At 70.3% G+C, this 46,464-nt stretch carries 45 protein-coding genes, 1 rRNA gene and 1 pseudogene; 18 read left to right on the top strand and 29 right to left on the bottom strand.

Annotated features, from left to right (window positions below):
- The 6 genes and pseudogenes from EBN03_RS32410 to EBN03_RS32435 all read left to right on the top strand — a co-directional run.
- A pseudogene (locus tag EBN03_RS32410) lies at positions 1–242 on the top strand (hypothetical protein); the annotation flags it as partial.
- Between the two features lie 178 nt (positions 243–420).
- Positions 421–696 carry a hypothetical protein gene (locus tag EBN03_RS32415; RefSeq protein WP_158675805.1) on the top strand — a complete coding sequence of 92 codons (276 nt, stop codon included), beginning with the start codon at positions 421–423 and terminating at the stop codon, positions 694–696.
- A gap of 130 nt (positions 697–826) precedes the next feature.
- A complete protein-coding gene (locus tag EBN03_RS32420) occupies positions 827–1,816 on the top strand; it encodes an Acg family FMN-binding oxidoreductase (RefSeq protein ID WP_122191997.1) in 990 nt (329 codons plus the stop codon).
- 97 nt (positions 1,817–1,913) lie between these two features.
- Complete coding sequence (locus EBN03_RS32425; RefSeq protein WP_233608794.1) at positions 1,914–3,602, top strand: GAF domain-containing sensor histidine kinase; 1,689 nt, start codon at positions 1,914–1,916, stop codon at positions 3,600–3,602.
- A gap of 119 nt (positions 3,603–3,721) precedes the next feature.
- Complete coding sequence (locus tag EBN03_RS32430; RefSeq protein WP_122191998.1) at positions 3,722–5,455, top strand: sensor histidine kinase; 1,734 nt, start codon at positions 3,722–3,724, stop codon at positions 5,453–5,455.
- 90 nt (positions 5,456–5,545) lie between these two features.
- Positions 5,546–6,193 carry a response regulator gene (locus EBN03_RS32435; RefSeq protein ID WP_122191999.1) on the top strand — a complete coding sequence of 216 codons (648 nt, stop codon included), beginning with the start codon at positions 5,546–5,548 and terminating at the stop codon, positions 6,191–6,193.
- A gap of 48 nt (positions 6,194–6,241) precedes the next feature.
- Here the strand turns inward: EBN03_RS32435 and EBN03_RS32440 are convergent, their stop codons facing one another.
- From EBN03_RS32440 to EBN03_RS34390, 3 genes are all read right to left on the bottom strand, one after another.
- A complete protein-coding gene (locus EBN03_RS32440) occupies positions 6,242–6,424 on the bottom strand; it encodes a hypothetical protein (RefSeq protein ID WP_122192000.1) in 183 nt (60 codons plus the stop codon).
- A gap of 283 nt (positions 6,425–6,707) precedes the next feature.
- Positions 6,708–7,076 carry a YrdB family protein gene (locus tag EBN03_RS32445; RefSeq protein ID WP_122192001.1) on the bottom strand — a complete coding sequence of 123 codons (369 nt, stop codon included), beginning with the start codon at positions 7,074–7,076 and terminating at the stop codon, positions 6,708–6,710.
- Positions 7,077–7,120: 44 nt separating this feature from the next.
- Complete coding sequence (locus tag EBN03_RS34390; RefSeq protein ID WP_158675806.1) at positions 7,121–7,288, bottom strand: hypothetical protein; 168 nt, start codon at positions 7,286–7,288, stop codon at positions 7,121–7,123.
- Between the two features lie 102 nt (positions 7,289–7,390).
- Between EBN03_RS34390 and EBN03_RS32450 the strand changes: the two genes are divergently transcribed.
- Entirely contained in the window at positions 7,391–8,602 is a 1,212-nt protein-coding gene (locus EBN03_RS32450; protein ID WP_122192028.1) for an esterase/lipase family protein, read from the top strand.
- A 77-nt stretch (positions 8,603–8,679) separates the two neighbouring features.
- Here EBN03_RS32450 and EBN03_RS32455 read toward each other — a convergent pair whose 3' ends face one another.
- Together EBN03_RS32455 and EBN03_RS32460 are read right to left on the bottom strand one after the other, a co-directional pair.
- Positions 8,680–9,987, bottom strand: a complete 1,308-nt coding sequence (locus EBN03_RS32455; RefSeq protein WP_122192002.1) for a lipase family protein — start codon at positions 9,985–9,987, stop codon at positions 8,680–8,682.
- Positions 9,988–10,107: 120 nt separating this feature from the next.
- Positions 10,108–11,241 (bottom strand): esterase/lipase family protein, encoded by a 1,134-nt coding sequence (locus tag EBN03_RS32460; RefSeq protein WP_122192003.1) that lies wholly within the window; start codon positions 11,239–11,241, stop codon positions 10,108–10,110.
- 220 nt (positions 11,242–11,461) lie between these two features.
- Here EBN03_RS32460 and EBN03_RS32465 point away from each other — a divergent pair, with 220 nt between their 5' ends.
- From EBN03_RS32465 to EBN03_RS32475, 3 genes are all read left to right on the top strand, one after another.
- Complete coding sequence (locus EBN03_RS32465; RefSeq protein WP_122192004.1) at positions 11,462–12,694, top strand: PucR family transcriptional regulator; 1,233 nt, start codon at positions 11,462–11,464, stop codon at positions 12,692–12,694.
- 173 nt (positions 12,695–12,867) lie between these two features.
- A complete protein-coding gene (locus EBN03_RS32470; RefSeq protein WP_147471785.1) occupies positions 12,868–13,203 on the top strand; it encodes a hypothetical protein in 336 nt (111 codons plus the stop codon).
- Positions 13,204–13,254: 51 nt separating this feature from the next.
- On the top strand, positions 13,255–13,701 hold the full coding sequence (locus EBN03_RS32475; protein ID WP_122192006.1) for a hypothetical protein: 447 nt from the start codon (positions 13,255–13,257) through the stop codon (positions 13,699–13,701).
- A 6-nt stretch (positions 13,702–13,707) separates the two neighbouring features.
- On the opposite strand, the gene EBN03_RS32480 is transcribed toward EBN03_RS32475, so the two are convergent.
- Positions 13,708–14,604, bottom strand: coding sequence for a class I SAM-dependent methyltransferase (locus tag EBN03_RS32480; RefSeq protein ID WP_122192007.1), 897 nt, complete (start codon positions 14,602–14,604; stop codon positions 13,708–13,710).
- Positions 14,605–14,873: 269 nt separating this feature from the next.
- Here EBN03_RS32480 and EBN03_RS34765 point away from each other — a divergent pair, with 269 nt between their 5' ends.
- Complete coding sequence (locus tag EBN03_RS34765) at positions 14,874–15,845, top strand: LppU/SCO3897 family protein (RefSeq protein WP_199743071.1); 972 nt, start codon at positions 14,874–14,876, stop codon at positions 15,843–15,845.
- 71 nt (positions 15,846–15,916) lie between these two features.
- Here the strand turns inward: EBN03_RS34765 and der are convergent, their stop codons facing one another.
- The 12 genes from der to steA form a co-directional block, all read right to left on the bottom strand.
- The gene (gene der, locus EBN03_RS32490; protein WP_122192008.1) at positions 15,917–17,332 is read right to left on the bottom strand and encodes a ribosome biogenesis GTPase Der; all 1,416 of its coding nucleotides are present in this window, start codon (positions 17,330–17,332) and stop codon (positions 15,917–15,919) included.
- Positions 17,329–17,997, bottom strand: coding sequence for a (d)CMP kinase (gene cmk / locus EBN03_RS32495; RefSeq protein ID WP_407671286.1), 669 nt, complete (start codon positions 17,995–17,997; stop codon positions 17,329–17,331). Before cmk ends, der begins: the two co-directional genes overlap by 4 nt.
- A gap of 98 nt (positions 17,998–18,095) precedes the next feature.
- The gene (locus EBN03_RS35385; RefSeq protein ID WP_233608795.1) at positions 18,096–19,577 is read right to left on the bottom strand and encodes a pseudouridine synthase; all 1,482 of its coding nucleotides are present in this window, start codon (positions 19,575–19,577) and stop codon (positions 18,096–18,098) included.
- A 14-nt stretch (positions 19,578–19,591) separates the two neighbouring features.
- On the bottom strand, positions 19,592–20,323 hold the full coding sequence (scpB, locus tag EBN03_RS32505; RefSeq protein WP_407671285.1) for an SMC-Scp complex subunit ScpB: 732 nt from the start codon (positions 20,321–20,323) through the stop codon (positions 19,592–19,594).
- Entirely contained in the window at positions 20,320–21,168 is an 849-nt protein-coding gene (locus tag EBN03_RS32510) for a segregation and condensation protein A (protein ID WP_233608796.1), read from the bottom strand. The genes scpB and EBN03_RS32510 overlap by 4 nt, the downstream gene beginning before the upstream one ends.
- Positions 21,165–22,133, bottom strand: coding sequence for a ParA family protein (locus EBN03_RS32515; protein ID WP_199743073.1), 969 nt, complete (start codon positions 22,131–22,133; stop codon positions 21,165–21,167). Before EBN03_RS32515 ends, EBN03_RS32510 begins: the two co-directional genes overlap by 4 nt.
- A 144-nt stretch (positions 22,134–22,277) precedes the next feature.
- Positions 22,278–23,210 (bottom strand): site-specific tyrosine recombinase XerD, encoded by a 933-nt coding sequence (xerD, locus tag EBN03_RS32520; RefSeq protein ID WP_233608797.1) that lies wholly within the window; start codon positions 23,208–23,210, stop codon positions 22,278–22,280.
- Positions 23,211–23,375: 165 nt separating this feature from the next.
- A complete protein-coding gene (locus tag EBN03_RS32525; RefSeq protein WP_122192011.1) occupies positions 23,376–24,041 on the bottom strand; it encodes an NUDIX domain-containing protein in 666 nt (221 codons plus the stop codon).
- A gap of 84 nt (positions 24,042–24,125) precedes the next feature.
- Positions 24,126–25,157, bottom strand: coding sequence for a hypothetical protein (locus tag EBN03_RS32530; protein ID WP_122192012.1), 1,032 nt, complete (start codon positions 25,155–25,157; stop codon positions 24,126–24,128).
- 175 nt (positions 25,158–25,332) lie between these two features.
- Positions 25,333–27,066 carry a CTP synthase gene (locus tag EBN03_RS32535; RefSeq protein WP_122192013.1) on the bottom strand — a complete coding sequence of 578 codons (1,734 nt, stop codon included), beginning with the start codon at positions 27,064–27,066 and terminating at the stop codon, positions 25,333–25,335.
- 220 nt (positions 27,067–27,286) lie between these two features.
- Positions 27,287–28,225, bottom strand: coding sequence for a copper transporter (locus EBN03_RS32540; RefSeq protein ID WP_122192014.1), 939 nt, complete (start codon positions 28,223–28,225; stop codon positions 27,287–27,289).
- An 8-nt stretch (positions 28,226–28,233) separates the two neighbouring features.
- On the bottom strand, positions 28,234–29,445 hold the full coding sequence (steA, locus tag EBN03_RS32545; protein ID WP_122192015.1) for a putative cytokinetic ring protein SteA: 1,212 nt from the start codon (positions 29,443–29,445) through the stop codon (positions 28,234–28,236).
- A gap of 167 nt (positions 29,446–29,612) precedes the next feature.
- Here steA and EBN03_RS32550 point away from each other — a divergent pair, with 167 nt between their 5' ends.
- Positions 29,613–30,029, top strand: a complete 417-nt coding sequence (locus EBN03_RS32550) for an SRPBCC family protein (RefSeq protein ID WP_122192016.1) — start codon at positions 29,613–29,615, stop codon at positions 30,027–30,029.
- Positions 30,030–30,095: 66 nt separating this feature from the next.
- Here EBN03_RS32550 and recN read toward each other — a convergent pair whose 3' ends face one another.
- The 5 genes from recN to EBN03_RS32575 all read right to left on the bottom strand — a co-directional run bounded on the left by recN (position 30,096) and on the right by EBN03_RS32575 (position 35,143).
- The gene (gene recN / locus EBN03_RS32555) at positions 30,096–31,877 is read right to left on the bottom strand and encodes a DNA repair protein RecN (protein WP_122192017.1); all 1,782 of its coding nucleotides are present in this window, start codon (positions 31,875–31,877) and stop codon (positions 30,096–30,098) included.
- Positions 31,855–32,817 carry an NAD kinase gene (locus EBN03_RS32560; protein ID WP_122192018.1) on the bottom strand — a complete coding sequence of 321 codons (963 nt, stop codon included), beginning with the start codon at positions 32,815–32,817 and terminating at the stop codon, positions 31,855–31,857. Before EBN03_RS32560 ends, recN begins: the two co-directional genes overlap by 23 nt.
- Positions 32,814–33,647, bottom strand: a complete 834-nt coding sequence (locus EBN03_RS32565) for a TlyA family RNA methyltransferase (RefSeq protein ID WP_122192019.1) — start codon at positions 33,645–33,647, stop codon at positions 32,814–32,816. The genes EBN03_RS32560 and EBN03_RS32565 overlap by 4 nt, the downstream gene beginning before the upstream one ends.
- A gap of 1 nt (position 33,648) precedes the next feature.
- On the bottom strand, positions 33,649–33,954 hold the full coding sequence (locus EBN03_RS32570) for a hypothetical protein (protein ID WP_199743074.1): 306 nt from the start codon (positions 33,952–33,954) through the stop codon (positions 33,649–33,651).
- A gap of 100 nt (positions 33,955–34,054) precedes the next feature.
- Complete coding sequence (locus EBN03_RS32575; RefSeq protein ID WP_122192020.1) at positions 34,055–35,143, bottom strand: S-(hydroxymethyl)mycothiol dehydrogenase; 1,089 nt, start codon at positions 35,141–35,143, stop codon at positions 34,055–34,057.
- Between the two features lie 212 nt (positions 35,144–35,355).
- Here EBN03_RS32575 and EBN03_RS32580 point away from each other — a divergent pair, with 212 nt between their 5' ends.
- On the top strand, positions 35,356–36,279 hold the full coding sequence (locus tag EBN03_RS32580; RefSeq protein WP_122192034.1) for an LLM class F420-dependent oxidoreductase: 924 nt from the start codon (positions 35,356–35,358) through the stop codon (positions 36,277–36,279).
- Positions 36,280–36,362: 83 nt separating this feature from the next.
- On the opposite strand, the gene EBN03_RS32585 is transcribed toward EBN03_RS32580, so the two are convergent.
- From EBN03_RS32585 to msrA, 3 genes are all read right to left on the bottom strand, one after another.
- Positions 36,363–36,821 (bottom strand): hypothetical protein, encoded by a 459-nt coding sequence (locus tag EBN03_RS32585; RefSeq protein ID WP_122192021.1) that lies wholly within the window; start codon positions 36,819–36,821, stop codon positions 36,363–36,365.
- Positions 36,822–36,958: 137 nt separating this feature from the next.
- On the bottom strand, positions 36,959–37,840 hold the full coding sequence (locus tag EBN03_RS32590) for an HAD-IIA family hydrolase (protein WP_122192022.1): 882 nt from the start codon (positions 37,838–37,840) through the stop codon (positions 36,959–36,961).
- Between the two features lie 180 nt (positions 37,841–38,020).
- Positions 38,021–38,476: a peptide-methionine (S)-S-oxide reductase MsrA gene (msrA, locus tag EBN03_RS32595; RefSeq protein WP_407671287.1), complete on the bottom strand. Its 456-nt coding sequence runs from the start codon at positions 38,474–38,476 to the stop codon at positions 38,021–38,023.
- 160 nt (positions 38,477–38,636) lie between these two features.
- On the opposite strand from msrA, the gene EBN03_RS32600 reads away from it, so the two are divergent.
- Positions 38,637–39,971, top strand: coding sequence for a DUF1003 domain-containing protein (locus EBN03_RS32600; RefSeq protein WP_122192023.1), 1,335 nt, complete (start codon positions 38,637–38,639; stop codon positions 39,969–39,971).
- A gap of 58 nt (positions 39,972–40,029) precedes the next feature.
- Here the strand turns inward: EBN03_RS32600 and EBN03_RS32605 are convergent, their stop codons facing one another.
- Positions 40,030–40,821, bottom strand: coding sequence for a MerR family transcriptional regulator (locus tag EBN03_RS32605; protein ID WP_233608798.1), 792 nt, complete (start codon positions 40,819–40,821; stop codon positions 40,030–40,032).
- Positions 40,822–40,961: 140 nt separating this feature from the next.
- Here EBN03_RS32605 and EBN03_RS32610 point away from each other — a divergent pair, with 140 nt between their 5' ends.
- The 3 genes from EBN03_RS32610 to EBN03_RS32625 all read left to right on the top strand — a co-directional run bounded on the left by EBN03_RS32610 (position 40,962) and on the right by EBN03_RS32625 (position 43,241).
- Complete coding sequence (locus EBN03_RS32610) at positions 40,962–41,471, top strand: pyridoxamine 5'-phosphate oxidase family protein (protein WP_122192024.1); 510 nt, start codon at positions 40,962–40,964, stop codon at positions 41,469–41,471.
- Positions 41,472–41,757: 286 nt separating this feature from the next.
- Positions 41,758–42,642 (top strand): patatin-like phospholipase family protein, encoded by an 885-nt coding sequence (locus EBN03_RS32620; protein WP_233608799.1) that lies wholly within the window; start codon positions 41,758–41,760, stop codon positions 42,640–42,642.
- A gap of 86 nt (positions 42,643–42,728) precedes the next feature.
- The gene (locus EBN03_RS32625; RefSeq protein WP_122192026.1) at positions 42,729–43,241 is read left to right on the top strand and encodes a DinB family protein; all 513 of its coding nucleotides are present in this window, start codon (positions 42,729–42,731) and stop codon (positions 43,239–43,241) included.
- 177 nt (positions 43,242–43,418) lie between these two features.
- Here the strand turns inward: EBN03_RS32625 and EBN03_RS34770 are convergent, their stop codons facing one another.
- Positions 43,419–44,258: a hypothetical protein gene (locus EBN03_RS34770; protein WP_407671288.1), complete on the bottom strand. Its 840-nt coding sequence runs from the start codon at positions 44,256–44,258 to the stop codon at positions 43,419–43,421.
- Between the two features lie 270 nt (positions 44,259–44,528).
- On the opposite strand from EBN03_RS34770, the gene EBN03_RS34775 reads away from it, so the two are divergent.
- Complete coding sequence (locus EBN03_RS34775; protein ID WP_199743075.1) at positions 44,529–46,004, top strand: hypothetical protein; 1,476 nt, start codon at positions 44,529–44,531, stop codon at positions 46,002–46,004.
- A 183-nt stretch (positions 46,005–46,187) separates the two neighbouring features.
- Here the strand turns inward: EBN03_RS34775 and rrf are convergent.
- Positions 46,188–46,304 (bottom strand): 5S ribosomal RNA (gene rrf / locus EBN03_RS32635).
- Between the last annotated feature and the right edge of the window lie 160 nt (positions 46,305–46,464).

Raw genomic sequence — 46,464 nt, forward strand, 5'->3', positions numbered from 1 at the left:
ACGAGCCCGCCGGCCCGGTCACCTCCGGCGGCATCAGCGTCAGCGGCACCGTCGGCGTCAGCAACTCCCCCGCCCTGAACGTCTGCTTCACCGCAACCGCCGCCCCCACCACCACCACGCCGCCGCCCACCACCACGACGACCGGCACCGGCTCGGGTGGCACCGGCGGCACGACCGGAAGCGGAACCGGCAGCGCCGACGGCACCATCCTCCAAGGCATCCTCACCGCCCTCGGCCTCTGACCGAGCGAACGGCTTCGAACGGCAGTGCGGCACCGCACTGCCGTTTCCGTTCGTCGAGGCAGCGCAGGGAAATCGCCGGCATCGCCCGAATCCACGAAGCGCTCGCCGGCTGCGGTGAGCAGGAGCGGCGGCTGCTCGCGCCCTGGATCCCGCAACGGCGGTCAGCCTCACCCCGCAGGTGCTGGCGGGCGCCCTGCCGGCGCGACGTCGCATGTTCGCCGACGCCGGCGTCGGCGAGCTGCGGCGGGCGGCCGCGAGCCAGCTGGTGCTCGACGACCGGCACATCGTGGTGAGCGCCGAGTGGGTCGCGTCGCGCGACGGGGCGGCGCCGCTGGCGCTGAAGTCCACATTCCTGCTGCGCCGGGAGGACGGGCAGCTGCGCATCGTGGTCTACCTCAACCACAACGACCTGCACGCCGTCCTCGCCGATCCCACGGCAGCGACCGGCTCGTAGCCGCCCGGTCACCCCGTTCCAAGCTCGCGCGGACGAAGCGCCCCGGTACGTCCGGTGCGGGACGCTGGTCGACCGAACCGGTGACCAAAGGCCCCTGTATTCCGCCGGGCAACCTTCATACCGTCGAGGGATGAATGGACAGCTCACAGCCGAAGTCGTCGCACGGGCCGCGTCACTGGCCGGGCGGGCGCCTTCACTTCACAACACGCACCCGTGGCAATGGGTATTCGACGGCCGGGTGCTGCAGCTGCACGCGGTGCCGGAGCGGATGCTGCCGGTCGCCGACGGGGCCGGACGACAGTTGCTGTTGAGCTGCGGGATCGTGTTGCATCACATGCGATCCGCGCTGGCGGTGCTCGGTTGGCGCACGTCGGTGCGGCGCTTGCCGGCGCCGGCGCGGCCCGGGCACCTCGCCGACCTCGAGTGGGAACCCACGGGCATGGTCACCGAAGCCGAATACGCTCGTGCTGCGGCGATTTCGCGGCGGTACACCGACCGGTTGCCGTACGAGGCGCCGGTGAGCTGGGACGAGTTCGTGCCGTCGCTACGCGCCGGCTTCGCCCCGGACGACGCGGTACTGGACATCGTGCCGAGCAAGTGCGGGCCCGCGCTGCGCCGAATCTCGGGGCTCGCCACCGGGCTGCAGCGCTACGACTCGCGCTATCACGCCGAGTTGTACTGGTGGACCGGCCATGTCGTGCAGGCCGCGGGGATTCCGCGGACCGCGCTGGTATCGGCGGCGGAGCGGGAGCAGGTGGCGGTCGGGCGGCACATGCCCGCGGGCGGGACCGCCGTCCGCCGCGCGGAGACAGTGGACCGAGCCCGAATTCTGGCCGTCTCCAGCGAGTCCGACCGGCCGCAGGACGTGCTGCGGGCGGGTGAGGTGCTGTCGGCGGTACTGCTGGACTGCACGGCGGCCGGTTACGCCACCTGCACGCTCACCCACATGACCGAATTCGCTCCCAGCCGAGCCGAATTGCGGACACTGCTGGGCGGCCGGGTGCTGCCGCAGGCGCTGATCCGGGTCGGCACCCGGCCGGTGGGTGCGCAGACTCCCCCGCCGAGGCCGCGGCTGCCGCGGAGCGAGATCCTCGAGGCCGTCCCGTCCGCGGTGCGATGACCGCGATGCCGCGGGGGTTCGGTCCGAATCGGGCCGAAAGCCCTTATCCAGGCCCAACCGGTCCCGGCCTACCTCCCTCGGCGCCTACACTTGGCCGGTGCCGCTCGACCAGAGCCGGGCGCCTTCGGACCAGCGCCTCGACGAATCCCGCAGGGACATACCCGACACCGCGACCGCCGCAGCGGCTGGCTATTCGGTACGGGACACCCTCTCCCAGCTCCGCCTGCGTGAACTGCTGGCCGAGGTCCGCGACCGGGTGGACCAGATCATCGACGCCCGCGACCGGGTCGACGGCCTGGTGGAGGCGCTGTTGACCGTCACCTCGGGTCTGGATCTGGACCAGACCCTGCGGTCGATCGTGCACACCGCGATCACCCTGGTCGGCGCCCGCTACGGCGCGCTCGGCGTGCGGGGGCACGGCACCGAACTGGTCCGGTTCATCCACCAGGGCATCGACGAGGAGCTGGGCGCCCGCATCGGCGACCTCCCTCAGGGCGGCGGCGTGCTCGGCGTCCTGATCGACCGGCCCAAAACGATTCGCCTGGAACGGATCTCCGACCATCCCGAGTCGGTGGGATTCCCGCCCGGGCATCCGCCGATGAACTCGTTCCTCGGCACCCCCATCCGAATTCGCGACGAGGTGTTCGGAAACCTCTATCTGACCGAGAAACTCGGCGGTCAGCCCTTCACCGAGGACGACGAAGTGGTGACGCAGGCGCTGGCCGCGGCGGCCGGCGTCGCCATCGCCAATGCCCGGCTCTACGAGGCGGCCCGCAACCGGCAGGCCTGGATCGCCGCCACCCGCGACATCACCACCGACTTCCTCGCCGGCACCGACCCGGAGATCGTGTCCGAGCGGCTGGTGACACTGAGCCGCGAACTCACCGGCGCCGAACACGCTTTCCTGGCGCTGAGCCCGGACCCCGATCGGCCCGCCGAATCGGTGACGCACCTGGAGATCTCGCATCCCGCCGGTCCGCCGCTGCCGTGCGGCTGCGAGCGGCTCGCGGTGGCGGACACCCGGGTCGGCGAGGTGTTCCGGAGCCGAACCCCGATGTGCCTGACCAGCTTCCACGAGGACGGCCTGCCGCAGCAGTACGGTCCGGCGCTGATCCTGCCGCTGGCCGCGCCGGACGCGGCGCTGGGCGCGCTGGTGCTCCTGCGCTCCCGCGGCGCCGTCCCGTTCGACGCCGAGATGGTGAGCCCGGCAACGACATTCGCCACCCAGGTGGCGCTGGCCCGGCAGCTGGCCACGGCCCAGCGGCAGATGCGGGACCTGGTCGTCTCCACGGACCGCGACCGGATCGCCCGCGACCTGCACGACCACGTCATCCAGCGACTGTTCGCGATCGGACTGTCCCTGCGGGCCACGGTGAACCGGACGAACCGGCCGGAGGTCCGGGACCGAATCGAGCAGTCGGTGGACGAACTGCAGGAGATCGTGCAGGAGATCCGCACCTCGATCTTCGACCTGCACGGCTACCCCCGGCACAGCATCCGGTTGCGGCAGCGGATCGAAGAGGCGTTACGCCGCCCGACCGCGGGCACCGGCATCCGGACCGAGTTCCGGGTGACCGGCCCGCTGTCGGTGATCGGCGCCGAACTGGCCGACCAGGTCGAAGGTGTCGTACGCACCGCGGTGGTGGCGGCCGTCCACGGCCGGGCCCGGGACATCCTGGTCGAGGTCGCGGTCGCCGACGACGTGATCGTGACGGTGGAGGACGACGTTGCGCGCCATACGAACGGTCCGCGCACCCGCGTGCGCTGGAGTGCGCCGCTGACCTAGTGCCCCCTCCGACCGGGCCGCGGATCGAAGTGAGTTCCGACATCGTGTCTCAGGCCCTGCCCGCCATGGCCGACCGATGATGCAGCCGGCCACCATCTCGAGAGATCAGGATCACCCGCATGAGCGACGGCCCGGGTAACGCCGGCTACTCGGTTCGCGACACCCTGTCGCAACTGCGGCTCCGCGAGCTGTTGAACGAGGTCAAGGATCGAGTCGACCAGATCATCGACGCCCGCGACCGAATGGACGGCCTGGTGGACGCCATGCTCACCGTCACCTCGGGCCTCGACCTCGCCGACACCCTGACCACGATCGTGCACACCGCGCTGAATCTGGTCGACGCCCGCTACTGCGCCCTGGGCGTGCGGGGCCACGGCCCGCAGCTGAGCCAGTTCATCTACGAGGGCATCGACGCCGAGACCCGCGCCCGGATCGGAGATCTGCCCGAAGGGCACGGCGTGCTGGGCCTGCTGTTCCGCGAACCCACCGCCATCCGGCTCGAGAACATCGCCGACCACCCGTCCTCGGTCGGCTTCCCGGCCAACCACCCGCCGATGCGCACCTTCCTCGGGGTGCCCGTACGGATCCGGGACGAAATCTTCGGCAACCTGTACCTGACCGAAAAGGCCAACGGCCAGCAGTTCACCGAGGACGACGAGCTGATCGTGAAGGCGCTCGCCGCGGCCGCGGGTGTCGCCATCGACAACGCCCGGCTGTATGCGGCGTCCCACGCCCGGCAGGCGTGGATCGAGGCGATCCGGGATCTGACCACCGAATTCCTCGCCGGCACCGACTCCGACGACGTGCTGGCCCTGCTCGTCGACCGGGTGCGCGGGCTCACCGAGTCCCGGCAGGTGTGGCTGGCGGTGGACACCGACCCGGAGCGACCCGCGGACTCCACCGCGGATATCGAGGTCAGTCACCGCTCGGGTGCGGGGCCCGCGACCGGTACCGCGCTGCGGCTGGGCGCCGGGCTGGTCGGCACCGCCTATCGCGACCGACGGCCGCAGCGCGTCGACGATGTCGAATCCACCGAGCTCGCAACCGAATTCCCCGGCGCCGGGCCGGTGATCGTACTGCCGCTGCACACCCCGGATTCGGTGGTGGGCGTGCTGATCGCGGTGCGCGAGGCGGGTGCGCCGCCCTACGACGACGAGATCCTCGATCTGGCGGTGGCGTTCACCGATCAGGCGGCTCTGGCGATCCAGCTCGCCGAAACTCAGCGCCGGGTCAGGGAACTCGACGTGCTCGCGGACCGGGATCGCATCGCGCAGGATCTGCACGATCACGTGATCCAGCGCTTGTTCGCGGTCGGGCTGAACCTGCAGGGCACGGTGCCGCGGTCGTCGGTTCCCGAGGTGCGGGAGCGGCTCACCGACGCCGTCGACGACCTGCAGGACGTGGTCCAGGAGATCCGGACGTCGATCTTCAATCTGCACGGGGACGCCGCGTCGGCCACACAGCTGCGACGGCGCATCGAGCAGGCGGTACACCAGCAGGTCGGGGACGCCGATCTGCGCATCGCGCTGCGGATCGGTGGCCCGCTGTCGATCGTCGGCGTGGATTTGGCCGAACACGCCGAGGCCGTGGTGCGGGAGGCGGTCAGCAACGCGGTCCGGCACGCGCAGGCGACCGCGATCGAAGTGGAGATCAGCGTCGGCAACGACCTGGTCATCACGGTGACCGACGACGGGATCGGTATCCCGGGCGAGATCGATGCCAGTGGCCTGGCGAATCTCGCTCAGCGCGCCGAGACCTGCGACGGGCGGTTCACGGTCGCACCGGGTCCGCCGGCGGGCGACGGCCGCCGCCGCAGCGGGACCCGGCTGACCTGGTCGGCCGCGCTGCATTGAGCGGCGCGAACTGAGGACTTTCGTCCATATCCGCGCCCCGGCGCGCGGGTTATCTTGTCCTGTGTCATCACGAGCGGATAGGACACGGCCATGACCACGGTGTTCCTGGTGGACGATCACGAGATCGTCCGGCGCGGTCTCACAGACCTGCTCAACAGCGATCCCGAACTCACCGTGATCGGCGAGGCGGGCGACGTCGGCCAAGCGCTGGCGCGCATTCCGGCCCTGCGGCCCGATGTCGCGGTCCTCGACGTCCGGCTGCCCGACGGCAACGGCATCGAACTGTGCCGCGAACTGCTCTCCCACCACGACGGTCTGCGCTGTCTCATCCTGACCTCCTTCACCGACGAACAGGCCATGTTGGACGCCATCCTCGCCGGAGCCAGCGGCTATGTCGTCAAGGACATCAAGGGAATGGAGCTGGCGAAGGCGATCAAGGAGGTCGGCGCCGGGCGTTCGCTGCTGGACAATCGCGCCGCCGCCGCGCTCATGGAGCGGTTGCGCCGCAGCACCGAGCTCGACGGTCCCCTGGCGACCCTCACCGAGCAGGAGCGCAAACTGCTCGATCTGCTGGGCGAGGGGCTGACCAATCGGCAGATCGCCGAGCGCATGTTCTTGGCGGAGAAGACGGTGAAGAACTACGTGTCCCGGCTGCTGGCCAAACTCGGTATGAAGCGCCGGACCCAGGCCGCGGTGCTGGCGTCGAAACTCCACGATCGGGACGGTCACCCGGCGTGAATTCCGTTGCCCGGCCGGTGATTCGGCACCGGCCGGGCAGCAACGGATTTACATTTCGTTGGCGATCAACAGTGCCCGGACCTGTTCCTCGAAGGATCTCCGGGCGCGCATCGCCGACGTCCGGTCCTTGGTGAACAGGCCGGGAATATCGGTGCTGAACGCCAGGAACTGCGCACTTTCACCGACCCAGGTGGTCTCGATGCTGCGTAACAGGTCCTTGCCGGTGTTCACGAAATCGCACCGCGGCGACGGAACAGCGGCTTTCGCGCGGCCGAATCGCCTTGCCGCCGCGACAATTTCCACGCTGTCCACAATTGGAGCGTGACCACAGCTGGAATGTTTATCATGCCGACTCCCACCTCCCTGTTGCGGTGATATCCGGATAGCCTGGAGCCTACCCACATTCATGGCACAACTTTCAATTACCGGAATACGTGTCCTTCTATTCCAATTCGGGACGGTCCCCAACTTCGCAAATCGGACATGCCACGGAAGGCGCGTATTACCGGCCCCCTCAGCGGGCCAGCAGCCAGCCCACCCGGTCGTAGGCGAGCGCCTGGTACACCAGCACGACGATCGCCGAAATCGCCGCCGCGACCGGCAGTCCGGCCGCCCACAGCGCAACCGCCCCGCCGCCCAGCACCAGGATCTCCAGCGCGAGCCGCACGGCCCCCGGCACCGCCACGGGCGCCGCCCCGTTCCGGCTCGGGTCGTCGGGCACCGCGAAGGTCCCCCACGCCACGGCCACCGCGACCGGCAGCACCAGCACCGTCAGGTAGCGCCACGGCGGATCGAAGGCCAGCCAGCCCATGATCCCGAACGAGACCACGGCAACCAGTTCGAGCAGGAACCGCACGGCCAACATCACCGGCTTCAACGACATACGGTCACCTTCGCGCACTTGACGATCGAGAACATCCGCCGACACTATGCCGTCGCGCTGACAGGAACGATTCCCGTTGTCCCACCGGACAACTCCGAGGCGAACAGTGACAGGCCGACCGCAGCCGCGGAGGCGTCACACAGTTCGGCGGCGATCGCCGGGTCGCTCGCGGTGGGGGCGGGCCGGATGACCTTCGCCGCCTTGTCCGGCACTCGCGGTGAACGTCCGACCGAGTCCAGTGCTGGGTACCCACCCGGCGTCCGAATCCAGCGCCGGATCCGAACCAACTCAGTGAACAGTTGTACACTCAATTGGTGACTGAACTGGATCCGTACCGAGCCGCCGAGGCGCGCGCCTTGGGCCGGCTGACCGGCGTCGAGGTCGGAAGCGCGGTGGACGGGGTGGCGGCCGTACACCGGGCGATCTCCGACCGGGTGTTCGCGGCGGTACGGCTCGGGGTCGGGCCGGCGGCGGCGCCGGTGAAGGTCGCACACGACGCGATATCGCAGGCCGTGTACCGCACGATCGGGATGACCGCCGGGGTCGTCGGGCGGGTGGCCGGAGAAGCCGGTGGACTGGCCGGGGTGACACCGTCGCGGACCGCGCTGGGCGCCGGGGTCCTGAGCGCGGTGCAGGGGCTGATCGGGGACACGCTGGCCGATCACGAACCACTGCTGGCGAGTCCGATGACACTGCGGATGGACGGCGCGCCGGTGCCGCCCGCTGCGGCGGCCGAGCACTGCGAGCGGGTCCGCGGGCGGCTGGTGATCTTCCTGCACGGACTCGCCGAATCCGAGTACGCCTGGCGCTGGGGCGGCCGGACCGCCTACGGCGAACTGCTCGAACACGACCTGGACTGCACGTCGCTGCAGGTCCGGTACAACACCGGACTGCGGATCCACGACAACGGCGCCGATCTCGCCGAACTGGTCGACGCCCTGGTCGAGAGCTGGCCGCTACCGGTGGAAAGCATTGCGTTCGTGGGGCATTCGATGGGCGGGCTGGTGGTGCGCAGCGCCTGCCACCAGGCCGTGGCAGCGGGTGCGAGCTGGGTGGACCACGTGACCCACGTGGTCTGCCTGGGGTCCCCGCACGCGGGTGCGCCGCTCGAACAATTCGTCCACTACGCCGCCACCGCACTGGAACTGCTGCCCGAGACCCGGCCCTTCGCCCGGCTGCTGCGCCGCCGCAGCGCCGGGATCCGCGACCTGCGCCACGCCGCACTCGTCGAATCCGATTGGGACGGAGTCGATCCCGAGGCACTGAGCCGCCCACCGGTGACCGAGCTACCGCCGCTGCCGGGCAGCGCCTACTACTACGTGGGCGCCACCCTCACCGAGAACCCCGAGCACCTGGTCGGCAAGCTGATCGGCGACGGCCTGGTGCGCGTGGCCAGCGCCACCGGCAGCGGCGGCACCCACGAGATCGAATTCGCTGTCGCCGCACTGCTTCCCGGCGCCCACCACCTGGCCCTGCTCAACCACCCGACCGTGTACCACTACCTCTTGGAGTGGTTGAAGGCCTGACAGCTCGCGACCGAACGGCAGCGCAGCCGCCGATCCGGACCATGCCCACGTGCTGCCAGGCTCAGCGCCCGACCGGTTCAGCTCGCGACCGGACGACTGCGCAACCGCCGAATCCGAGCCGGTGCCGCCGCCGTACCGCGATCACGCAGCGGCCGTCCCGTGAGCATCCGGCCGACGGTGGCAGCGAAACGGCGCTGTCCCCGCGCGGTTCGGCGGTCGAACCCGATCGAGACGACCGTACGGGTATGCCCCGCGATCTGCTGCCCGGTGAGGCGATCGGCGAGCCAGTCCAGCAGCAGCGGAGTGCCCGCGAACTGCAGCGGCGTGTGCAGACCCAGCCGGTCCCGCAGGTAGTCGACGTCGGCTCCCCCGGCCCGGTAGCGGTCCACCAGCCCGGCGATGTCGCGCTCGTCGATGACCTCGTCGTGCACCGCCTGGAAAACCAGCAGCGGCAGCTTCGGCGCCACCACCCCCGGACGGATATCGTCGATGACCGTCGCGACCTGCGGAGTCGCCAGGAAGGCACGCAGGCCACCGGTGATGTGCCGGTCGACGTCGCTGCGCGCGAACCGGGCCAGCAGCGGGAGGGTCGCGAGCCGGGCCGCGCGGTCCAGGCGCGCCGCGTATTCCGGCGACAGTCCCGCCCGCACCCGCCGGTCCAGCTCGGGGTAGGCCTTGCACAGTCCGGCCACGAACACGGCGGGGAATCCGGCGAACACGGTGCCCTGCAATCGAACCAGGGTCGCGCCCGGATCACCGACCGGCGAACCCGCCACCGCGCCGACCAGATTCAGTTCCGGCGCGTAGTCGCCGGCGACCTCCGCGGCCCACACCGTCGCCAGCCCGCCACCCGAATATCCGCCCAGCGCGACCGGATTGCTCTCGTCCAAGCCGAGGTGACCGATGGTGGCCCGCACCGCGTCCAATGCCCGGTATCCCGGCTCCCGCGGCACCCCGAACCGGCCCGCGGTGCCGCCGTGATCGGGCACCGACACCAGCCAGCCGCGTTCCAGCGCCGCACCGATCTGCGGGAGCTCCAGCTGCGGCAGCGCGCCGATCACCCGGGCCCCCTGCCGCAGCGCGTACGACGGAAGGCATTGCGGCGCAACCGCATCGATGGCGCACTGGAACGACAGCAGCGGCCGCCCCCACGGCCGGGCACCGTGCGGCGCCAGCACCGTGGTGACCGCGACCTCGGGCCGCCCGTCGAGGTCCTGGGTCCGGTACAGCAGCTGCCAGGCCGACACCCGTTGCGGGATCACCCCGAACAACCCGATCCGCACCGGCCGCACCCGGATCACCGCGCCGGTGGCCAGCTTCTCGAAACCATCAGGGGCGGAATAGAACTCGTCGTCACCGGGCTTGGGCACCCGGGCACCTCGCATGCTCACCGCACAGTCCTTTCGGGTATCGGTAGATCCGCCGCGTCGGCTCGACCCAAACCCTAGGGGGACCGGCCGGGCGGCAGAATTGTCGCCCGTACCAATTCGCACCGGCCGCGTTGGTCAGGAGCCCGGCAGCCCGGCCACCTCGGCAGTCGCGGCCGCGCCGCTCGCCGGATCCGCCGGACCCACCGCGCTGCCGGTGCCGCCCGCGCCGATCAGCCACGGATTCGGCGCGCACACCAGATCCGGATGCCCGCCGGGGTCGAGGGTCCGCAGCACGATCGACAGCGTGCGCGGCGAATACATCATGGTCAGATGATCGGACATGTCCTGCGGGCAGCCGTCCTGCAGCGTGATGTTCGAGACCGTCGCATCCGGTCCCGGCCGCAGGAACGTCAGGCTGTACGGATTGGTGACCTCGTCCCACACACTGCCGACCACCGTGTAGTCCACCCCGGGAACCGTGTCGCCGGGCGCGTTGAGCGCGCGCAGGAACGGCGAGCCGATCGCCTGCTCGATATTGGCCGGACCGGCGATCGGCACCGAGTACCCGAGCGCGTCCATCCCCGCGTCGGTCAGCAACCGGCCCAGCGACGCGATCCCGTCCAGGGCGGTCCCGTGATGGGTGGCCCCGAACGTGACCAGATGATCCACCCGGCCGGCACCACCGAGGAACTTCAGATACCAGTCGGCCGCGGTACCGCCCTGCGAATGCGCGACCACGTCCACCTTCCCCGCTCCGGTCGCCGCCAGCACCCGATCCACGAAGGCGCCCACCTGCGCGGCCGAGTCCTCGATCGGCCCGACCGCGTACCGGCCCGGCAGCACCGGCCCCACGCCGCCGCCTTCCGGCACGGACATGATCCCGTACTCGAAAGTGAAGGCGCAGAACCCTTCTCGCCGCAGCAACGGCGCCAGGGCCGCGAAACTCTCGTAGGCGTTCATCCAGCTGCCGTGCAACAGCACGACCGGCTCCGGATGCTCCGGGCTCGGCACGCAATCCCAATCGTCGGCACCCGGCGGCGCCGCGTCGGGATGGCCGACACCGTAGAGGAAGGCGGCCAGCGCGGCGGATTGTTCCGGCCCGGTGCCGACCGTATCGGCGGCGTGACTACCCGCGGCCGAGCCGATCGCGGAATCCGCACCGCTGCCCGAATCCACCAGCGGGCTCGCCTGCGCCACCCCGAACACCAGCGCGCCGGCCAGCACGCACCCGACCGCCCCCAGCGGCAGCCGGGATCTGTTTCCGAACACTACTTTTCATCCGATCCGCACGCCCCCCGAGTCATACCGTCCGGCAATCACTGTGATCGCGGTCATGCTTCGTGAGCACCGAATCTAGGACGCGTATGATCCACAGTCATTGGGTCGCACAGGAAAACGTTCCAGTCAGGATTTGTTTCCGGTGACGAAACTTCGGCGGATCGGGGGCCGGGAGTTGCCATCGGATACCCGCGATCGACACAATCGGCCGATGCCCGTCACGGAAACCGCGCCCATCGTCACCCGCCTGGTCAGCGAGTGGCCGCGTGTGGCCGAACGGATGCTCGCCGCCGGACTGGGTGCCACCGCGCCCGTCTCCGATCTGCCGGCCGACCACTTCACCGCCGAGGTGCTGCCCGCCATCTACATGTGCGGGCACGCGTTCCTGCGGGCCGCGCAGCAGGGGCGGCCGTTCACCCGGGCCGAGGTCGCCGAATTCGTGGTGCCGGTCGCCGAACGGCATGCCGAGGACCGGATTCCGCTGCGCGTCCTGCTCGACGCCATCCACGGTTCGGCGCAGCTGGTCGTGCGGGAGGCCGGCGCCCTCGCCGAGCCCGGCGACACCGCCCAACTCGTCGAATTCGGTAGCCAGCTCCTGGAATTGATGACCCACATCAACGTCACCTGCGTCGAGACCTACACCGACGTGGAGCAGTCCATCTACAACGCCGAGCGGGAGGCCCGCCGCGCCCTGTGCACGGCGCTGCTGCTCGGCGCGCCGGCCGCGGAACTGGCGGCCCGGGCCAACACCACCCTCGCCGAGCAGTACACGGTGCTGGCGATCCGGCTGCCACCCGGATCCCCGGGCGTCGCCGTGACCGATCTGCTCCCCCGCCGCCGGATCCGGCAGCTGCAACGCACCCTCGACAGCCTTACCGCCACCACCACCCTGAACACCTTCGACGGCACCACCGGGATCGCGCTGCTGCCCACCGGCCCAGAACTCGCCGCCGGCGACCACTCCGGCCTGGCCGCCGAGCTGGCGGAACGCTTCGGGGTCGACGTCTTCGTGGCCGAGTGCGCGGGAGTGGCACGGGATTCGGTTCCGGAGGCGGCCGCTCAGGCCGCCGAGGTGGCCGACCTGGCCCGGCTGCTGGGCCGCCCGACCGGGCTGTACCACCTCGACGACCTGCTGCTGGAGTACCAGCTGACCCGCCCGGGCCCGGCCCGCGACCGGCTGGCCGAGCGGCTGGCGGTGCTGCGCGGCAGCGGGCACCTGATGGAGGCGGTCGCCGCCTACCTGCGGCACGGCTCGGACCGCAAATCCGCCGCGGCCGAGGTCCACGTCCATCCGAACACCTTCAGCTACCGGTTGCGGCGGGTCGCCGAGCTGACCGGGATGGACCCCGCCGACCCGCACGGTTCCCGGCTGCTGGCGGCCGCGTTGATCGTGCACCGCCTGTACCCGACTGCGCCCCAAGAGGATTCGGCCGAGCCGCGCTGAGGCTCGAACAGGCCACGACACGGTTCGGTCTCACCGTTCGCAACATTCTGAGCACCGCTTGCGATTACTCTTGCGGACGCACCTCGGACGGCGCACTCTCTGTGCATAGATCCGGCCGAGACCGGGAATTCGGTACTCAGCAGGCGCTGACCGGTTGTTGAGGAGGCGTGCGGATGACTACCGACATCGCGGTGCTCGTCGTCTGTGCGGGCGTGACAGTAACAGTGTGGGCACTACTGGTGGCCTGGGTCGTCCGGCGGACCCGAGGCGCACGGCCACGCCGCCGCCCGGCACCGGTCCCCACGCCCGCGACAGCCGCGGCGGCAGCGGCCGAACTCGACACCCAGCTGACCACTGAATGGGCCTCCCGCAATCAGGTGTGGCCGGCGCTCAACGCCGAGAACGCCCTGCTGCGTGAGCGCCTCGCCGGCAAACTGAGCCCGCTGGAGTACCGGGCGCGGCTCGCCGACCTGGCCCGGCGGTGCGACCCCGAGGACGACCCGAAGTAACAACCGAGGATCGGCAGTGCAATCCGGCCGGACGGGCAATACGGTATAGCTATGCGAACTTTCGTACATCTGGTCTTGTTCGCCTGCGCGATAGCGCTGGGGGTGGGAACGTTCGGACCGCTCGTCGATTCGGTGTCGGCCCGGCACCTGCGGTTCACGGAACTGCGCGACGGACTGCCCACCGGCAGCACCTTCGCCGGGCTCGCCGGGCGGGACGTCGGTTTCAACTCCGCACTGACCCCGCTGCTGCTGATCGTGGCCGGGCTGATCCTGATCGCGGCGCTGGTCGGCTCGCGGCTGCTGGGCTGGCTCGGCGTGCTGGCCGGGTTCGGCCTGCTGGGCGTCTTCGCGTGGCGGTTCGACCAGCGCTTCGACGCCCAGCTGCGCGACGACTACCGGACGCTGTTGTCCGGCACGTGGGGCCTGTATCTGGTGGGCGGCGCGCTGGTCGTCGCCCTGCTCGCGCTGCTGGTCCCGAAGGAGCGGGTCACGGCCTGACCCGTCCTAGACTTTGCGCGCGAGGTGTACGGTCCGGGCCGCCAGCAGGAACAGGTCCGGGCGGAGGTCGACGCTCGCGGGGTCGGCGGGATCCAGTAGCCGGTCCAGCGCCGCCTGGTCGGTCGAGTCGAGATCCGCGCCGATCATGTCCCGGAACCGGGCAAGGTTGGCCCGCGCGATCCGGCGCACGATATCGCTCGCCGGTGCCGGCCGGTCGACGAGCACGCTGCGGCTGACCGCTCCGGGCAGCCCGGCCTCCGCCAGCAGTGCCACCCAGTCGTCGGCGACGATCACCGAGCCGGGCAGTTCGTCCCGCATGCGGGCGTACCGTTCGGCCTGCGCGGCGTCCAGCCGTTCCTGCAGGCCCGATCGCCCGAAGCCGAGTTCCTTGGGCAGCCAGCGCGGTGCGAGCCCGCCCTCGGCGACGGCGAGCACGCCGCCCGGACGCAGGGTCGCGGCCAGCGCGCGCAGGGCTCCGACCTGGTCGCCCACATGGTGCACGGCGTTGGATACCCACACCAGGTCGGCGGCGGGCAGGTCGGCGAGCCCTTCCGGGAACTGCGCGACCCGGGTGCCGATCCGCACGCCGGCGTCCTTCGCCCGCTCGGTGGCCCGTTCCAGCAGTTCGGGCGCGCCGTCGACGGCGATGACCTCCGCGTCCGGGAAGCGCTGCGCCAGCAGCACCGCCGCGAAGCCCGGGCCACTGCCCACATCCAGAATGCGCTGCGGCGCACCCACTTCGATCAGGTCGAGGGCGCCCTCGTAGAAGGGACGGTAGGCCTCGGCCTCGGATTCCAGGTGGTCGGCCATTGCGGCCCAGTCGAAGTCGTCGTCGTGGTGATGGTGATGCGTGTGGGCGTTCTGGTGGTCGCCGTGGTCGTGGTGGTCCATGCCCACGAGCATGCGGGCGACCTGCGAAATCTGCCAAAGAAATTTGCCGAACCGGCAAATCGGCTCCGGTGTACGCGGGCATTGCGCGGACGCCGCCTTCCTCGTGGCCGTCGCCCGAACCACCGCCGGCCGCGATTCGCGACGGGACCATCAGAATCCGACAATCCGGCCATTCATGCCTAGATGCGCATATCCAAGTAATTGCATTTCCCTCTGTTGGAAAATTCGGGGGTCCGTGATTGAATGTCGCGTTCTGCCGAATTCAACTGGGGGGCATTGCCTTGCAGCCGACACCGCCATATCAACCGACACCGACCCAATACCCGCCGCCACCACCGCAGCCGCAGTACCAGCAGGCACCGCAGTATCAGCAGCCGCAGTACCAGCAGCAACCGCAGTACCAGCCGGGGCCGCAGGACGCGATGCAGCCGCAGCAGCACGTGGACTACTCCACCGCCAACGGGGTGTACTGCCGCGTGTGTGGCGCGACGCCCGCCGCGGACGTAACTTTCCGCGCCCACCAGGGCTTGATCATCATAATGCGGTTCCGGCGCGCGCCCGGCCCGTACTGCCGCAACTGCGGCCTCGCGACGTTCCGAAAGATGCAGGGCGAGAGCCTGGTTCAGGGCTGGTGGGGTTACGCCTCGTCGATCATCAACCCGATCACGATGCTGATCAACCTGGGTCCGCGCAGCACGGTCGACAAGTTGCCGCCGCCGCTGCCCGGTAGCCAGTACCAGCCCCTGGATCCCGGGAAGCCGCTGACTCAGCGGGCACCGATGCTGATGCTGTTGCTGCCCGTGATCGGACTGCTGTCCATCGTGGCCCTGGTCGTGATCGGCGCCACCGCGAAGACCAGCAACACCGCGTCCAGCTACACGCCGTTCACGGTTCCCTCGATCACCATGCCGTCGATGCCCTCGATGCCGACCAAGCCTTCCGGACCGGCCAAGCCGACCACCACCGCGCCCACCACCGGCGCCACCACCGGCGACGCCGGCAGCGCCAAAGCCGGTGACTGCGTGTGGAATGCGCACCCGCACACCGGTGACGACGACAACAACCCCGATATGCAGGTCGTGGCGTGCACCGACTCGCGCGCGGAGAAGAAGATCCTCGGCCGCCTGTCCGGCGACGGTGGCGAATCCGCCTGCCAGGGCTCGTATCCGAACTTCGACTCGTACTTCACCGAGACCTACACCGGGACCGGCTCCTGGAAGAACTACACGCTGTGCATGCAGGACCTGCACTGAGCCAGGCCCGCTGAAACGATCGAACCCGTTGCCACCGGGTGGCAACGGGTTCGTTTCGTTCGGGCCGGAACCTACTTCTTGCGTTCCCGCTTCTCCCGCACGCGCACCGACACCCGCACCGGCGAACCGTCGAAACCGAACTCCTCCCGTAGCTTTCGCTCCAGGAACCGGCGGTACCCGGCCTCCAGGAAGCCGGTGGTGAACAGCACGAAGGTCGGTGGCCGGGTGCTGGCCTGGGTGGCGAACAGCACCCGGGGCAGCTTGCCGCCACGCATCGGCGGCGGCGTGGCCGCCATGATCTCCTTGAGCCAATTGTTCAGCGCACCAGTGGAAATGCGCTTGTCCCAGGACTCGAGCGCCGTCTCCATGGCGGGCACCAGCTTCTGCACGGCGCGGCCGGTGTGCGCGGAGATGTTGACCCGCTTGGCCCACTGCACCTGCACCATCTCGCGCTCGATCTCGCGCTCGAGCTGCTCGCGGCGGTCCTCGTCGACCAGATCCCACTTGTTGTAGGCGATCACGAGGGCCCGGCCGGCGTCCGCGGCCATCGAGATGACCCGCAGGTCCTGCTCGGTGACCGGCTCCGACGCGTCGATCAGCATGACCGCCACCTCGGCCGACTCCAGCGCCGACTTGGTGCGCAGCGAGGCGTAGAACTCGGTGCCGCCCGCCTGCGACACCTTGCGCCGCAGACCGGCGGTGTCGACGAAACGCCACGTCTTGCCGCCCAATTCGACCAGCGAGTCGACCGGGTCGACCGTGGTGCCGGCGACATCGTGCACGACCGAGCGTTCCTCGCCGGTGAGCTTGTTCATCAGGCTCGACTTGCCGACGTTCGGCTTGCCGATCAGCGCCACGCGGCGCGGACCGCCGGTACCGCCGAGGGTTTCGCGCGGCGTGTCGGGCAGCGACTCCAGCACCAGGTCGAGCAGATCACCGGTGCCGCGGCCGTGGGTGGCCGACACCATCTTCGGCTCACCGAGACCCAGCGACCACAGCGACGCAGCCTCCGCCTCCAGCTTCTCGCTGTCGACCTTGTTGGCCACCAGGATCACCGGGGTCTTGGCGCGGCGCAGGGTCCGGGCCACGACCTCGTCGGTCGAGGTGGCGCCGACGGTGGCGTCCACGACCAGCACGATCGCGTCCGCGGTCTGCATGGCCTGCTCGGCCTGCCGGGCCACCGACTGCTGCAGGCCCTTCGCGTCGGGTTCCCAGCCGCCGGTGTCCTGCACCCAGAACTTGCGGCCGGCCCACTGCGCCTCGTACGAGATGCGGTCCCGGGTCACGCCCGGGATGTCCTCGACCACGGCCTCGCGGCGGCCCAGAATGCGGTTCACCAGTGTCGATTTGCCGACGTTCGGCCGTCCCACGACGGCCAGGGTCGGCATGGGCACGTGCTCCTGGTCCAGTTCGCCCTCGTGATCGGCGAATTCCCAATCGGATTCGTCGGTCCAGACGCCGTCCCCGGGCAGGGTGTCCTGCGTCACCGGTTACCTCCTGCCGAAATGTGTTCCGCCACCACCCGATACAGCTCGTCGATGGTCTGTTCCATGGTCAGTTCGCTGGTGTCGACCAGAATCGCGTCCGCGGCCGGCCGCAGCGGCGACACCGCGCGCGTCGAGTCGAGGGTGTCGCGACGCTGCACATCGGCCAGCACGGCCTCGTAGTCGTCGCCCCGGCCCTCGGCGATGTTCTGCTGATTGCGCCGCTGCGCCCGGGCCTGCGCCGAGGCGGTCAGGTAGATCTTGGCGTCGGCGTCGACGAGCACGACGGTCCCGATGTCCCTGCCCTCCACCACGATTCGGCCCGCGGCCGTGGTCATCTCGCGCTGCAACGCCACCAGCTGTTCGCGCACCTCGGGCACCGCCGAGACCGCCGATACCGCGCGGGTGACCGCATTGCCGCGGATCTCCGCCGAGACGTCCTCGCCGTCGAGGGCGATCAGTTCGCGGGCCGGGTCGGTGCCGATGGTCAGCGGCAGATCCTTCACCGCGATCGCGATGGCCACCGGATCACCGAGGTCCACACCGGACCGCAGCGCCCGCAGCGTCGCGACCCGGTACATGGCGCCGGTGTCGAGGTAGCGAGCCTCGAGTCGTTGCGCCAGCCGCCGCGACACGCTCGACTTCCCGGTGCCCGACGGACCGTCCATCGCCACGACCAGCTCGCCGGAGAACAGCCGGGGATCCACGTCGTCCGCCACGCCGATACCTCCTGCCGACCGCTGACCGTCGAGCATCTGTCCACCTTTCACAACGACACCGCCTGGTAAAGCTTTCCGATTTCGTCGCGGCCGAGCACCCGCAGGGTGCCGGGCCGCTGGTCGCCGAGCGCGACCGGTCCGATGTTGGTGCGCACGAGCGCGATGACCGGGTGACCGACCGCGGCCAGCAACCGGCGCACGATGTGCTTGCGGCCCTCGTGCAGCACGACCTTCACCAGCGATTTGCCGGCGCCCAGCTCGAGCACCTGGAAGTCGTCGACCGACGCCGGACCGTCGTCTAGTTCCACGCCGGCCTTGAGCCGCTTGCCGATGCCGCGGTGCACCTCACCGTCGACCTCGGCCAGATAGGTCTTGGAGACCTGGAAGGAGGGATGCATGAGCCGGTGCGCGAGGTCGCCGTCGTTGGTGAGCAGCAGCAGGCCCTCGGTGTCGGCGTCGAGCCGCCCGACGTGGAACAGCCGCTGCCCGGCCATCACCCGCTCGGCGACCAGATCGCCCACGCAGGGCCGGTTCAGCTCGTCGGACATGGTCGACTGCCAGCCCTTGGGCTTGTTGAGCGCCAGATAGACCTGCTCCTCACGGACCACCACCCGGACGCCGTCGACCCGCACGATCGCGGTGTCGGCATCGACGCGCAGACCCTGCTCGCGCACGATCTCGCCGTTGACCTCGACGCGGCCCTGCTCGATCAGTTCCTCGGCGACCCGGCGCGAGGCGACACCCGCCTTGGCCAGCACCTTCTGCAGCCGCTCACCCTCACCGGCGGGCAGCCGCTTGGGCCCCTCGCCCTCGATGTGCTGGTGCTGGGCCGGCTTGGCGAAGCTGACGATGATCGGCTCTTCTTTTTTCCGCTGCGGGCGGGGCTTGCGATCCGGGGCCGGACGCGGATGCAGGGGACGACCCGGCCCGATGCCGGACTGCCGGGAACCGGCACCGGTTCCCGCCCGGCTGGCGGGCGCGCCGCTGCGACCCGAGGTGAAGTTGGAACCGCGATCGCCCGAGGCGTACCCGGCGTCGCGACCGTAACCGGAATCACGACCGCCACGACCGTAACCCGAGTCCCGCCCGGCGGAACCGCCGCGGCTGTAACCGGAATCACCGCGGCCACCACCGGAATTCCCGCGTCCGTAGCCCGAGTCGCCCCGGCCGCCGTCCGCACGCCCGTAACCGTCGCCACGACCACCACCCGTGCGCCCGTACCCGGAGTCGCCGCGGCTACCGCCCGCGCGCCCGTAACCCGAGTCGCCCCGGCTACCGCCGCTCCCCCGTCCGTACCCCGAGTCCCCGCGGTTACCGGAGTATCCGCGTCCCGAGTCGCGACCGCTGTCTCCACGGCCGTAGCCGGAGCCCCCGCGGTCGCTGCCGGTTCCCCGGCCTCCGGCGCGCCCGGCGCCGGTGTTCCCGGTGCGGCCGGATCCGCCGCCGGTGCGTCCCGAGCCGCCGCGTGGCGGCTCGCCCTGACGTTTCCTACGATCCGGTGTGCCATCTCGGCGAGCGGGTGTATTCACGTGGTCCTGTCAATTCAATCGTCGGTGCCGAGGTCGATATCGGCCGCGGCAGGTTTCCTGAGCCGGGTGAACCGGGGGTCGGTCTCCAGGCTCTCGTTGATCTCGTCGATCAAGTCGACGCCCGGAAGCAACGGCGCCAGGGGCGGAAGTTCCGCCAGTGACGCGAGCCCGATCCGCTCGAGGAACAGCTCGGTGGTGACATACCGAGTGCCGTTGGTCTCCGGATCGGCGCCTGCTTCGGCGATCAATCCGCGGGCCACCAGGGTGCGGATGACACCGTCGACATTGACCCCTCGTACCGCACTCACCCGTGCTCGCGTAACCGGTTGACGATAGGCGATGACCGCCAGGGTTTCCAAAGCGGCCCGGGTGAGCTTGGACCGGGATCCGTCGAGCAACATGCGCTCGACCTGAGGTGCGTACTCGCTTCGAGTGTAGAACCGCCAGCCGTCGCCGGCATTGCGCAGGTCGATGCCGCTGCGCCGGGCGGTCAGCTCGGCCGACATCCGGCGCAGTGTCCGATCCACCCGCTCGGGGCTGTCGTCGAGCGCGGCGGCCAGCAATTCCGCCGGTGCGGGGCTGTCCACCACCAGCAGCATGGCCTCGAGGGCCGCGTGGAACTCGTCGTCGCCGAGCGCTTCGGTGATCTCGGCCACCTCGCCGGATGCGGCGCGGTCGGGGGCCGGTTCGCCGCCGGCGGTTTCGTCGTCGCCGAACAGGGTGTCGTTGCCGCCGGTGGCCATCATCCGTAGTCCTCGTCGATGTCGGGGGTCGTGACCGGCCGGTCGCCGGTGGGTTCACCGATCCAGCTGACCGCCAGCGGGCCCAGCGGATCGGACTGGTCGAACTCGATGGTCTTACCCCGGTACAGCTCGAGCAGGGCCAGGAACCGGGCGACGATCTCGATCGGCCGCTCGCAGTCGGCGCACAACTGCTGGAAGGTGGTCCAGGCGCCGATACCGGCGTTGCGCAGCATCTCCATGACCAGGGTGGCCTGTTCGGCGATGGAGATGGCGTGGGCGTGGATGTGATCGAGGCCGACCTTCGGGACCGGGCGCGGGGTGAACGCGGTCGCCGCGATATCGGCGAAGCGGGCCGCGTCCACGCCGAGGGTCACCTCGGGCAAAAGGTCCAGATAGCGCTCCTCGAGCGACACCGCGCGCGGGTACCGCCGCAGCGCGGCCTGTTCCAGCTCCCCCAGCAGCTCGGCCACCTGTTTGAAGGCCCGGTACTGCAGCAGCCGCGCGAACAGCAGGTCGCGGGCGTCGAGCAGTTCCAGGTCCTCCTCGTCGCTGACCTCGCCGGCGGGCAGCAGCCGGGCGGCCTTGAGGTCAAGCAGTGTGGCGGCGACCAGCAGGAATTCCGTCGTCTGGTCGAGCACCTTGTCCGCCCGCAGCCCCGGATCGGCGTCCAGGGCCGCGGTCAAAGCCTTGGTGTGTGCGATGAACTCGTCTGTCACCTGGGCCAGCGCCACCTCCGTCACGTCGAGGCGGCGCTGGCTGATCAGTTGCAACAGCAGGTCGAACGGTCCCTCGAAATTACTCAAACGCAGGTGGAACGTGCCGGTGCGCTCTGGAGTCTCCTCCGTCACCGGCCCGACCGGTGGATGACTTCCCGTGCCATAGCCCGATATGCTTCCGCACCACCGGATTTCGGCGCCCAGGTGGTGATCGGCTCACCGGCCACACTGGCGTCGGGGAAACGAACGGTCCGGTTGATCACGGTGTCGTACACCAGGTCACCGAATACTTCGACCACACGGGCCATCACCTGACGCGAGTGGAGGAGTCGAGCGTCGAACATGGTGCCCACGATGCCCGACAGGACCAGGCGCCGGTTCAGCCGGTCGCGCACCTTGTCCACGGTGTCGGTGAGCAGCGCCAGGCCGCGCAGCGAGAAGTACTCGCATTCCATGGGAATGATGACGCCGTCGGCGCAGGCGAGCGCGTTGACGGTGAGCAGACCCAGCGACGGCTGGCAGTCGATGAGCACGTAGTCGTACTGGCCGAGCAGCGGCGCCAGCGCCCGGCCCAGGGTGTGCTCGCGGCCGACCTCGTTGACCAGCTGGATCTCGGCGGCGGACAGGTCGATGTTGCTGGGCAGCAGGTCCAGGCCGTCGATCTTGGTGTTCAGCAACACATCCGACGGGGCGGCGCGACCGCCGACCAGCAGGTTGTGCACGGTCAGCTCCAGATCGTGGTGCGCCACACCGAGTCCGGCGGACAGCGCGCCCTGGGGATCCAGGTCGACCAGCAGTACCCGGCGGCCGTATTCGGCCAGCGCGGCACCGAGATTGATCGTGGTCGTCGTCTTTCCGACGCCACCCTTCTGATTGCACATGGCCACGATGAGAGCTTCGTCTGCGGGGACTACCGGCGGCGGCGCAGGAATAACACGCAGCGGTCGTCCCGTGGGGCCGATCTCAACGCCGTCCGACACGATGTCCTTCGCCTCCCACAGGTCTCGGGCCGCTCGCTCGATGCGAGGGGCCGATCTGGTCGAAAGCGGTTCGGCCTCATTCCCGACCGGCGGCTGCGCCGCATCGGATGTGGTCATACCGCTGCTCCTTCACATACCAACCCACTGCCCCACCGAGACGCTGCGAGGCGAGAAAAGCCCGGACAGCGCGGCGTACTCGCTGTCCGTCTCGCTGTAGACGCTACCGCTTGCAGGTACCGGACCTGCGATCGGACACGCTCCTTACCGTGCGCGAGGATGGGCTGTCGCCCAGACCTCGTGCAGGGTGTTGACCGTGACCAGAGTGTAGATCTGTGTGGTGGTCACCGAGGCGTGCCCGAGGAGTTCCTGCACAACTCGCACGTCGGCACCCCCGTCGAGCAGGTGGGTGGCGAACGAATGACGAAGTGTGTGAGGCGAAACCGCGGCCCGGATGCCCGCGCGCGCGGCCGCGTCGGCCAGCACCTGCCACGCGCTCTGCCGCGACAGCCGGCCGCCGCGCGCGTTGAGGAACAGGGCCGCGGTGCCGGTTCCGCGCTGTGTCAACGCCGGACGCCCGCGCACGAGATAGGCGTCCAATGCGGCGAGCGCCGGCCGGCCGACCGGAACCATCCGCTGTTTGCCGCCCTTGCCGCGCAACAGCACCGAGCGGTCGGTGGTGTCGATGTCGTCCACGTCGAGGCCGATCGCCTCCGAAATGCGTGCGCCGGTGGAATAGAGCAGTTCGAGTAGTGCGCGGTCCCGCAGTCCGCGCGGACCGCCGTCCGCCGCGCCGGCCCCGCCGGCAGCGGTCAGCAACTGTGAGATCTGTTCGTAGGGAAGAGCTTTGGGCAACCGGCGGCTCGGCGTCGGCGGTTTCACGCCGTGCGCCACATCGCCCTCGGTGAATCCCTCGGCCGCGGCGAACCGGTGCAGGCCGCGCACCGCGACCAGGGCACGCGCCGCCGAACTCGCCGCCAGTGCCGGACGATGTTCGTCGCCTTCCCGCAGTGCCACCGCGTAATCGGCGATATCCCCCTCGGTCACGCCGGCCAGCGCGTCGATCGCGCGCTCCGCCAAGAACTCTCGATACCGGTGCAGGTCCCGGCGATACGCGCCCAGCGTGTTGCGCGCGGCGCCCCGCTCGACGGCGAGGTGGTCGAGGTAGGCCGCGATCTCCCGGGACAGGGCCCCCACGGCCACAATCCGACTCGCCCCTGGATCGCTCACGCACACATCATGGCACTCGCACGCCGCAACGGGCCGTCCGAAACACCCGAATGCGGGGTGGGCACCCGGGAACCGTCGTGGCGGAATCGCCTGCGCCGGGCCGGGTCGGGTCGCTACCGCCGCCGAACCGGATCAGTCCCCGGCGGACTCGCCGGTCCGGCCCGCCTTGCGATTCAGGAACGCGGTGGGCATGCCGGGCCAGGGGGCGTCCGCCGCGCGAGGGGTGATGCCCTCGGTCCGGATCGCGGCCAGCGCCAGCACACCGGCGACGGCGGTGGCGTTGGTGATCTCACCGGCCAGTGCCGCACGGACCGCGTCCGGCACCGGCATGCGCACGATCCGCAGGTCGGCCTCCTCCAATTCCGGCTCGGGCCGGTCGGTTTCGTAGAGGCCGGTGGCCAGGTAGACCCGCAGAGCCTCGTCGGTGAAGCCCGGCGACAGCGCGACGTCCACCAGCACCGCCCATTCGCGGGCCGCGAGCCCGGTCTCCTCGGCGAGTTCACGCTGCGCCGCCGCGAGCGGATCCTCCCCGAGTTCGTCGAGCAGGCCGGCGGGCAGTTCGAGCAGCCGCCGCCCCACCGGGTGCCGGTACTGGTCGATCAGCACCAGCTCACCGGCGTCGTCGATGGCGGCCACCGCGACCGCGCCGTGGTGCTCGATCACCTCGCGCTCGGCGACCTTCCCGCCGGGCATCACGACCTGATCCAGCCGCAACGCCACGATCGCACCGGAATACACCACTTCGCTACCGACGGTGTCGAACACGTGCGTTCCCGGCGCGGGCTGCTCATCACTCACGAGAGTCACCCTACGCCGTACCGCCGCGACGTCCGCTGCCCCTTTCCGGCCGTCCCGCTGCCACTTCCGCAGCGGGACACCACCTCACCGGAACAGGAACGCGGTGACACTGTCGCTCTGCCGGTACTTCAGGTATTTGGCGGCCAGGTCCGGGTCGACGCCCGACGTGGCGGTCACCTCGGTGATCACCAGGAAGTTCTTCTGGCTGCCGTCCCGCCACTTTCCGGTGGCCCAGTCGGAGATCTCACCGTCGGCGGGCCAGTGCAGGTCGTCGTCCTCGAACTGGCCGTCCTGGGACGCCGCCGAGGCCGACGATTCGTCGGACATGGTCAATACCAGCTGGCTGAGCATGAGCGCGCCGCCCTCGGCTTTCCAGGTCAACCGGGAGGCGGACTTGCAACCCAGCCCGGTCATCTTGCCCGCCTTCTCGATCGGCGAGCAGCTGGGGAAGTCCTCGCCCTTCACCCAACTCGCGGTCAGCGCGACGTCACCGAGCTTGAAGTTCCAGTCCTTGCCGAATTCGGTGTAGCTGAACTTGTTCGCCGTCGACGGGTTGGTGGTCGGCGCCGAACTGCGCGTGGTGGTGGTCGTGGACGACGACGTGGTCGTCGCCGCCGCCGACGACGAACTGGACGCCGCCGCATCGTTGTTGCTGTCGTGCGAACTCGCCGCGTACACGGCGATGCCGCCGATCACCAGCAGTGCCACCACACCGAGCGCCAGGCCCACGATCAGGCCCGTCCGGGACTTCTTCGGCGGCACAGGGTATCCGGGCCCGTAACCCGGATACCCGGGCTGCTGTGGATATCCCGGCTGGGCGAAGCCCTGCTGCGGCGGGTAACCCGGTTGCGCCGGATATCCCGGCTGCTGCGGGTATCCGGGCTGCGACTGCGGCGGCACCTGCTGCCCCCAGGCGTCGACCGGCTGGGCCGGCTGCGCCTGCTGCCCGGTCCAGCCCTGGTCGGCGGGCTGACCGGGCCAGGCGACGTGCTGGGTCGGCTCGGCCGCGGGCTGGGAGGCCTGGTTCCACCAGGCCGTCACATTGTCCTGCGGTTCCGGCTGCGGTTCGCCGCTCGGCGAACCCGCGCCGGACGGCGGCTCAGGTGGATACGTCATCTGCTCACCTCTTCTGGCGGCGCACCGAACCCCTCACGATGCGGCTGTCGTCCCTGCCAGACTAGAGGTAACGACCGACATCGGGCCGTCCTGGTATCCGAGCGTGATCTTCCCCGGACGACTCCGGGCCGCCCGCGACGGTGCGGACGGCCCGGAACTGCGACGACGACGAGACTCAGACGTCGATCTGTTCCGGCGACTGGTCGCCGGCGACCGCGTCACCCGGCAGGTCGACCGGAAGACGTTCGGCCGCTTTGTATTTCAGCGCCGCCTGGACCAGGCCCGCGAACAGCGGGTGCGGGCGGGTGGGCCGGCTCTTCAGCTCCGGGTGCGCCTGCGTGGCCACGAAGAACGGGTGCACGTCGGCGGGCAGCTCGACGAATTCGACCAGGTGGCCGTCCGGCGAGGTGCCGCTGAACCGCAGGCCGCTCTTGGCGATCCGGTCCCGGTAGGCGTTGTTCACCTCGTAGCGGTGCCGGTGCCGCTCGGAAACCTCGGTGGCGCCGTAGGTCTGGGCCACGACCGAACCCTTGCTCAACACCGCCGGGTAGGCGCCCAGCCGCATGGTGCCGCCCAGGTCGGCCTCACCGGCCACGATCTGCTCCTGGTCGGCCATGGTCGAGATCACCGGATGCAAGGTGTCGGGCTCGAATTCGGCCGAGTTGGCGTCGGTCAGGCCGACCGACCGAGCGGCCTCGATCACCACGCACTGCAGGCCCAGGCACAGGCCGAGCAGCGGGATGCCACGGGTGCGGGCGAACCGGATGGCTCCGACCTTGCCCTCGATCCCGCGGATACCGAACCCGCCGGGGATCAGGATCGCGTCGACATCGCTGAGGTGCTCGGCGGCACCGGCCTCGGTCTCGCATTCGTCGGACTGCACCCAGCGCACGTTCACCTTGGCGTGCGCGGCGAAACCGCCCGCGCGCAGTGCCTCGGTGACCGACAGGTAGGCGTCGGGCAGGTCGACGTACTTGCCGACCAGCGCGATGGTGACCTGCTCGCGCGGGTTGTGCACCCGGCCGAGCAGATCGCCCCACACGGTCCAGTCCACATCGCGGAACGGCAGGCCCAGGCGGCGGACCACGTAGGCGTCCAGGCCCTCGCGGTGCAGCACCTTCGGGATGTCGTAGATCGAGGGGGCGTCCGGGGTGGAGATGCAGGCGTCGACGTCGACGTCGCACATGAGCGCGATCTTGTTCTTCAGCGGCTGCGGCACCTCGCGGTCGCAGCGCAGGATCAGCGCGTCGGGCTGGATACCGATGTTGCGCAGCGCCGCCACCGAGTGCTGGGTCGGCTTGGTCTTGAGCTCGCCCGAGGGCGCCAGGTACGGGACCAGCGACACGTGCAGGAAGAACACGTTGTCACGGCCGACGTCGTGGCGGATCTGGCGCGCCGCCTCCAGGAACGGCTGCGATTCGATGTCGCCGACCGTGCCACCGATCTCGGTGATCACCACATCGGGAACCTGACCGTCGGCGTCCGGTGCGGCCATGGCCAGCACCCGGTTCTTGATCTCGTCGGTGATGTGCGGGATGACCTGCACCGTGTCACCGAGGTACTCGCCGCGCCGCTCCTTGGCGATGACGGTCGAATACACCTGTCCGGTGGTGACATTCGCGTCCTTGGAAAGGTCGCGATCGAGGAAGCGTTCGTAGTGGCCGACGTCCAGGTCGGTCTCGGCGCCGTCCTCGGTCACGAAGACCTCACCGTGCTGAAACGGGTTCATGGTGCCCGGATCGACGTTGAGGTACGGATCGAGCTTCTGCATCGTCACGCGCAGGCCGCGCGAAGTGAGCAGCTGGCCGAGGCTGGAGGCGGTTAGCCCCTTACCGAGCGACGAGGCGACGCCACCGCTGACGAAGATGTGCTTGGTGACCGTGCGCGACGGAATCCGTGATTGACCCACGGGACTTCACAGTAACACCCCGGGCCGCCCCGGCACGAATGCCACGCACCCGGACCATCCGCTGGCCGGGCCGCTACCGGACCCGCGGCCGGTAGCGAGTGACGCGGCACACGTTCCACCCTGGCTACATCACCGCAAACAGGGCGATCAGCCGGGGTCGAGGACCGCTGAACACAGCGCTGCCCCGGCCACACGCGCCGGGACAGTGCGAGGGTCGAGCTCAGTGCGGCAGGGCCGCCACCGTCAGCGCACCGGCCTTCGCGCCGGTGCCGTAGTTACCGGTCACACCGGCGAGTTGCTCGCTCAACCCGAGCGCGGTGGTGACCCGGCCGATCTCCCGGTCGACATTGTCGACGGTGGTCAGCGCGGCGGACAGCTGCGGATCCGAGCGCACCACCGCGATCGCGCCGTCGTCGGCGGCGGCGCCTTCCCGCCCGGCCAGCACCACACCGGCGCCCCGGGCGCGCAGCGCGCCGGCGAACCGGGCCACGATCGAACCCTGGCCGCTCTCATCGGCTTTCGCGGCCGGCCCGGTGATCACGACGGCCAGCTGCGCGGGCTGTATGTCACCGGTGGTGGTCAGGAAACCGCCGCCGCGCAGCGTGTCCAGGATGAGCCCGCGTTCCTGACCGGTCGCGCGCGGCTGCCCGTTGGCGGGGTCGTTCAGCAACGACAGCCCCAGCAGATCACCGGCGATACTGCCCTGGTCGACCGCGCTGGTGGACAACTGAGCGCCGGCGGGAATCATGTTCGTGACCGCCGTGCGCAGCCGGTCGCCCTCACCGGAGTCGAGGAACGGCGCGGCCAGCGCGATCCGCCCGGTCACCGCCGCACCGGCGGTGGTCAGGTCCTTTGAGACGGCCTCGACGTCGGCGGCCTCGGCGTCGGGGGTGCTGAACACCAGCACACTGTGCTCGGCCAGCGTGCCGCCCAGAATGCGGCCGGCCGAATGGGCGATGAAGCTGTCGCCCGCGTCCGATTGCGCCGACAGGCTCGCGTTCTGCGCGGTCAGGCGGTCGATCGTGGCCTGCTGGGCGCGGTCGTTGCGCAGCGACGACAACAGTCCGGCGCCGAACGAGTGCGCACCGAGAACGAGCCCGATGGCCAGCGCCAGGAAGATGGCGGCGATCGAGACGGCGTGCTGGCGTAGTGAGATCACAAGTGCCCCTATCCTTCTCGGTTGAGGGCCTGGTGGAACCGGGCCAAAACGTGGTGACCGGAGGTGACCGCCCAGTCCAGCAGGTCGCCGCCGGTGCTGGTCGCGACCAGCGCGGCGACCATGGCGATCAGCGCCGCCAGGACCACCAGCGCCAGCGCCCAGCCGGCCGTCCGGTTGCGGTACAGCAGCGCCACGGCCGCGGCGTCGATCAGCTTCGGACTGGTCTTGAGCCGGGTCAGGAACGTCGCCGGGCTGGATTCGAGCCGACCGCGGTCGAAGAAGTCGTCCAGCGAGATCGCCGCGCCGACCGTGACGATGAGCTCGGCACCGTTGTGGTCGGCCAGCAGCAGCGCCAGGTCCGACGGGGAACCCGAGGACGGGAAGGTGGTGGCGCCGATCCCCAGATCCTGGATCCGCTCCAGGCCCTTGGCGTGCCCGTCGGTGTCGGCCGGCAGGATCACCTCGGCACCGCACTTGAGCGTGGCGGCGGTGATCTCGTCGGGGTCGCCCACGATCAGATCGGGCTCGTATCCGCAGCGCCGCACGGTATCCGCGCCGCGGCCCACCCCCACCACGATCGGGATGTGTTCGCGCAGATAGGGCTTGAGTCGCTTGAGGTGCGGCAGGGTCTCCGGTCCGTCGGCCACGATCAGCACGTGCCGGCCACGCATCGACAGTTCCAGCTCCGGGATGCCGATGCCGTCGATCAGCTGCGCGCTCTCGGTCCGGATGTATTCCAGCGTATTTCCGGCGAACGCGGCCAGATGGTCGGCGATCCCGTTGCGAGCCTCCGTCATTCGCTCGGCGACCACGTCGGCGGTCAGCTCGATGCCCTCGACCAGCGCGTCGGGCTCCTTCTTGGTGATCCGGTCGGCGTACACCACGCCGCCGCACACCCGCACCTTCGCGCCGTCCTTGATCCGCGCGAAGACGTCGGAGGACATCACGTCGATGAGCACGATCCCGTTCGCCACCAGCACATCCGGGCCCAGGTTGGGGTAGCGCCCCGAGACCGACGGCGAGGCGTTGATCACCGCGACCACGCCGGCTTCGACGAGCCGGTCGGCGGTGGCCCGATCCAGGTCGAGTTCGTCGAGGACCGCGATCTCACCGGGTCCGATTCTCTTCAGCAACCGCCGAGTATTGCGGTCCACCCGCGCCGTTCCGGTCGATCCGGGCAACGCGTCGGCGTTCTTGGACAGCAGGGCCGGCATCCTCATGGGCTCCGATAATCGTCGGAAACCCACGACCAGCGGTGGAGGCGCGCCGACGGTTATAGGCAAAGCGAATAGTGCGGCCGGAGCGGACGATCGGGGGTGATATTCCCGAACAGGATCCACCCACCGAACCGATAGGCTGCTGCCACTACAGAACAGGAGTCCCACACATGGTCAGTACGACTGTCGACACCCTCATCCGCGCACCGCGCGAACAGGTCTACAAGCTCTTCGTCGAACGTGACGCCCTCAGCGGCCGGCTGCCGATCGACATCACGCTGCTCACCCCGGGCGCGCCGGAGCCGTCGGGTGTCGGCGCGGTGTACCAGCTCGGCAAGTTCGGTCTCGGCGCCAAGGAGCAGACCACCGAACTCGTGCCGAACGAGCGGATGGAATACAAGGTCGTCGGCGGCCTGCCGGTGCGCAACCACGTCGGCACCGTCACCTTCACCGACGCGCCCGAGGGCACGCTGGTGTCCTACCGGATGGTGTCGGAGCCGAGCCTGCCCGCGCCCGCGTTCGCCGTGCAGGCGCTGCTGCGCACCCTGATCAAGCAGTTCCTCAGCGCCGCCAAGAAGGCCGTGTAACACCGGAATTCGCCCGGCGCCGCGATCCCGGCCCACCACCTGTCCGTAGCTGTGGGCCGGGCCGGTTCACGCGGAGCGGTCCTCGCCCTCGTCCTTCTCGGCGCGGGCGGTCGCCAGCAGTTCCTCGGCATGGGCGCGGCCGGTCTCGGTGTCGTCGAGGCCGGCCAGCATCCGCGCCAGTTCCCGCACCCGTTCGGCGCTGGTCAGCGCTCGCACGCCACTGTCGACGCCCTTGCCGTCGTCCACCTTCGACACCACCAGATGGGTGTCGGCGAAGGCGGCCACCTGCGGCAGGTGGGTCACCACGATCACCTGATGGGTGCGCGCCAACCGAGCCAGCCGGCGCCCGATCTCGACCGCCGCGCGGCCGCCGACACCGGCGTCGACCTCGTCGAACACCATGGTGGTGCCGTGTTCGGAACTGGCCAGCACCACTTCCAGTGCCAGCATCACCCGCGACAGCTCACCGCCGGACGCGCTGCGGCTCAACGGCAATGCCTGCGCGCCGGAGTGCGCGGCGAGCCGGAATTCCACGTCGTCGGTGCCCGACGAGCCCGCGTGCAGGTCGGCGCCGTCGATGGTGATCGGCGCGGAATCCCGTTCACCGGCGACCAGCGGCCGCACCACGACCTCGAGTTTCGCGCGGCCCATGGCCAGCCCGCTCAGCTCCGAACTCACCGCCGCCGCAAGCTTTTTCGCCGCCTTGGTGCGGGCCGCGGTCAGTTTCTTCGCCGTCTCCCGGACCTGCACGGCGGCGGTCTCGACCTCGGCGGCCAGCGCCGCCAGCGCCTCGTCGGACACGTCCAGCGACGCCATCCGGTCCCGGGCCTCCTGCGCCCAGGCCCGCACCCCGTCGATATCGGCGGCGTATTTGCGGGTCAGCGTCTTGAGCTCCGCCTGCCGGTTCAGCAGCGTGTCCAGCGCGCCCGGGTCGGCGGGCAGCTCCGAGAGATAGCCGCTGAGTTCGGTTGTGAGATCGACCACGACCGCGATGGCGTCGTTCAGCCGCGGTACCAGTCCGCTCAGCGCCGGGTCGTCGGTCGCCTCCAGGCGGGCGCGGGCGGTACCCAGCGCGTCCAATGCGCCTGCGGCACTGCCGTATCCGTCGGCACCACCGGCGAGCGCGTCGTGCGCGCCGGTGGCGGCCTCGCGCAACGAGTCCAGGTCCGACAACCGCCGCACCTCGGCCACGATCCGTTCGTCCTCACCGGGTTCCGGTGCGATGGCGTCGATCTCGTCGAGGGCGTGCCGCAGCCGGTCCGCCTCGAGCGCCAATTCCCTGCTGTGCGCGGTCCGTTCGAGCAGCTCGTTGCGGGCGCGCAGCCAGCCCTCGCGAGCCAGCCGGTAGCGGCGCAGCACCCCGGCGATCGCGTCGCCGGCGAACTGGTCCAGCGCGCGCAACTGCTGGTCCGGGCGCTGCAACCGCAGCTGGTCGTTCTGGCCGTGCACGGTCAGGATCGGCGCCGCGAATTCGCCCAGGACCGCGGCCGGTACGCTGCGCCCGCCCAGATGGGCCCGCGAGCGCCCGTCGCTGCCCACGGTCCGGACCGCGATCACGCTGCCGTCCTCGTCGAGCTGCGCGCCCGCCGATTCCAGCACCTTCGCGGTCTCGTCGCGGGCGGCGTCGTGCGCGCCGTCGACGGTGAAGATGCCCTCCACCACCGCGCGCGCCGCGCCCTGCCGCACCCGGCCGGCGTCCGCGCGCGCACCACTGAGCAGGTGCAGGCTGGTGACCACCATGGTCTTGCCGGCGCCGGTCTCACCGGTCAGGCAGGTCAGCCCCGCATCGAATTGCGCTGCGGCACTGGAAATGACGCCCAGGCCGTCAATCCTGATCTCTGTCAGCATTCGAACTCTCCGTTCGGCGTCGCCCTCGCCAGCCGGTCACGGGCAACTGGAATTTGCGCACCATCCGGTCCGCGAAAGGCGCGGAATCCAACCGCACCCAGTGCACCGGTTCGGTGCCGCGGACCGCCTCGAACCGGGCCCCGCGCGGCAACGCGAGCGTCCGGCGGCCGTCGAGGAACACGATCGCGTCGGGACCCCCGGACACCGTCTCCACCGCGATCCGGGAGTGCGGGCTGGTCACCAGCGGCCGGGCGAACAGGGCGTGCGCGTTGCTCGGAATGACCAGCAGCGCTTCCAGTTCCGGCCACACCACCGGCCCGCCGGCGGAGAACGCGTAGGCGGTGGACCCGGTCGGGGTGGAGACCAGCACACCGTCGCAACCGAACTGCGACACCGGGCGGCCGTCCACCTCGAGCACCACCTCCAGCACGCCCATCCGGACCGCGTTCTCGATACTCGCCTCGTTCAGCGCCCAGCCGCGCCCGACCACCGCGTCGTCGACCCGGACGCTGACGTCGATGGTCATGCGGTGTTCGATGCGGTAGTCGCCCCGAACCACTTGCGCCAGTGCGTCGTCGAGATGTTCGGCTTCGGCCTCGGTGAGGAATCCGATGCTGCCCAGGTTGATTCCCAGCACCGGCACCCGCGCCGGCCGGGCCACCTCCGCGGCCCGCAGGAAGGTGCCGTCACCGCCGAGGGCGAGCACCATCTCGCAGCCGATCGCGGCCGCCTCACCGTGCTCGACCACGCGCACCGGCAGACCGTCGGCGGCGCCGTGCGGATCCAGGCGCGTGCAGTCGGCCTCGTCGGCCAGCACCCGCAGCCCGATCCCGGCCGCTTCGAAGATCTTCGCCACCTGTCGGGCGGTCTCGGTCAGTTCCGGCCGGCGCGGATGCGCGACCAGCAGGATCTCCCGCGACAGCGTTGGCCTGCCGCTCACTGTGGTCCCTCCTCGACCGCGCGCTGTACCAGAGCGGCCACATCGGCCGCCGGCTCCTCGGCCGCGTCGGCCCGGGGATCGGACTTACGCAGCCACAGAAAGTATTCGACATTGCCCGACGGCCCGGGCAGCGGGCTGGCGACCACGCCCCGGGTCTGCAGACCGTGGGTGGCGGCGGTCGCCGCGACCGCGCACACCACCTCGGCGCGCAGCGCCGGATCCCGCACCACGCCACCGGAACCCACGCGATCCTTGCCGACCTCGAACTGCGGCTTGACCATCGGCAGCAGGTCCGCGCCCGGCGCACAGCAGGCCGCGAGCGCCGGCAACACCAGGCCGAGCGAGATGAACGACAGGTCGGCCACCACGAGATCGACTGTGCCACCGATGAGTTCGGGGGTCAGGGCGCGCACGTTCGTGCGGTCGTGCACCCGGACCCGGTCGTCGGATTGCAGCCGCCAGATCAGTTGCCCGTAGCCCACATCCGCGGCCACGACCTCCCGCGCGCCACGCGCGAGCAGCACGTCGGTGAACCCGCCGGTGGACGCCCCGGCGTCCAGGCACCGTTTGCCGGCGACGGACACGCCGAGCGGTTCGAAGGCGGCCAGCGCGCCCAGCAGTTTGTGCGCCCCGCGCGAGGCCCATTGCACCTCGTCGGGCTCGTCGCGCACCAGCAGCGGGGTGCCCGCCTCGACCGCGGTGGCCGGCTTGGAGGCCACCGATCCGTTGATCAGGACGCGACCGGCCGTGATCAGCTCGGTCGCGTGTTCGCGCGATCGGGCCATTCCGCGGCGAACCAGTTCGGCGTCCACCCGTGCTCGCTTGGCCACCTCAGATCTTGTCCACCGTGGCCAGAGCGTGCACGAGGACGTCGTGCGCCTGCTCGAGGATCTTCGCCTTGCGGGTGATGTCGACTCCCGCGCGGGCACTGTCGGTTTCGGCGGTCGAGCCCTGGGTCCAGTGGACGTCGCGCTCCGGCGCCGCCACGGCCTTCAGTTCCGCGAGCAGCGCGCCGACTTCCGCGCGCACCTGCGCCGGGTCGGCGAACTCCGCGGGATTCACCCCGCCGGTGTGCGGGCCCGGCAGCGGCGGACGGGGCCCCGGCGCGGGCGGTCGCTGTGGCATCGGAGTACTCATCGTGACGCCCACGGTACCGGAGTCCGGATTCGAACACACGTACCGTTCGGCAGGTGAGCGCCCGCGCGCACCCCGATACCGCGCGGTGTGGTGGCGTGGATTACAGGACGACCACCGAACGCAATACCGCGCCGCGATGCATGGACTCGAACGCCTCCTCGACCTCCTGCAGGGCGATCCGCTCGGAGACGAACCGCTCCAACGGGAGCCGGCCCTGCCGGTAGAGGTCGATCAGGACCGGGAAGTCCCGCTCGGGCAGGCAGTCGCCGTACCAGGAGGACTTCAGCGCGCCGCCGTGCGAGAAGAAGTCCAGCAGCGGCATCTCCAGCTTCATGTCCGGGGTCGGGACGCCGACCAGGACCACGGTTCCGGCCAGATCCCGCAGGTAGAAGGCCTGTTTCCAGGTCTCGGGGCGGCCAACCGCGTCGATCGCGACGTCGACGCCGAAACCGCCGGTCAGGTCCTGCACCGCGGTGACCACGTCGTCCACCTCGGTGGCGTCGATGGTGTGGGTGGCGCCGAGTTCGCGCGCCCATTCCAGCTTCTGCTTGTCGCGGTCGATCGCGACGATGGTGTGCGCGCCGACCAGCCGGGCGCCGGCGATGGCGGCGTCACCGACTCCGCCGCAACCGATCACGGCCACCGAGTCGGTGCGGTCGACGCCGCCGGTGTTGATCGCGGCACCGAGCCCGGCCATCACGCCGCAGCCGAGCAGACCGGCCACCGCGGGGTCGGTGCCCGGCTCGACCTTGGTGCACTGGCCCTGGTGGACCAGGGTCTTGTCCGCGAAGGCGCCGATGCCCAGGGCCGGGGTGAGCTCGGTGCCGTCGGTGAGGGTCATCTTCTGGGTGGCGTTGTAGGTGTCGAAGCAGTACTGCGGACGGCCACGCTTGCAGGCCCGGCACTTTCCGCACACCGCACGCCAGTTCAGGACCACGAAATCGCCCGGGGCGACCAGGTCGACGCCCTCGCCGACGCTCTCCACCACACCGGCGGCCTCGTGGCCGAGCAGGAACGGGAAGTCGTCGTTGATGCCGCCCTCGCGGTAGGTGAGGTCGGTGTGGCAGACCCCGCACGCCTGGACCGCCACGACTACCTCGCCCGGGCCGGGATCGGGGATCACGATGTCGACGAGCTCGACCGGCGCTCCCTTCGATCGGGCGATGACACCGCGGACCTGCTGCGACATGCGTACTCCTTCGGGCGACGACGGAACGACCTCGACCCTACTGCGCCCGGGTCGGACCATCGGCAATTCGACTACTGTCCGGACAGTAGTCTAGGCGATTTCCGGTGTCCCCTGGCACGGTCCGCCGCGGTGCCCGATCCAGCGCGAATCTCGTTGGCCCCCAGAGCCGGACCGGTAGGCGACGGCACCCGCGCTGCGGCAGGATGGGCGCGGTGGAAGTATGTATCGTCACCGAACCACAGCAGGGCGCCGACTACGACACGCTGCTCGGGATCGCCCAGACCGCCGAGGATCTCGGGTTCGACGGCTTCTTCCGCTCCGACCACTACCTGGCCATGGACGCCGTCGACGGGCTACCCGGGCCGACCGACGCCTGGATCACCCTCGCGGGCCTGGCCCGGGAGACCTCCCGCATCCGACTGGGCACCCTGGTCTCGGCCGCCACCTTCCGGTTGCCCGGACCGCTGGCCATCGCCGTGGCCCAGGTGGACCGCATGTCCGGCGGCCGCGTCGAACTCGGCCTCGGCACCGGCTGGTTCGCCGAGGAACACGCCGCCTACGGAATCCCGTTCCCGCCCAACCGGTTCGACCACTTCGAGGAACAGCTGGCGATCATCACCGGCCTCTGGGACACCCCGATCGGCCGGACCTTCGACTTCGACGGCGTCCATTACCGGCTCACCGACTCCCCCGCGCTGCCCAAACCGGTCCAGGATCCACTGCCGATCATCGTCGGCGGCCAGGGTCCGCACCGCACGCCGTGGCTGGCGGCTCGCTACGCGACCGAATTCAACATGCCGTACTCGTCGCTCAGCAACAGTGCGCGGCAGTTCGACCGGGTGCGCGCGGCGGCCCGGACGGCCGGGCGCGCCCTGGGCTCGCTGACCTTCTCCAACGCGCTGGTGACCTGCGTCGCCACCGACCGAGGCGAGGTGGCCCGGCAGGCCGCGCTCATGGGATTCGACCCGGCCGAACTGCAGACCACCGGCCTGACCGGCTCACCCGCCGAGGTGGTCGACCGGATCGGGCGGTACGCCGAGCTGGGCAGCAGCCGGGTGTACCTGCTGGTCGCCGAGCCGGAACGGCACGTGACCATGGAACTGATCGCGGACCGGGTGCTGCCGCAGCTCGGCTGACAGCTACCCCTCGGAGAGCAGCAGCACACCCGCGCTGAGCCAGTGCTGGACCGGCGCCTGGAAGCAGTTCTCGGTCGGATAGCTCAGATCGGGAACCGACTGGATAAACGAAACATAGTGGTAGGGCCGACATCGCCCTCGAGGCGATTCTCCCCGCCCAGCGCGAGGTAGCCGCCGGGACCCGTCACATCGATCGCCCCGCCGTCCGTGGCCGGCAGGCTCAGCGTGAGCGAGCCCTCCCCGCCGTCGGAGAGGCAGGTACCGGTTCCGGCGAGTCCGGGCCGCGAACCGCTCACGACGTCGGCACTGAAGGTGCCGAGCCGGGTGGAATCGAGTTGCCGGTCCCCGAGGTGGCCGGTGCACGAGATCGGCAACCCCTCGTCATGGATGTGCTGCTGGGACGGCGCCAGGCCGATCCCCGGCGGATACGCCATCTCGTGGCCCGCGAGGACACAGACCGCGCCGGGCAGGGATTCGGCGGTGGCCGGGCCCGGCGCTGTCCGCGCGACACCGGTCGCGACCAGCAAGGTTCCGGCGGTCACAGCAGAGCGATACATGAACTCCCCCAGAAGATCGATAGGCTCCCGATCCTAAATTGGGCGACTGTCCAGTGCCGCCGGTTCGACGAGCTCGGTCCGCCGGCGCGGAACCGGCGGCGGCCGTACGGGCTCAGGGGGCCTCAGGCGCGAATCCGTACCGCCTGCCCGGGGTTGTCCCGCAGGGCGGCCGCGAGCCGGTCCACGAGATCCGGGTCGTCGGCCGGAAGTTCCTGTGCCACCGGACGATTGAGCGCGTCCAGGGTGTCCGCGATGTAGGTGGGCTGGCGGTCGGCGGGCCGCTTGCGCAAATCGTCGAGGGTGCTCACGCCGGTGAGGACCATGAGGACCGGCAGGCCGGCGGTGTGCGCGCCGTCGATGTCGGTGTCGAGGCGGTCGCCGACCACCAGGGCAGACCGGGTGCCGGCACGGTCCAGCGCGTCCAGCATGATCGGCGCGAAGGGCTTGCCCGCGACGATCGGCTCGGAGTCGGTGGCGGTGCGCACGGCCGCGACCATGGAACCGTTGCCGGGGGCGAGGCCGCGCTCGGTCGGCAGCGTCGCGTCGGTGTTTGCGGCCACCCACAGCGCACCGGACCGGATCGCATAGGCCGCCTCGGCCAGGTCCGGCCACGCCGTGTACGGCGAGTGGCCCTGCACGACCGCCGCCGGGACGGCGCCGTCGAACCGGCGGACCGGCCGCAGCCCGACCAGCTCCACCTCGGCCACCAGATCGTCGGTGCCCACCACGAGGACCGTGGCGCCCGCCGGCACCCGGCTCGCCAGCAGGTGCGCCGCCGCCTGCGCACTGGTCACGACCTCGGATGCGGTTGCGGCATAACCCAGTTCGACCAGGTGCTCAGCGACGGCGTCCGCCGACCGGCTGGCGTTGTTGGTCACGTAAATCAGCGCCTGGTCCGCCGCGGCCAGCGCCGCGGGACCGCCGGGTACCACCTCGTGCCCCCGGTAGAGCGTGCCGTCCAGATCCAGCAGCAGTACTTCGAACTCACTCCGCAGCGCAGTCACATCAGCCACAGTCCACCCACTCCGCCGATCTCCGCCGCGACACCCGCCCGGCGCTTGCCCTCCCAGGGTACGGACTCCGGTCGATCGGCTGGTCCACGGACCGGCGGGAGCGCCGGCGGGCTCCCCGTTCGAGCCCGCCGGCACACGGAGAGCGTTGTCCCGCAGGAGCTCTCGTCGGGGCTACTTGCGGACAGGCAGCTTCCAGCCCGGCCGCGGGTAGTGGCAGGTGTAGCCGCTGGGATAGCGGACCAGGTAGTCCTGGTGCTCGGGTTCGGCCTCCCAGAACGGGACCGCCGGACTCACAGCCGTCACGACCTTGCCCGGCCACAGGCCCGACGCGTCGACATCGGCGATGGTGTCCAAGGCGACCCGATGCTGCTCCTCGTCGGTGTAGAAGATCTCCGAGCGATAGCTGGTGCCGATATCGTTGCCCTGCCGGTCCTTGGTGGTCGGGTCGTGGATCTGGAAGAAGAACTCCAGCAACGCCCGATAGTCGGTGACCGCCGGGTCGTAGACGATCTCGACGGCCTCGGCGTGGCCCGGGTGGTTGCGGTAGGTGGGGTGCTCGTTGCGCCCGCCGGTGTAGCCGACCCGGGTGGCGAGCACGCCGGGCTGCCGCCGAATCAGATCCTGCATGCCCCAGAAGCACCCACCGGCCAGAATCGCGGTCCGTGTGTCGGTCACACTGTCCTCCTTCGCGCGGAAAGTCCGCTCCCGACGGTAGTCCTCCGGAGCCGCGGCGTCGACGAGCGGCCGGTAGAGTGCCACAAACCGACATCGCGTCCGGAGGGTGTGCATGACAGGCGGCAACGGCGAGACCGGGCCGAGGTCCGCACCGGTCACGATCGCCGAGGAACGGGTCCGCCGCAACGCGGTCGCCGCGGCCGCCATCACCCGCGCGGTCGGGTCCATGCCGGCCCTGTATCTGGTGTTGATCCTGTGCGGTGGCTGGATGGCGCTGTCCACCTGGGGTCCGGTCCGCGGCTTCGACGGGTTCCCGTTCCCCTTCCTGATGTTCCTGAACAATGTGGCGCAGCTGGTGTTGTGCCTGGTCATCCTGGTCGGCCAGCGGGTGCTCAGCGCCGCCGCCGACCGCCGCGCGATCCAGACCTACGAGAACGCGGAGGCGATCTTCGCCCAGGTCGCCGACCTGCAGGCGCATCTGGACCACCACGACCGGGCGCTGAGCCGCGGCCTGAGCCTGCTGGAGTCCAGTCCGCACCCGTGGATCGAACAGCATCGGGTACAGCCGCCGCCGCAGGCCGCCGACCAGGCCGTCACCCGCAACGACCGGATCGCCTCCTGGCTGACCCGCAAGCTCGGCAGCGTGTGGGCGTTCTATCTGGCCGGTATCACGCAGCTCTTGTGGATCGCGCTGGCGCAGTTGGGAATCCAGCGCTTCGATCCGTACCCGTTCGCCTTCATGTGCTTCCTGTCGACCCTGGCGCAGCTGATCTTCATGATCATCATCATGGTCGGCCAGGATGTCGGGGCCCGGGCCGCCGACCGGCGGTCCGAACAGACCTACTTCGACGCCGAAGCGGTGCTGCACGAATGCCGTCGCATGAAGGACCGGCTGATCGCACAGGACCGGGTCATCGACAGCCTCACCGGGTACATCACCGAGCAGGTGACCGAACAGCTCGCGCACGCGGTGCACGAGACCAACGAGCGACTCGACCACCAGGCCAGGGCGCACGCCGTCATGACCACCGGCCGGGTTCCCGCGGACGCCGCGGTGCTGCGGGAGTGGCACGAGCTGCCCGCGCACCGGCAGGCGGCCTACCGGCTCCGGGCCCGCCGGATCGGCGAGAACCTCGCGGCCATCGGCTGTTTCATGGTTCCCGCGTTCGACACCGACCTCGAGGTGGCCCTGTCCGACGACGAGGTGCACGCGCTGGCCCGGCTCGAATACGAGCACTGGATGGCGGAACGAATCACCGCCCGGGCCACCGACGCACCGGACGGGCCTGACGACGCCGTGCCCCTGCCGTGGTCCGACCTGCCCGACGCGGCCCGCATCCGCCACCTGCAGGCGGCCCGCCGGACGCCGATCATCGTGCAGCGCGCGAGATTCCAGGTCCTGCGCGGAACACCCGACGAACCCGCGGACCTCGAGACGGGCGGCTGACGGCACCTCGCATGTTTCGGGCCCGCACCGAAATGCGGGCCCGAACACGCGAAAGGCGTTATCCGCGAGCCGCGTTCGCCGCGGTGATGAACGCGATCTGCTCGGGCGTCGGGCCGCAGAACTCCTGCACGATCCGCTGCGAGTTCTCGGTGTGCATGCGGTACAGGCTGTCCCGCAGACCCTCGTCACCCCCGTGGAACCCCTCGAGCAGGCCCATCCACTGCGCCGCCATCTCCTGCGCTCGCGGGTCCGTGGGCTCCATGCCGGCGTCCATGGCGGCGTTCACGCGCGGGATCAGTTCGGCCCATGCGGCTTCCGTGGCCGCGATCTGCTCGTCACCGAGCTCCTCGCGCCGCTCGGCCAGCTGCGCCAGCTGGGTGTCGCTGAAATACTTCTTGACGGTCTCGTCGACCATGACGACCCTCCGGATCAATTCCAGGAAGCTGTCGGCCGAGGTGTCCGTCCGGTTCTCGGCCGTCGCGGCGAGCGTGGCGACCCGGTCGTACAACTCCCGGGTCGCGTCGAGCTGCGCCGCCAGGAAATCCCGGTGCGCGGCCAGCACCTGCGGCATGGCGGCCGAGCCGGCGACCAGCTCGATCACCGTCTCCAACCCCAGCCCCAGCTGCCGCAGCGCCAGTACCTGATACAGCCGCTCCACGTCGGCGGTCCGGTACAGCCGGTGCCCGGACGACGTGCGCTCACTGGGCCGGACCAGCCCGATGTCGTCGTAGTGGTGCAGCGTGCGCACGGTCAGTCCGACCTGCGCCGCCAGCTCCCCCACCTTCCACATCGGTTCGGCCACACCCATCACCGTCTCGCTTCCACCGCCGCCCTGTGCGCCGGTGAACACGACGCTATGACCTGACGTTACGTGAGGTGCAAGCCCGAATTCGCGACGATCTGTTCCCCACTCTTGGTGGCCGGTACAGTCGGCGGCCGGGCCGCGGTGCGGCGGAACGAGTTTCGTAATCGGACGATGCGGGGGATGCGATGGCGGCCATCGAGGGACAGTGGGATCGGATCACCGAGGTCGTCGCTCGCGCCCGCCGCAGTACCGGGCACCTCACCGTCGCATCGGTAGACCCCGACGGCATGCCGACCGTGACACCGATCGGCACGGTATTCCTGCGCGACGACCACACCGGGTACTACTTCGACCAGTACACCAGCGCGCTGACCCGCAACCTCGACGCCGACCCCCGGTTCTGCCTGATGGCGGTGGACAGCGGGAGCCTGTTCTGGCTGCGGTCGCTGCTGGTGGGACGCTTCGTAGCCGCGCCCGGTGTACGGCTGTACGGCACCGCCGGGCCGCGCCGGCCGGCGACCGACGCCGAGCTGGGCGAGGTCCGCCGCCGGGTCCGGCCCGCGCTGCGACTGCGTGGCGGCCGGATGCTGTGGTCGGACTTCAGTCACGTTCGCGACCTGACGTTCACGGGGTTCCGGCCGGTGCGCTACCCGGTGATGATGGACCAGCTGTGGGGTGGGGTCCCGGCCGACTAGGGGTAGGTCGCGCCGCGCGGGCGGTGCCCGATCGGTTGGCTCGCAGCGCGGCAGCCGGTCCGGCCGCCGAGTGGGGTGACCGCCGTGGCGACCGGCCCGACGAGCCGCCGCTGCTCGTCCGGCGTCGAGGCCTCCGACCTCGACGCCGCGGCCTGCTGAGCCTGGGTTGCCCAGGCGAGCAGCTGACGGCGGACCGGGCACTGAGTCCTGGACCGGACCGCCGGGGGCGACACGACCTACGATATTTCGTTGCCGCCGATATCTGTGCTGCGTAGAGTGCCCGGTCGTGAACGAACGCGCGTTGGTCCTCGGTGGTGCCGGTTCGGCGGGTAATGCATGGGTGATCGGCGTCGTGGCCGGCCTGTTCGACGCCGGGTTGGATGTGACCGACGCCGATCTGATCATCGGGACGTCGTCCGGTTCGACGACCGCGGCCCAGCTGACCAGCGCGATCCGGCCGCCCGAACTGTATGCGGCCACCGTTGCCGCAGCTCCCCCGCCGCGTCGCGGACCCGGTGGCGGCCGCCCGCCGCACGCGGTCGGCAACCTGCTCGAACAGACCAGCGCGATCATCGCCGCCGCCACGGACCCGGCCGATATGCGCCGCAAACTCGGTGCGGCGGCGCTCGAACTCGACGCGACCACGGACAGTGCCGCGCAGGCGCAACGGCGTGCGCTCGTCGCCTCCCGGCTGCCCAGCCAGGACTGGCCGGAAACCCTCGTGCGCATCGTCGCTGTCGACGCGCACACCGGCGAACCGGTCGTGTTCGACCGCGACAGCGGAGTCGGACTGGCCGACGCCGTCACCGCCAGCACGTCCGGGCCCGGCGGCCCACCGCACACCATCGGCGACCACCGGTATATCGACGGCGGCTACCGCGCCGGCGAAAACGCCGATCTGGCAACCGGATACGAGCGGGTCCTGGTGCTCTCCCCGTTCGGCGGCCGCTCCCGGACACCGGAGGAGTGGGGCTTGCACCTCGCCACACAGATCGACCAATTGCGCGCTACCGGCAGCAGCGTCGAAACCGTCTTTCCGGCAGGCGATGCCGTCGCGATCTTCGCCCTCGGCGCCAACCAGATGGATCCGGCGCAGCGTCCGCCCGCCGCGCGAGCCGGCTACGACCAGGGCCGGGCGCTGGCGGCGCACCTCACCGATTTCTGGCGCTGACCACTGGCCTGCCGGTGCCGCCGAACACGGTGCGCCCGCAGGATATCCGGTCGCGTCCTCGGTACCGAACGGGCCATGCTGAGGCGATGACGCCACCACCGCGGAGAACCAGGCCGACTACCCTCGACGAACGCGCGACTCTCGTCAGCTTCCTCGAGCACGAGCGGGATACGTTGGCCTGGAAATGTTCCGGGCTCACCGACGATCAGCTGCGGCTACGCGCGGTGCCACCGTCGACGATGTCGCTGCTGGGGCTGGTCCGGCATCTCACCGACGTCGATCGCGGCTGGTTCTCCGGTGTGCTCGGCGGCGAGGACCGGCCGCCGCAGTACTGGGACGCCGAGACGCGGCAGGAAACCGATTTCGATGTCGACACCGCCGATATCGCTGCGGCGATGCGGTTGTGGCAGAAGGAATGTGAACGGTCGCGCCGGATCCTCACCGGGTGCGTGTCCCTGGACACCACCGGAGTCTCCACGCACACCGGGGTCACCTACTCGGCGCGGTGGGTGCTGAACCACATGATCGAGGAGTACGCCCGCCACAACGGTCACGCGGATCTGTTGCGGGAGTGCGTGGACGGGGCCACCGGGTACTGAGTTCCGCGGACCGCCGGACTGTCGTGGTTGGTCGCGCCGAAGGCGAATGCCGCTGGGCACCTGGATATCAGGCTTCCAACCGAGCCGCCCGACGTGTTCGGTGCGATGCCGGACTCCGGCTCTCGGCCGCAGTGCTGTGCCCGGCGGAATACCACCGGGCACAGCACCTTTCGCTTGTTACTGCTCTTCGTCGTCCGTGTCGGCGGTCACCGCGAGATCGCCGTCGTGGTCGCCCAATTCCTCGGCGCGTTCCTCGGCGTCGGTGTCCCCGTCCAGGTCGGCGGAGGCCGCGTTGAGGAACCACTTGAGGGCCTCGTCCTTGCGGTCCGCCGCCAGCAGGGCCTCGGCGTAGGCGTAGAACAGACGCGCGGCCGCCGGGCCGGTGCGGGCCGGGTCGAGGTCCGGCGTCTGCAGGGTCACCACGGCCTGGTCGTACTGGCCGAGGTCCATGCGGGCACCGGCCACGACGATGCGCAGCTCGGCCGCCTCGTCACCGGTCAGCAGGCGCGCCTCGTCGCTGCGGCCCAGCTCGATGGCCCGTTCCGGCCGCCCGAGCCCACGCTCGCAGTCGGCCATCACGGCCAGCAGACCGGCACCACCGGACATCCGGCGGGCCGCCCGCAACTCGGACAGCGCCTCGGCCCATTCACCGGCGTGATAGGCCGTGACACCCGCGGTCTCGCGGACCACGGCGATCCGGCCGGCCCGCTGCCGGGCGGCACGAGCGTGAGCCAGGGCCAGCTCCGGATCCTCCTCCAGCAGCTGCGCGGCCATCACCAGGTGCCGGGCCACCGACTCGGCATTGTTCTTGTCCAGGCTCAGCAGGTCGCGGCGGATCGCACCGTCGAGATCGGAGGCCTCGACGTCGTCGGGCAGCGGCGGCTCGTCGGGCCGGCCGCCCCGGCGGTCACCCCGGTCGGATTCGCGCGCCCCCTCGCCGCCGCGCCGGCGGTCGCCGTCGCGACGGTCACCGTTCGAGCGATCCCCCTCGCGGCGGTCGCCGGGCTCGCGGGCCACGGCGGACTCCAGATCGGCATCGGCCGGATCGTCGTCGCCGGATTCGTCGTCCAGGTCGGCGGATTCGCTGCCGGATTTGCGCTCGTCCTTGTCGGCGGACTCGAATTCGTCCGCGTCAGTAACGGATTCGTCGTCCGTCACCGATTCCGCTGCGGCAGTACCGAAGCCGAAGTCGTCGTCCACATCGGCGTCGAAGTCCTTCGCCGCGGACGCGGCGAGATCGACGCCCTCGTCCTCGGCGAGGTCCGCGTCGAGCACCGGTTCCGCCGGTTGCGGGTCGGCATTGCGGCGGAAGCCGCGCCGCTCGGCACCCTCGCGCTCGGGCGCGCCACGCCGGAAGCCACCGCGGTCGTCGTCGCCACGACCACGGCCACCGAAGCCGCCACGGTCGTCGCGCCGATCGCCACCGAAGGACCGGCTGCCGCCACGGTCGTCCCGGCCGCCACTGCGGAAGCCGCCGCGGTCGTCCCGGCGGTCGCCACCGTAGGAACGGCCTTCACCCCGGTTGTCGCGATCGCCGTAGGAACGACCACCACCGAAACCGGCCCGAGAGTCACGGTCACCACCGCGGCTGTCCCGGTCGCCGTACGACCGGCCCGGCCGGTCGCCGCCACGGTCGTCCCGCCGGAAACCGCCGCGGTCACCGCCGTGCGAACGGCCTTCACCACGACTGTCGCGATTACCGCCGCGGTCACCGCCGAAGGAACGGCCTTCACCACGGTCGCCACCACGGAATCCGCCGCGGTCGCCACCATAGGAACGGCCCTCACCACGGGTGTCCCGATCGCGGTCGCCACCGCGGAACCCGCCACGGTCACCGCCGTAGGAACGGCCTTCACCACGGTCGTCGCGGCCGCCACCGCGGCTGTCGCGGTCGCCGCCCCGGAATCCACCGCGATCGCCACCGTAGGAACGGCCCTCACCACGGTCGTCGCGGTTGCCGCCGCGGAATCCACCACGGTCGCCACCATACGAACGGCCCTCACCACGGGTGTCCCGATCGCGGTCGCCGCCGCGGAACCCGCCGCGGTCACCGCCGTAGGAACGGCCCTCACCACGGTCGTCGCGGTTGCCGCCGCGGAATCCACCACGGTCGCCACCGTAGGAACGGCCCTCACCACGGGTGTCCCGATCACGGTCGCCGCCGCGGAACCCCCCGCGGTCGCCACCGTACGAACGACCTTCACCACGGTTGTCGCGGTCACGGTCGCCGCCCCGGAAACCCCCACGGTCGCCACCATAAGAACGACCACCCGAGCGGTTGTCCCCACCTCGGTTGTCGCGCTGCCCGGAGCCGCCCCGGTCGTCGCGGCGCTCGCCGCCACGGAAGCCGCCACGGTCGTCGTCCCGGCGGAAACCACCGCGCTGACCACCGGAATCCCGGTCGTCACGCCGGAAGCCGCCGCGATCGCCACCGGTGGAACGGCCCTCGCCGCCACGGTTGTCGCGGTCGCCGAACGGCCGGCCACCGCGCCGGTCGCCACCGAACCCGCCGCGGTCACCGCCGGAACCGCCGTCGCGGCGGAATCCGCCGCGGTTGCCGCCGGAGTCGCGGCCGCCACCATCGCGATCGTCGCGCCGGAAACCACCGCGGTCAGCGGAGTTGCCCGAACCATGCCGATCGTCGTCGCGGCGTCCGCCGGACCGGCCGTCACGACCGAAGTTCTTGGACCCGCCGTCCGAATCACCGCGACGGAAGGACCTGCGACCGTCATTATGTTCCGCCACGGGTCATCCTCTTTCTAGGTATCTGTGCTCATGTATGCGGCCGAAACTGCAGCTCACGACGTTGCGGGTTCGGCGGGCACACCGCACCTGCCGACCTCGATTCAATCACGTGCTCGCGAGCTCCCCGGGCTCGGCTACCGGTTACGGGTGCTCAAACGCCGAAAGGGGGACCCAGTGTGGGTCCCCCTTTCGGGAAATATGTTCCGGCGGTGTCCTACTCTCCCACACCCTGGCGAGTGCAGTACCATCGGCGCAGGTGGGCTTAGCTTCCGGGTTCGGAATGGGACCGGGCGTTTCCCCACCGCTATAACCGCCGTAACTCTATGGAGTTTCCCAGGGACTCACACCCCCGGAACCAGAACAACAAGTCCTGGCACACAACACGTGTGTTGCTCCAGAACCGCACAGTGGACGCGTAGCACCTTCGTTAATAAGCCCTCGGCCTATTAGTACCGGTCACCTCCACCCCTTACAGGGC

This window comes from Nocardia stercoris (assembly GCF_003696265.1).
Classification (GTDB): Bacteria; Actinomycetota; Actinomycetes; order Mycobacteriales; family Mycobacteriaceae; genus Nocardia; species Nocardia stercoris.

Bases quoted from the DNA above. Each gene is read 5' to 3' on its own strand.
- EBN03_RS32570 (WP_199743074.1), bottom strand. From the start codon at position 33,954: ATGAGTACTCCGATGCCACAGCGACCGCCCGCGCCGGGGCCCCGTCCG.
- EBN03_RS32475 (WP_122192006.1), top strand. From the start codon at position 13,255: ATGCGAACTTTCGTACATCTGGTCTTGTTCGCCTGCGCGATAGCGCTG.
- EBN03_RS32420 (WP_122191997.1), top strand. From the start codon at position 827: ATGAATGGACAGCTCACAGCCGAAGTCGTCGCACGGGCCGCGTCACTG.
- msrA (WP_407671287.1), bottom strand. From the start codon at position 38,476: ATGCAGGATCTGATTCGGCGGCAGCCCGGCGTGCTCGCCACCCGGGTC.
- EBN03_RS32515 (WP_199743073.1), bottom strand. From the start codon at position 22,133: ATGACCACATCCGATGCGGCGCAGCCGCCGGTCGGGAATGAGGCCGAA.
- recN (WP_122192017.1), bottom strand. From the start codon at position 31,877: ATGCTGACAGAGATCAGGATTGACGGCCTGGGCGTCATTTCCAGTGCC.
- EBN03_RS32470 (WP_147471785.1), top strand. From the start codon at position 12,868: ATGACTACCGACATCGCGGTGCTCGTCGTCTGTGCGGGCGTGACAGTA.
- EBN03_RS32430 (WP_122191998.1), top strand. From the start codon at position 3,722: ATGAGCGACGGCCCGGGTAACGCCGGCTACTCGGTTCGCGACACCCTG.
- EBN03_RS32465 (WP_122192004.1), top strand. From the start codon at position 11,462: ATGCCCGTCACGGAAACCGCGCCCATCGTCACCCGCCTGGTCAGCGAG.
- EBN03_RS32550 (WP_122192016.1), top strand. From the start codon at position 29,613: ATGGTCAGTACGACTGTCGACACCCTCATCCGCGCACCGCGCGAACAG.
- scpB (WP_407671285.1), bottom strand. From the start codon at position 20,323: ATGATGGCCACCGGCGGCAACGACACCCTGTTCGGCGACGACGAAACC.
- steA (WP_122192015.1), bottom strand. From the start codon at position 29,445: ATGAGGATGCCGGCCCTGCTGTCCAAGAACGCCGACGCGTTGCCCGGA.
- EBN03_RS32610 (WP_122192024.1), top strand. From the start codon at position 40,962: ATGGCGGCCATCGAGGGACAGTGGGATCGGATCACCGAGGTCGTCGCT.
- EBN03_RS32530 (WP_122192012.1), bottom strand. From the start codon at position 25,157: ATGACGTATCCACCTGAGCCGCCGTCCGGCGCGGGTTCGCCGAGCGGC.
- EBN03_RS32600 (WP_122192023.1), top strand. From the start codon at position 38,637: ATGACAGGCGGCAACGGCGAGACCGGGCCGAGGTCCGCACCGGTCACG.
- EBN03_RS32445 (WP_122192001.1), bottom strand. From the start codon at position 7,076: ATGTCGTTGAAGCCGGTGATGTTGGCCGTGCGGTTCCTGCTCGAACTG.
- EBN03_RS32455 (WP_122192002.1), bottom strand. From the start codon at position 9,987: ATGCGAGGTGCCCGGGTGCCCAAGCCCGGTGACGACGAGTTCTATTCC.
- cmk (WP_407671286.1), bottom strand. From the start codon at position 17,997: ATGGACGGTCCGTCGGGCACCGGGAAGTCGAGCGTGTCGCGGCGGCTG.
- EBN03_RS32435 (WP_122191999.1), top strand. From the start codon at position 5,546: ATGACCACGGTGTTCCTGGTGGACGATCACGAGATCGTCCGGCGCGGT.
- EBN03_RS32575 (WP_122192020.1), bottom strand. From the start codon at position 35,143: ATGTCGCAGCAGGTCCGCGGTGTCATCGCCCGATCGAAGGGAGCGCCG.
- EBN03_RS32480 (WP_122192007.1), bottom strand. From the start codon at position 14,604: ATGCTCGTGGGCATGGACCACCACGACCACGGCGACCACCAGAACGCC.
- EBN03_RS32625 (WP_122192026.1), top strand. From the start codon at position 42,729: ATGACGCCACCACCGCGGAGAACCAGGCCGACTACCCTCGACGAACGC.